The sequence below is a fragment of the Streptomyces sp. NBC_01750 genome (genome assembly GCF_035918095.1).
In the GTDB taxonomy this organism is placed as follows: Bacteria; Actinomycetota; Actinomycetes; order Streptomycetales; family Streptomycetaceae; genus Streptomyces.
In genome coordinates this window covers 1-54,412 of the sequence record NZ_CP109138.1, presented here as the reverse complement: position 1 = coordinate 54,412, position 54,412 = coordinate 1, and the positions used below count along the sequence as shown (strand labels likewise).

At 69.3% G+C, this 54,412-nt stretch carries 51 protein-coding genes and 1 pseudogene; 36 read left to right on the top strand and 16 right to left on the bottom strand.

All coding sequences use genetic code 11. The features are described from left to right. Nucleotides 1-338 precede the first annotated feature (338 nt). On the top strand, nt 339-5,381 hold the full coding sequence (gene mobF / locus OG966_RS40360; protein WP_326655630.1) for a MobF family relaxase: 5,043 nt from the start codon (nt 339-341) through the stop codon (nt 5,379-5,381). 64 nt (nt 5,382-5,445) lie between these two features. Further along, entirely contained in the window at nt 5,446-5,826 is a 381-nt protein-coding gene (locus tag OG966_RS40355; RefSeq protein WP_326655628.1) for a hypothetical protein, read from the top strand. A 70-nt stretch (nt 5,827-5,896) separates the two neighbouring features. Here the strand turns inward: OG966_RS40355 and OG966_RS40350 are convergent, their stop codons facing one another. From OG966_RS40350 to OG966_RS40335, 4 genes are all read right to left on the bottom strand, one after another. Further along, a complete protein-coding gene (locus OG966_RS40350) occupies nt 5,897-6,724 on the bottom strand; it encodes a hypothetical protein (RefSeq protein WP_326655627.1) in 828 nt (275 codons plus the stop codon). Next, on the bottom strand, nt 6,724-8,403 hold the full coding sequence (locus OG966_RS40345; RefSeq protein ID WP_326655626.1) for a type IV secretory system conjugative DNA transfer family protein: 1,680 nt from the start codon (nt 8,401-8,403) through the stop codon (nt 6,724-6,726). Before OG966_RS40345 ends, OG966_RS40350 begins: the two co-directional genes overlap by 1 nt. Nucleotides 8,404-8,659: 256 nt before the next feature. After that, a complete protein-coding gene (locus OG966_RS40340) occupies nt 8,660-10,858 on the bottom strand; it encodes a hypothetical protein (RefSeq protein ID WP_326655625.1) in 2,199 nt (732 codons plus the stop codon). Nucleotides 10,859-10,925: 67 nt separating this feature from the next. Continuing rightward, the gene (locus OG966_RS40335; protein WP_326655624.1) at nt 10,926-11,261 is read right to left on the bottom strand and encodes a chromosome segregation ATPase; all 336 of its coding nucleotides are present in this window, start codon (nt 11,259-11,261) and stop codon (nt 10,926-10,928) included. Between the two features lie 292 nt (nt 11,262-11,553). Between OG966_RS40335 and OG966_RS40330 the strand changes: the two genes are divergently transcribed. The 8 genes from OG966_RS40330 to OG966_RS40295 all read left to right on the top strand — a co-directional run bounded on the left by OG966_RS40330 (nt 11,554) and on the right by OG966_RS40295 (nt 14,210). Further along, nucleotides 11,554-11,850, top strand: a complete 297-nt coding sequence (locus OG966_RS40330) for a hypothetical protein (protein WP_326655623.1) — start codon at nt 11,554-11,556, stop codon at nt 11,848-11,850. Nucleotides 11,851-11,956: 106 nt separating this feature from the next. Then, nucleotides 11,957-12,163 (top strand): hypothetical protein, encoded by a 207-nt coding sequence (locus tag OG966_RS40325; protein WP_326655622.1) that lies wholly within the window; start codon nt 11,957-11,959, stop codon nt 12,161-12,163. Next, on the top strand, nt 12,160-12,516 hold the full coding sequence (locus tag OG966_RS40320; protein WP_326655621.1) for a DUF5999 family protein: 357 nt from the start codon (nt 12,160-12,162) through the stop codon (nt 12,514-12,516). Before OG966_RS40325 ends, OG966_RS40320 begins: the two co-directional genes overlap by 4 nt. Continuing rightward, complete coding sequence (locus OG966_RS40315; protein ID WP_326655620.1) at nt 12,513-12,812, top strand: hypothetical protein; 300 nt, start codon at nt 12,513-12,515, stop codon at nt 12,810-12,812. Before OG966_RS40320 ends, OG966_RS40315 begins: the two co-directional genes overlap by 4 nt. Further along, entirely contained in the window at nt 12,809-13,156 is a 348-nt protein-coding gene (locus OG966_RS40310) for a hypothetical protein (protein WP_326655618.1), read from the top strand. The genes OG966_RS40315 and OG966_RS40310 overlap by 4 nt, the downstream gene beginning before the upstream one ends. Continuing rightward, nucleotides 13,153-13,314, top strand: coding sequence for a hypothetical protein (locus tag OG966_RS40305; RefSeq protein ID WP_326655617.1), 162 nt, complete (start codon nt 13,153-13,155; stop codon nt 13,312-13,314). Before OG966_RS40310 ends, OG966_RS40305 begins: the two co-directional genes overlap by 4 nt. Before the next feature lie 3 nt (nt 13,315-13,317). Then, complete coding sequence (locus tag OG966_RS40300; RefSeq protein ID WP_326655615.1) at nt 13,318-13,983, top strand: hypothetical protein; 666 nt, start codon at nt 13,318-13,320, stop codon at nt 13,981-13,983. Between the two features lie 38 nt (nt 13,984-14,021). Continuing rightward, nucleotides 14,022-14,210 carry a hypothetical protein gene (locus OG966_RS40295; RefSeq protein ID WP_326655614.1) on the top strand — a complete coding sequence of 63 codons (189 nt, stop codon included), beginning with the start codon at nt 14,022-14,024 and terminating at the stop codon, nt 14,208-14,210. 55 nt (nt 14,211-14,265) lie between these two features. On the opposite strand, the gene OG966_RS40290 is transcribed toward OG966_RS40295, so the two are convergent. Both OG966_RS40290 and OG966_RS40285 read right to left on the bottom strand, forming a co-directional pair. Continuing rightward, a complete protein-coding gene (locus OG966_RS40290) occupies nt 14,266-15,231 on the bottom strand; it encodes a hypothetical protein (RefSeq protein WP_326655612.1) in 966 nt (321 codons plus the stop codon). Further along, nucleotides 15,228-15,869 (bottom strand): plasmid partition protein, encoded by a 642-nt coding sequence (locus OG966_RS40285; protein WP_326655611.1) that lies wholly within the window; start codon nt 15,867-15,869, stop codon nt 15,228-15,230. Before OG966_RS40285 ends, OG966_RS40290 begins: the two co-directional genes overlap by 4 nt. A gap of 357 nt (nt 15,870-16,226) precedes the next feature. On the opposite strand from OG966_RS40285, the gene OG966_RS40280 reads away from it, so the two are divergent. The 3 genes from OG966_RS40280 (at nt 16,227) to OG966_RS40270 (ending at nt 19,788) form a co-directional block, all read left to right on the top strand. Beyond that, entirely contained in the window at nt 16,227-17,429 is a 1,203-nt protein-coding gene (locus OG966_RS40280) for a hypothetical protein (protein WP_326655610.1), read from the top strand. Between the two features lie 210 nt (nt 17,430-17,639). Continuing rightward, nucleotides 17,640-17,813: a hypothetical protein gene (locus tag OG966_RS40275; protein ID WP_326655609.1), complete on the top strand. Its 174-nt coding sequence runs from the start codon at nt 17,640-17,642 to the stop codon at nt 17,811-17,813. A 481-nt stretch (nt 17,814-18,294) separates the two neighbouring features. After that, complete coding sequence (locus OG966_RS40270) at nt 18,295-19,788, top strand: hypothetical protein (RefSeq protein WP_326655608.1); 1,494 nt, start codon at nt 18,295-18,297, stop codon at nt 19,786-19,788. 180 nt (nt 19,789-19,968) lie between these two features. On the opposite strand, the gene OG966_RS40265 is transcribed toward OG966_RS40270, so the two are convergent. Then, nucleotides 19,969-20,664 carry a hypothetical protein gene (locus OG966_RS40265; protein ID WP_326655607.1) on the bottom strand — a complete coding sequence of 232 codons (696 nt, stop codon included), beginning with the start codon at nt 20,662-20,664 and terminating at the stop codon, nt 19,969-19,971. Nucleotides 20,665-20,797: 133 nt separating this feature from the next. Between OG966_RS40265 and OG966_RS40260 the strand changes: the two genes are divergently transcribed. Together OG966_RS40260 and OG966_RS40255 are read left to right on the top strand one after the other, a co-directional pair. After that, the gene (locus OG966_RS40260; protein WP_326655606.1) at nt 20,798-22,042 is read left to right on the top strand and encodes a hypothetical protein; all 1,245 of its coding nucleotides are present in this window, start codon (nt 20,798-20,800) and stop codon (nt 22,040-22,042) included. A 524-nt stretch (nt 22,043-22,566) separates the two neighbouring features. Beyond that, nucleotides 22,567-22,818, top strand: coding sequence for a hypothetical protein (locus tag OG966_RS40255; protein WP_326655605.1), 252 nt, complete (start codon nt 22,567-22,569; stop codon nt 22,816-22,818). A 52-nt stretch (nt 22,819-22,870) separates the two neighbouring features. Here OG966_RS40255 and dapF read toward each other — a convergent pair whose 3' ends face one another. Beyond that, nucleotides 22,871-23,770 (bottom strand): diaminopimelate epimerase, encoded by a 900-nt coding sequence (gene dapF / locus OG966_RS40250; RefSeq protein ID WP_326655603.1) that lies wholly within the window; start codon nt 23,768-23,770, stop codon nt 22,871-22,873. Between the two features lie 19 nt (nt 23,771-23,789). After that, entirely contained in the window at nt 23,790-24,023 is a 234-nt protein-coding gene (locus tag OG966_RS40245) for a hypothetical protein (protein ID WP_326655602.1), read from the bottom strand. A 121-nt stretch (nt 24,024-24,144) separates the two neighbouring features. Between OG966_RS40245 and OG966_RS40240 the strand changes: the two genes are divergently transcribed. The 3 genes from OG966_RS40240 to OG966_RS40230 all read left to right on the top strand — a co-directional run bounded on the left by OG966_RS40240 (nt 24,145) and on the right by OG966_RS40230 (nt 27,096). Beyond that, nucleotides 24,145-24,912: a GntR family transcriptional regulator gene (locus tag OG966_RS40240; RefSeq protein WP_326655601.1), complete on the top strand. Its 768-nt coding sequence runs from the start codon at nt 24,145-24,147 to the stop codon at nt 24,910-24,912. Nucleotides 24,913-25,003: 91 nt separating this feature from the next. Beyond that, entirely contained in the window at nt 25,004-25,906 is a 903-nt protein-coding gene (locus tag OG966_RS40235; RefSeq protein ID WP_326655600.1) for a hypothetical protein, read from the top strand. Nucleotides 25,907-26,067: 161 nt separating this feature from the next. Further along, nucleotides 26,068-27,096: a dihydrouridine synthase gene (locus tag OG966_RS40230; protein ID WP_326655599.1), complete on the top strand. Its 1,029-nt coding sequence runs from the start codon at nt 26,068-26,070 to the stop codon at nt 27,094-27,096. A gap of 517 nt (nt 27,097-27,613) precedes the next feature. Here OG966_RS40230 and OG966_RS40225 read toward each other — a convergent pair. The 4 genes from OG966_RS40225 to OG966_RS40210 all read right to left on the bottom strand — a co-directional run bounded on the left by OG966_RS40225 (nt 27,614) and on the right by OG966_RS40210 (nt 36,532). Next, nucleotides 27,614-29,479: a pentapeptide repeat-containing protein gene (locus OG966_RS40225; protein ID WP_326655658.1), complete on the bottom strand. Its 1,866-nt coding sequence runs from the start codon at nt 29,477-29,479 to the stop codon at nt 27,614-27,616. 166 nt (nt 29,480-29,645) lie between these two features. Next, the gene (locus OG966_RS40220) at nt 29,646-30,656 is read right to left on the bottom strand and encodes a recombinase family protein (RefSeq protein ID WP_326655657.1); all 1,011 of its coding nucleotides are present in this window, start codon (nt 30,654-30,656) and stop codon (nt 29,646-29,648) included. Nucleotides 30,657-31,094: 438 nt separating this feature from the next. Further along, nucleotides 31,095-33,032 carry a serine/threonine-protein kinase gene (locus tag OG966_RS40215; RefSeq protein WP_326655656.1) on the bottom strand — a complete coding sequence of 646 codons (1,938 nt, stop codon included), beginning with the start codon at nt 33,030-33,032 and terminating at the stop codon, nt 31,095-31,097. A gap of 368 nt (nt 33,033-33,400) precedes the next feature. Beyond that, on the bottom strand, nt 33,401-36,532 hold the full coding sequence (locus OG966_RS40210) for a Tn3 family transposase (RefSeq protein ID WP_326655655.1): 3,132 nt from the start codon (nt 36,530-36,532) through the stop codon (nt 33,401-33,403). 400 nt (nt 36,533-36,932) lie between these two features. Here OG966_RS40210 and OG966_RS40205 point away from each other — a divergent pair. The 3 genes and pseudogenes from OG966_RS40205 to OG966_RS40195 all read left to right on the top strand — a co-directional run. Continuing rightward, a pseudogene (locus OG966_RS40205) lies at nt 36,933-37,226 on the top strand (DnaA ATPase domain-containing protein); the annotation flags it as partial. A 79-nt stretch (nt 37,227-37,305) separates the two neighbouring features. Further along, nucleotides 37,306-37,458 (top strand): hypothetical protein, encoded by a 153-nt coding sequence (locus OG966_RS40200; RefSeq protein ID WP_326655654.1) that lies wholly within the window; start codon nt 37,306-37,308, stop codon nt 37,456-37,458. 553 nt (nt 37,459-38,011) lie between these two features. Then, nucleotides 38,012-38,239: a hypothetical protein gene (locus tag OG966_RS40195; protein WP_326655653.1), complete on the top strand. Its 228-nt coding sequence runs from the start codon at nt 38,012-38,014 to the stop codon at nt 38,237-38,239. Between the two features lie 32 nt (nt 38,240-38,271). Here the strand turns inward: OG966_RS40195 and OG966_RS40190 are convergent, their stop codons facing one another. Both OG966_RS40190 and OG966_RS40185 read right to left on the bottom strand, forming a co-directional pair. Beyond that, nucleotides 38,272-38,955 carry a recombinase family protein gene (locus tag OG966_RS40190; RefSeq protein ID WP_326655652.1) on the bottom strand — a complete coding sequence of 228 codons (684 nt, stop codon included), beginning with the start codon at nt 38,953-38,955 and terminating at the stop codon, nt 38,272-38,274. A 563-nt stretch (nt 38,956-39,518) separates the two neighbouring features. Beyond that, a complete protein-coding gene (locus OG966_RS40185) occupies nt 39,519-40,151 on the bottom strand; it encodes a hypothetical protein (RefSeq protein WP_326655651.1) in 633 nt (210 codons plus the stop codon). A gap of 448 nt (nt 40,152-40,599) precedes the next feature. Here OG966_RS40185 and OG966_RS40180 point away from each other — a divergent pair, with 448 nt between their 5' ends. The 6 genes from OG966_RS40180 to OG966_RS40155 all read left to right on the top strand — a co-directional run bounded on the left by OG966_RS40180 (nt 40,600) and on the right by OG966_RS40155 (nt 46,990). Continuing rightward, complete coding sequence (locus OG966_RS40180) at nt 40,600-41,781, top strand: hypothetical protein (protein WP_326655650.1); 1,182 nt, start codon at nt 40,600-40,602, stop codon at nt 41,779-41,781. Between the two features lie 358 nt (nt 41,782-42,139). Continuing rightward, on the top strand, nt 42,140-42,712 hold the full coding sequence (locus OG966_RS40175; protein ID WP_326655649.1) for an adenylate kinase: 573 nt from the start codon (nt 42,140-42,142) through the stop codon (nt 42,710-42,712). Nucleotides 42,713-42,806: 94 nt separating this feature from the next. Continuing rightward, nucleotides 42,807-43,403: a DNA-binding protein gene (locus tag OG966_RS40170; RefSeq protein ID WP_326655648.1), complete on the top strand. Its 597-nt coding sequence runs from the start codon at nt 42,807-42,809 to the stop codon at nt 43,401-43,403. Nucleotides 43,404-45,453: 2,050 nt separating this feature from the next. Further along, nucleotides 45,454-45,681, top strand: a complete 228-nt coding sequence (locus tag OG966_RS40165) for a hypothetical protein (RefSeq protein WP_326655646.1) — start codon at nt 45,454-45,456, stop codon at nt 45,679-45,681. Between the two features lie 40 nt (nt 45,682-45,721). Continuing rightward, a complete protein-coding gene (locus OG966_RS40160; protein ID WP_326655645.1) occupies nt 45,722-46,285 on the top strand; it encodes a hypothetical protein in 564 nt (187 codons plus the stop codon). A 471-nt stretch (nt 46,286-46,756) separates the two neighbouring features. Next, nucleotides 46,757-46,990: a hypothetical protein gene (locus tag OG966_RS40155; protein ID WP_326655643.1), complete on the top strand. Its 234-nt coding sequence runs from the start codon at nt 46,757-46,759 to the stop codon at nt 46,988-46,990. An 88-nt stretch (nt 46,991-47,078) separates the two neighbouring features. Here the strand turns inward: OG966_RS40155 and ku are convergent, their stop codons facing one another. Beyond that, nucleotides 47,079-47,849: a non-homologous end joining protein Ku gene (ku, locus tag OG966_RS40150; RefSeq protein WP_326655642.1), complete on the bottom strand. Its 771-nt coding sequence runs from the start codon at nt 47,847-47,849 to the stop codon at nt 47,079-47,081. An 86-nt stretch (nt 47,850-47,935) separates the two neighbouring features. Here ku and OG966_RS40145 point away from each other — a divergent pair, with 86 nt between their 5' ends. From OG966_RS40145 to OG966_RS40105, 9 genes are all read left to right on the top strand, one after another. After that, entirely contained in the window at nt 47,936-48,175 is a 240-nt protein-coding gene (locus OG966_RS40145) for a hypothetical protein (RefSeq protein ID WP_326655641.1), read from the top strand. Then, nucleotides 48,172-48,363, top strand: coding sequence for a LexA family protein (locus OG966_RS40140; protein WP_326655640.1), 192 nt, complete (start codon nt 48,172-48,174; stop codon nt 48,361-48,363). The genes OG966_RS40145 and OG966_RS40140 overlap by 4 nt, the downstream gene beginning before the upstream one ends. Before the next feature lie 122 nt (nt 48,364-48,485). After that, a complete protein-coding gene (locus tag OG966_RS40135; protein WP_326655638.1) occupies nt 48,486-48,956 on the top strand; it encodes a DUF6247 family protein in 471 nt (156 codons plus the stop codon). Then, complete coding sequence (locus OG966_RS40130; protein WP_326655637.1) at nt 48,953-49,309, top strand: hypothetical protein; 357 nt, start codon at nt 48,953-48,955, stop codon at nt 49,307-49,309. Before OG966_RS40135 ends, OG966_RS40130 begins: the two co-directional genes overlap by 4 nt. A 580-nt stretch (nt 49,310-49,889) precedes the next feature. Continuing rightward, nucleotides 49,890-51,068, top strand: a complete 1,179-nt coding sequence (locus tag OG966_RS40125) for a hypothetical protein (RefSeq protein WP_326655636.1) — start codon at nt 49,890-49,892, stop codon at nt 51,066-51,068. A gap of 80 nt (nt 51,069-51,148) precedes the next feature. Beyond that, a complete protein-coding gene (locus OG966_RS40120) occupies nt 51,149-52,339 on the top strand; it encodes a hypothetical protein (RefSeq protein ID WP_326655635.1) in 1,191 nt (396 codons plus the stop codon). Next, nucleotides 52,332-52,733, top strand: a complete 402-nt coding sequence (locus tag OG966_RS40115; protein ID WP_326655634.1) for a hypothetical protein — start codon at nt 52,332-52,334, stop codon at nt 52,731-52,733. The genes OG966_RS40120 and OG966_RS40115 overlap by 8 nt, the downstream gene beginning before the upstream one ends. 59 nt (nt 52,734-52,792) lie before the next feature. Further along, complete coding sequence (locus OG966_RS40110) at nt 52,793-53,308, top strand: hypothetical protein (RefSeq protein WP_326655633.1); 516 nt, start codon at nt 52,793-52,795, stop codon at nt 53,306-53,308. 76 nt (nt 53,309-53,384) lie between these two features. Then, nucleotides 53,385-54,275: a hypothetical protein gene (locus OG966_RS40105; RefSeq protein WP_326655631.1), complete on the top strand. Its 891-nt coding sequence runs from the start codon at nt 53,385-53,387 to the stop codon at nt 54,273-54,275. Nucleotides 54,276-54,412: the final 137 nt, after the last annotated feature.

The following is a 54,412-nucleotide window of genomic DNA, read 5'->3' as shown; positions in this document are numbered from 1 at the left end:
GTGGTAACAGTCGAGCCCCCGACCTGATCTCTGTGGTCGGGGGCTCCGCGCGTCTGTGGCGAGCGTAGCTGGGCAAGCGCGGGCCCGTCGCCCCGACCGTCACAGAAGTCCCGCAGCAGACCGTACAGGCACCTTCACGCCCGTTCCCTCCAGCACCTCAGAACCAAGACAACCCCCCCCCCTCCTTCCTAGCGCCATTTCACCAGCTCACGCCAATACCAACCCCTCTTCATCTGACTCCCCCTTACCTACTGCTACAACCTCTACTACATAACACACCTAGGCATTCTTAATTTGTCGGTGTCGCTCGCGCTCTTGATCGCGTATCCTCAGTGATCGTGCTACGCATCACGGCGATCTCCGGAGGAGAGGCAGGGCTCAACTACCTGCTCTCCGGATCGGGTTGCGCCGGCGGGCACCAGGCCGACGCTGAGGTGACCCTCAACGGGCCTGAGGGCTACTTTGCCAAGGGAACGGAACACGGAACTCCGCTTGCCGTGTGGATTGGTGAAGGTCTCTCAGAGTGGGGTCTCGCCGAGGGTGCGTCCGCAACGGAGCGTGACATTCGCGCCGTGTTCGGAAAGCACGCCCACCCCGAGGAGTACCGGGCCGCGGTGTCCGACGCGAAGGCGTACATCGACGAGAACGGGATCACCGGCACGGCCGCCGAGAAGATCATGGCCGACGCCGAGGCGAGCGCCCGCCGGGGCCGGAAGCCGTACGAGTTCCGCACGATCGAGGAGCGGATCGACGACCGCCTGGCGAAGGAGCCGGACGCCGACCCGGAGCGTGTCGCGGAGATCCGGAGGGAGGAGCGCGACAAGGGTCAGCGCTCCCCCGCCATGTACTTTGACCAGACTTACTCCGCGCAGAAGTCGGTCTCCACCTACCTCACCGCATTGGAGGCCGCCGGCCGTCACGAGGACGCCGCAACGGTCCGCGCCGCCCACAACGAGGCCATCCAGGCCGCGATGAAGGTCTTCGAGAAGGAGGCCGGGTTCGGCCGGATCGGCTACCACGGCCAGGCCAAGAACGGCCGCCCGTCGACCGGCCGGTACGTCGATTCGGAGGGCTTCACCGCCGCGATCTTCACCCACGAGGTCTCGCGCGAGGGCGACCCGCAGCTGCACGCGCATGTGGCAGTTCTCAACAAAATCAAGGTGCACGACGAGGACGGCAACGAGCGCTGGGTGACCCTCGATTCGCGGGCGATGCACAAGGCCCGCGAGGCCGCGGCCGCCGTCTACGAGCGGACGCTGGAGCAGGTCGTCGAGCGCGATCTGCCCGTTGTGTTCGGGCAGCGCCCGGACGGTCTGGCACGCGAGATCAAGGGGTTCGAGCCGGAGCTCCTCGAAGCCCTGTCGACCCGTTCGTTCCAGGTCGATCAGCGCTTCGAGGAGCTGCTGGAGCAGTACCGCCAGGACCACGGCCGTGAGCCCTCCGCGCTGGTCAAGACGCGGCTCAAGGAGATCGCGACGCTGGACACCCGCGACCCGAAGCGGAATGAGCACCAGTCCGCCGAGGCCCGGATCGAGCGCGCTACGCGGATCGCCAACGACACCGTTGAGGGAGGTCTCCTCGGCGCGCTGGAGCGGGTCGAACAGGTCGGGCTGGAGACCCGCTTCGCTGAGGCCGAGGAGGCCGGTTTCGACCGCGAGCAGGTCATCACAGAGTCGCTGGAAGCCCTGCAGACCAAGCGCTCGACGTGGGACCGCAGCGAGCTCATCCAGCAGCTGAACACCACGCTCGGTGACTCCCTCCCCCGCGACATCCCCCTCGCGCCGCTCGCCAACGAGCTGGCCGACGAGGCCCTCAAGAGCGGGAAGTACGGCGTCGTGCAGACCGCCGGTCTCAGCATCATCGAGGACGCGCCGTCCCGAATCCGGCAGAGCGACGGCCGCTCGGTGTTCTCTCCCAGCGCCCTTGCCTCCGAGAAGTTCGCGCTGGAGGAGCACCTCTCTACCGAGGACCGCGTCGCCTCCCGCGCCCACCAGACCGGCGCCCCGTGCCTGTCCCAGCTGGCCATCGACGAGGTGGTGAAGGAGTCCGGCGTCACCGCCGACCAGGCCGACGTCGTCCGCGGAGTCCTCGGCGACAGCAAGCGGATCTCCGTGGTTGAGGGCCCCGCCGGCGCCGGTAAGAGCTACGCGACCGGCGTCATCGCCGACGCATGGCAGGAGCAGACCGGCGGCCGCGTCATCGGCCTTGGCCCCAGCGCCGTTGCCGCCGAGGTCCTCGGCGAGGAAGGCATCGAGATCCGGACCAACACCACTCGATTCGTCGACTACTACGCCAAGGGCCTCGGCAGCGCCAAGGACGTCGAGACGTTCCGGCTGCGCGCGGGCGACCTGGTGGTCCTCGACGAGGCCGGTATGGCGTCCACCGACCACATCGCCCGCGTCTCCGAGCTCTGTGAGGAGGCCGGGGCCAAGCTCGTGCTCATCGGCGACCAGCAGCAGATGCAGTCCCCCGAGGCCGGCGGCCTGCTGCGCACGATGGTCGAGGAAGGCCCGCACTACTCCCTGTCGAACGTACGCCGCTTCCGCGAGCCGGACGGCACGGTCCGCGAGTGGGAGGCCAAGGCGAGCCTTGCCCTGCGCCGCGGCGACGTCCGCGCGCTGGAGGAGTACGACCGGCGCGGCCTGATCATGGGCGGCACGCTGGAGGAGATGAAGGCCGCCACGATCCAGGCGTACGTGGCAGACACGCTCGCGCAGCGCGAGTCCGTGGTCATGACCGCAACCAACGCCCGCGCCACCGAACTGAGCAGGGAAATCCGTACCCAGCTCGTCCGGTACGGACTCGTCGAGGAGCACGGCACGGCGCTGCGCGACGACAACCGCGCGGGGGTCGGCGACCTCATCCAGACCCGCGAGAACGACGTCAAGCTCAAGGACTCCGAGGGCCGGATGGTGCTCAACCGCCGCGTCTACCGGGTGACCGGCATCGGTGACGACGGACAGCTGACCGCCTGCCGGGTAGCCGGCCGCAACGACGACGGCACCGAACGGCTCGCCGGAACCCTCACCCTTCCCGCTTCCTACGTCCAGGAGAACGTCGCGCTCGCGTACGCGGGCACGGTCCATGCGGTACAGGGCCGTACGGTCGGCTACGGCGGATACCTGCTGGTCGAGGAAGGGATGACGCGTGAGCAGGTGTACCCGGGCCTGACCCGCGCCCAGCGGTACAACCGCGCGTTTGCCGCGTGCCAGGTCCCGGCCGACGAGCACCGGCTGCAGAAGCTCGACCAGGACGCGATGTCCATGCTGCAGACCGCCGTCGAACGCGACGGGGGCGACCTGTCCGCGCTGCAGGAGCTGCGCGAGTCGCAGGACTGGGCCGAGTCGATCCCGGCGCTGGAGCCGCGCTGGCGGGACTACGTCACCCAGCACGTGCGCGACCAGTACGAGCCGCAGCTGCGGCAGCTGCTGTCCGAGGAGCAGTACGCCACCATGCGGCAGCAGGACCCGAGCACCATCTACCGGGCACTGCGCGAGGCTGAACTGGCCGGTCACGACGGGCCGCAGGTGCTGCAGAACGCCATCACGTGCGCGTCGATGACCAGCCCGGAGCCGGACAACGTGACCGCTCTGATCAACTGGCGGATCGAGCAGGAGCTCAAGGACCGCCAGCCGGAGAACGCCCCCGCCGGGCACAGCTGGACGGACCGCACCCCCGACATGCCCGGAATCGAGGGCCAGGTCGCCCGCGAGCTGGCCGAGGCCATGGACGCCCGCCGCGACGTCCTCGGAGAGCGTCTGTGTGAGGAGCCCCCGGAGTGGGCCGTACGCCACTTCGGCCCCGTGCCCGAGGACCTCCTCGACCGTGCGGAGTGGGCCCGCCGTGCGGGCACCGTCGAGGGATACCGCGAGCTCTACAACATCGACGCGCCGAACACTGCGATCGGCCGCCTGCCGGCGAAGGGTGCGGTCGAGCAGCGCGCCGCGTGGGAGGCCGCGCACGCCGCCCTTGGCCGCACCGAGGACGAGCAGGCTCTGGCCAGGACCAACGACGCCGCCCTGCGCGAGATGGTGGCCCGCTACGAGCGCGAGAAGTCGTGGGCCCCGGCGCACGTCGGCGAGGAGCTGTCCGAGGCCCGCCAGACCGTTCTCCGCTACGAGGAGAAGGCGATCCTGGCTCAGGCCGACGCCGACCAGACCACCGACGCCGAGCAGCGCGCGGAGCTTGAGGCGCAGGCCCGCGGCTACGAGGACCTGGTGGCCACGCTGTCCGAGCGCGTCGAGGTGCTGGAGCAGATCGACGGGGCCCGCGCCGCGTGGTACGAGGAGACCGCCCCGGCCCGAGAGGCCGCCGAGGCCGCCCGCGACGAGCTGGGCCGCCGTGGCCTCGACGACCAAGCGCTCGCCGAGCAGCAGAACGCCGAGCAGGCCGAGCAGCAGGACCAGGACCTCGACGAGGAGCTCGTCGCCGAGGCCGAGTACGACCTCGACCAGGCGCCGGAGATCGACTGGACCGTGGAGGGCGAGACCCTCGACGAGGCCCCCGAGGTGCGCGACGAGGCCGAGCTGGCCCCGCTGACGCACGAGGAGCAGGAGGAGCTCGACCAGGCGCTCGGCGCGTACGAGGAGCGGTACCGCGCGGCCGGCACCACGGACGCCCCGGAGTTCGACTGGACCGTGGAGGGCGAGACCTGGCAGGTCGAGGAGTCCCTGGACGCGCCCGAGGTTGAGGCCCCGCAGGTCGAGGAGACCGCCGAGCTCACCGCGGGCACCGACACGTACACGTACGAGCCCAACCCGGAGCTGGACGCAGCGCTCGCCGCGTACGAGCAGCAGCTGCGCGAGCAGGCCGTCGCGGCCCGCGATGCCGAGGGCGAGGTCGAGTACGACGCCGAGCAGCTCCCGGAGCTCAACTGGGAGATCGAGAGCGAGACGTACGAGCAGCGCCCCGAGCAGGCGGCCGATGAGGTCGAGGTCGAGGCCGAGCAGGACGTCGAGGCGGAGCTGCAGCCGGAGGCCCCGGAGCAGGAGATGGCGTCGGCAGTCTCTGCGCCCACCGCTGAGGATCGGTACCGCGAGTTCTACGAGCAGCAGTACGCGCAGCAGCTCAGCGAGGGTACGGACCGCTCCCCCGAGGCCCAGGCGACGCAGGCCGGACCGGAGCAGGAGAACCAGCACGATGCCCAGCACCTTGCCACGTTCACCTCCCAGCAGCCGCTCCCGGCCCAGTTGGCGGACCTGCAGGAGGACCTCGACCGGGCGCGCGGTGCGCTCGCCGAGATTGCTTCCCGGCAGGCCGAGCGCGACCAGGCGGACGATGCCACCCGGGCCGAGCAGGCCGAGGTCGCCCGCGGCCGGGAAGCCGAGGTCGAGGTCGCGCCGCAGGTCGAGCAGGACCAGGGCCCGACCATCAGCTACTAACGGTGGTGCTGGCCCGTGGGGTCGGCCGCGCCCGTACCCTCAACCGACCAGGAGGTGAGCCGAGTTGAGCACCGCACCGGAGTGGACGCCGCCGCAGCTGCGGCCAGAGCACGAGCTCGTGGCGATGATCGACCACGTCACGGCGAACGGCTACAGCAGCAACAGACATGACGGCTACGACAAGGGCCTGCTTGCCGTGCTGAACTGGGCCACCGGCCGCACCGAGCAGCCGCCGGTCAGCCCGACGCCGCTCGGACGTCCCGTCACTGGCAACGACGCCAAGCGAGAGCAATACCGGGCGCACGAGGCGATGCAGGGCGGGATCGCGGAGCCCGAACTGCGCAAGGTCGCCCAGGAGAAGGGCCAGGGCTACCTGACCGGGGCGGAGAACACCCTGGCGTGGGTGATCGGAGGAGACGCCCTCTGGGCGCCGTGGGAGACGTAGCCAGAAGGCCGTGGAAGGCAGCACGAAGCCCCCAGCGCAATTGCGCTGGGGGCTTCCGTCGTTCGGGCCGCTAGCGGTCTGCTACGGGCCCCGGGGCGGGTGCGTCGGCGCGGCTCCCGAGGTCCCAGTTCAGCCAGGTGGAGAGCTGCTCGTCGTCGTCGATGGCCTGCGGGGCCCCGGGCTGCCTTGGGTCGGTGACCCAGGGGTCGTCCACATGCCCTTTGTCATCGCAGCACTTGGAGAGCGCTGCGATCACGCGACGCTTGACGTTCGGGGCGTACCGGTCGTGCCAGTCCCCCGCGCGGGACGGGGTGCCGTAGGACGTGCGGTAAATCTTGATCCACTCCTGGCAGAGCCAGGACAGCTCGATCACGGCCTCCCGGTGCCGGTACCAGCACGGCGGGATGCGCGCGGCCGTCATCGGGCCGTTGGCGCTGACCGAGCCATAACTGCCCGGGTTGCTCCTGGCGAAGACGTCCGCCGGCGGACCGACCCACCCGTACTGGCCCTGCAGGACCGTCCGGACCCAGCCGATCAGGGTCTCCCAGGCTTCCCCGGCCTGCTGCTTGTCCATGCCGCCGTTGAAGGACCAGTCCCAGACCTGGAGCTCCGGTTCGGCCGCGCGGTCCTCCAGGTCCTGCCTGATCTGTTTGACCGTCTTGGCGAGGGCGTTCAAGCCCTCTTTGAGCGGGGCAAGGGCCTGTACCTCCGCCTGCAGGCCGGAGGTCCGCTCCTCCAGGTGGTCGATCGCCAGCTGGGCCGGGCCGAGGTCGAGCGCGGCGAGCGCGGCCTGCACCGTGCCGCCGCGCTCGCCCAGTGTCTCGACGTCCTTCTCGACCTTGGCCAGGTCCTTGGCCAGGGTGAACACCTGCGACGCGAGGCTGCTGTCCCCCGCCATCAGCGGCGGCCCTTGGTCATGGAGATGCCGGAGCCGTCCTTGCGCTGGCCCGGCACCTTCGGTGGGGCCGTCAGCTTCTTCACGTCGCGCCGCTTCCACAGGGGCTTGATATGGGTGATGACGGGGCTGCAGCCAGCGAAGATGACCAGGGACTGCCGCTGGCCGAGCTTGAAGATGCGGTCCGCCGGCATGACCTGCTTCTCCTCGGTGACCGTGCTTATCGAGGACTCGCCGTTGCGGGTGGTGGTGGTCTTGCGGTCCCTCTCGTACGTGCCGCACATGGCGCTGATGTCCTCCCGGACCGACCGGTCGCCGATGCCGCGCAGGAACACGCGCACGTTGGCGTCGTCCCAGATCACGCGGCCGCGCGACTCGCCCCAGACGTCGTACAGCTGGGAGCGGGACTGGATGACGATGACCAGCGTGATTCCCCGGCCGCCGCTGTCGGGCATCCACTTGTCGATCGGCAGCGGGATGATGTTGGCGATCTCGTCGAGCGCCCACAGGCAGGGCGGGTCCATCCGGCCGGAGCCGTTCTTGTTGCCGAGGTCGATGGCGACGGAGCGCAGGTAGTCGGCGAACATGACGAACAGCGGGGCCACGACGGAGCCGGGCTTGTCGGAGCCGATCATGTAGAGGCTTCCCCGGTTGAGCAGGAAGGTCTCCGCATCGAAGTGCTCGCCGGGGCCGGGCAGGACCGTCTGCGCGACCTTGGGGTTCGACATCCAGCTCAAGGCGTTGCTCAGCGTCGTGAAGATGCCGTCACCGGTGCCCTGCACGATCTGCTGCCGCTGGACCAGGAGGTCCGCCCAGTCCCGGGCGCCGGCCATGTTCAGGATGTTCGCCGCCGTCTGGTCGCTGCGGTTCTGGCTCCAGGCGTAGACGTCCATCATGGTCTTCCCGCCGAGGGCGGCCGCGTGCATGAAGCGGGACAGCACCTCGCAGGCCGTGGACCTGAAGAACTCGTCCACGCCCGCCGAGGCGTTGCTGCGCGAGCCGTACAGCAGGTACGCGGCCCGCTGGATGGCCACCTCCCGGTGCTCGCAGCCGCGGATCGGGTCCCAGCGGAAGGTGTTGAGCTGCTCCTCACCGGACAGGCCCAGCGGGTCCCAGACCCACACGGGGCCCAGCAGTTCGCGCAGGGCCTTGGTCGCCATGTGGTCGTTGACCTTGGACGACGTGTGCACGACCGCGCCGTCCCACCGGTAGATCATCGAGTTCAGGATGATGCTCTTGCCCTGCCTCGACGGGGCCAGGATCAGGTAGTTCTGCTCTGGGGTGCCCCAGATTCCGGTGGGCAGTCCGCCGGAGCGCAGGCGGCCCAGCGGCACGGCGTAGGCCGTGGTGGGGACCTTCTTCGTCCTGCCGACCAGGCTCGGACGGGTCTGCTCGACCATGTTCCGGGCGTGACGGGCGCTCATCTCGTCGCGGATCTCACGCTTGTTGGCGAACCCGGGCTTCGGCGCGTACATCTTCCAGGCCGCGCCCAGGCCGCCGATGGCCGCCATCGCGGCGACGCCCAGGACGACTCCCCCGGGGCCGTAGACGAAGTCGTTGAAGGTGTTCACGTACTCGAAGATGGCCGGGTCGCCGGTACCCGGGCCCGTGTCGCTGCCGGGCGGGCCCGGGACCGGCGAGGCCGCCAGCTCCAGGGCCGTAATCTGCGTGTGAGACATCATGGGGTTCTGTTCTCCTCTGTCTCGTGAAGCCCCCGGGGATCAGCGCTGCCATCGCCCCCCGGGGGCTGTCCGTCTGGTCTGGTGACCGTGCTGGGCACGGTATGCGGGAGGTCGGACACCCCTCCGCTCGTTTTCCGCTGGTCGCCGCTCGGCAGCGCGCGGTTCGCGGCCTGCGGGGATCGGCTGATCCCCGTTGATCGCAGTCTGCGAGGCCGGTCCTGTGGACAGAATCCGCGCGCCGCCGCCTGACGAGTGGTCAGACAGGCTGACGCTGGCCGTTGATCGGAAGGGTCTGCGCGGCATCCTCGGCACGCTCGTGCCCGTCCGCGCGGTAGTCGCTCGGCTCCTGCCGCGCGCTGCTCGGTTCCGCACGGCGGGTTTCCGAGCGCGCGGTTTCGCCGTCAGCCTGCCGCGCGCCGCCGCTGGCGATCATCGCGGCCCGCTTCTCCTTGAAGTCGGCCAGCCAGTTGCGTGCGTTGCCCTCGACGACGCCGTACGCCACCGCCAGCTCCGCCGCGGTCGGGAGCTCCCGGCCCTCGATGGATGCCGCCAGGTACTCCTCCCATCCGGCCTGCTTCGCCTCGCTCCTGAAGACCGGCGCCTCGACGAGGGCAGCCGCTTCGGCCGGACCTCCGAGCCGGTCGGCCAGCTGCGGCCGCAGGGACTCCAGAAGGGCCTGCGCCTCAGCCGCCTCGGCCTGCGTACGGGCCGCAGCCTCGGCCGCCTGGCGCTGGTTCTCCTCGGCCCGAGCCCGCAGCTCAGCAGCCTTTTCGGCCGCCGTGGTGTGCTCGCGAACCGCGCTCTGCGCCTCGACGAGAGCCGACCGCAGCCGCTCGACCTCCCCGGCGACCCGACGGGCCTCCTCGGCCTTGGCGCGGGTCGTGTCCTTCGCGGACTCCCGCTCGTTGACCAGACGCTGCAGCTCGTTGCGGATCAAGGTCACCTCGGCCGCCGCCTTGTTGCGCCGCTCGGTCTCGTCGGCGATCCGGTCCTGCACCCGGGCCAGTTCGTGGGCCGCATGGGAGAGCTTCTTTTGCTCCTCCTCGGCCCGCTCTGCGAGGCGAGCGACATTCTGCGCCTCTTCTGTCATTTCGGATTCCGCGCGCTTCCGCGCAGCTTCCGCGCGCTCCCGAGCGTCTGCCGCGCGGGCCGCCTCGGCCTTGGCCACCTTGGTCTCCTCGGCCGCCTTCCGGAGCGCCTCCTCGGCTTCCTTCCGCGCGGTTTCCGCCGCCACCTTCTCCTCGACTGCCGCGCGCTTCTCCTCTTCCGCGCGCTGCCGCGCAGACTCGGCCTCGGCCCGGGCCTCTTCCGCGCGCTCGGCCGCCTCTTCCAGTTCTGCCGCGCGCTCGGCCGCCTCGATCCTCTTCGCCGAGGGCAGGATGGCGACCTCTTCCATCAGCTTCATGACCTCCGGGGTGTTGGAGGTGTCGACCGTGGCGACGTCATCCACGCGCGTCCAGCCGGCCAGCCCGCGCAGTACGGCGAGAGCCTGCCCGGAGTCGAGCGCGAAGTCGGAGCGGTCCATCGCCGACGTGGCCTTGCGCCGCAGCGCGTCCAGCTCGTTGACCGCCTTGGCCAGGTCCCGGCGCTTGGCCTCCCGGCTTTCCAGCAGCTTCGTGTGCTGCTCCAGGGCCTTGCGGAGGCGGAACAGCCGGGTCGCCGCCTTCTTGGCGAGGGTGGCGCGGGCAACCTGTCCGGACGTCGAGTTGGGGTCCAGGCCCAGGCCGGAGAACGCGGCCGCCCAGCCCTTGGTCCACATCAGCACCAGCAGCCGGACCGGTCCGGCCTTGGACGCGTCGTCGAGCTTCTCCGAGCCGCGCATCCGGGCGCGGAACTCCAGCTCGATGACCCAGGCCGCGCCAATGGGCATGGCCGCCATGAACGGGGCCGCCACGGGGTTCGGGGCGTGGATGAAGTTCGCCGTCGCGGACACGGCGACCAGAGCCCAGGCCGTGTTGTGGATCAGGCGGAGCTGCGTGGTCCACCCGAGCTTGGGGTTCGCCCGCTTGTAGAGCTGGGAGAACAGCACCAGCTCCATCGCGTCGAACATGCCAATGAAGCCGACCGCGATGACCTCCGGCAGCTGCGCCGTCTGCAGCGCGAAGCCCCACATGCCGTAGATGCTCACGGCCATGCCGCCGAGGGCGACGTACGCCTGGCGCCCCATGCTGCCCAGCCCGATGACCTCGGACTCCCTGCCCTCGGCCTTGGCCGTCTCCACTTCGGTCTGACGCCGCTTGCGGGCCCGCTCGGACGCCCGCCACAGGCCGCGGCCCGTCAGGTACGCCATGCCGAGCAGCGCCAGGAGCACGGCGCCGGCCGTGACGCTGAGGACCCAGGCCGGGGTGTCGGACACGGCCCGGTCAAGGGTGGACGACCAGTCAAATCCCTGACCGGTTCCCGCCGCGTGCGACCAGGACGGATGCACTCCGGCCGTAGTCTGGGACAGACGCATACAGACCTCCATATCTCTGCGTCGCTTTGGCCTCGGCGGTCCCACAACCGCTGAGGCCTTCTTTCTGTCAGGACCCTTCGGCGGGGTCCACTTCGTTTTGCGCAGGCCGTTCTTCCAGGCGCTCGATGTACGCCATGAAGCTGGCCAGGAGTTCCTCTTCCGTGTCGCCGACCAGGACATCTCTGCGCTTGAGGAGTGCGTCCACCGCGACCCGGATCACCGTGTTCGCTGTGATCCGCTCGACCTTGCGCGTCCGGCCCGCCTGCAGCTCCCGCGCCAGCACGTCCAACTCGATCTGCTGATCGCCTCTGAGCTGCACGTACTTCGGCGAAAGCGTCTTGCTCGCCGCCGCTGCCGCCTCATTGAGGCTCGACGACCGCTTCGCCGGCCGATCCGCTGCCATGTGTCCCCCTCGGGGTCTTGGAGTTCCTGACCCCAAGAGGCTATGGCTCCGGATCTCTGACGCAGCGGGGCGCGTCGGTGCCCTCTCGCAGATCGCGCTCCCCATTGGGCCTCCTTCGATGTTCACGAGGAGATCCTACATCAAGACTCTTGAAGTTCAAGACTTCTGGGGTTAGTGTTCTGGTTGTACGGCGAGAGGGCCGGGGTTCCCGCCCCGACCCTCTCGGACCGGCCGGAGTTCCCGCTCCAACCGGTCACGGACACCCCTGACGTCTCACCGAGAGGGATATCCAGTGCGCAATCTTCCCAGGACCACCCGTGTCCTGACCACGCAGGTGAACACCGACACGCCCCCCGCGCCGAACGGGCGCCGGGTGCTGGTCGTGGGCCGCTTCCGCCGCCCGACCTGTGACAACTGCGACGACTTCAAGTCCGTGAAGGTCGTCATCGGCGACGAGCTCGTCACGATCGACTGCACCGCGTGCACCGCCCTGTCCCCCACCGCCGGCGTCATCGACGACATCGAGTCCGAGGACGAGGCCGAGGGCTTCGAGGCGGAGGACGCGCTGGTTCAGGGGCGTGCGGCATGAGTTCCTGCGGACACCCGCCCCGTCTGGTCACCGTCAACCACATCGGCGCCGACGGCAAGCCGTTCCAGAGCGTGCGGCACGAGCCGTGCAACTGCGGGGGCAATGGATGACCGAGCACCCGCCCCTGCCGATCCGCCCCACCGCGCACGAGCGTGACGGGCGCCAGGACCCCTCCGTCGCGGCGGAGACGGCCCGTACGGCGCACGACCTGCACGCCAGCGGCTACGACGAGGCCACGGTCAGCCACGCGCTCGCCGTCGACGAGCTGACCATCGAGCTCCTGCTGCCGGGACGCGGGGAGGGCTCGCGATGAGGAACCCTCTGCGCCCCCTGCTCAGTTGGTGGGGACACGCCCTCGGCGCCGCTGGCGTCATCGAGGACGCCGTCGCCACCGTCCGCGACCGCCGCCTGACCAAGGCCGACAACGAGCAGCTGGCCGCCTCGGAGCGGGCGGCCGCGCTCGCCAAGGCCCGCCAGGGCTGCACCCACACCCCGCCGTGCCCGCCGACCTCCGCGCCGGACCGGACGAAGGCTGCGGAGGTCTACGCCGACGACGCCTGTGTCTACCTGTGCAACGGGCTCGTGCTGGCCACCAAGGCGATCAAGGCCCCGGACTCCCCGTCCGGCCTCTACACCCCGATGCCGGTGAAGGAGACGACGCTGTGAGCGACGACGACCGCACCCAGGCCACCGCCCTCATCGCCCTGCTCGCGGCCCTCCTCGGCACGCTGTGGGCCCTGCAGCGCGGTCTCGACCCGCAGACCGTCGCCCTGGCCGCCGGGCTCGCCTACGGGATCGCCCTGGCCCTGACGGTCCCGCTGCAGGCGCCGCTCGGCGATGTGCTCGCGACCAGCGCCAAATACACCGGCCTGACCTTGGCGTTCAGTGTGTGGATCGCCCTCTCCGGCGTCTACGCCGGGTGGGAGCTACTGCGCAACCGGCAGCGGGCGGTGACCGCATGATGCCGCTCGCCGCGCTGCTCGGCAGCGAAGCCGAGGCCGCGAAGTGGAAGAACTCCCGCGTGCACCGGCTGGTCATCTGGCACCGCATCGACCCCAACGTCGCGCTGGACATGGTCGAGCAGGCCATCGACGAGCAGGACCCCGCGATTCTCGCCGAGCCCGGCCAGGTCTGGACGCGGCGGCCGGAGGCCGACCCCGAGCTGCCCGACGTGCTGTATCTGACCCACTGGCTCGACCGGGAGCACCAGCACCTGGTGGCCGAGGACGGAGGCCGGACCGGCACGGGCGTGATTCTGCTGCCGCTGCTCTACGCCTACGAACTCGACTACTGGCGGCCCGTGTGACACCCCGCCAGCCCTTCTCCGAGGAAATGAACGGCGGCCAGCAGATGCGGCTGTTCGACGAGGAGACCGAGACCGGGCCCGCCACCGTGGCAGGCCCGGCCCCCGGCCCCACCAACCTCGATACCCACACCGACGCCACGTCCCGGACGGAGCCGTAAGCCGTGAACCCCCACCACCTGCCCGCCTGGTACAGCCAGCACCTGCCCGTCCCCGTGCCGCAGGTCCACCACACCGGGGTCAGCCTGCTCATCGCCTACTCCGGGCGCGTGGTCCCGATCATCACCACCTCCACCGCCCTGGCCCTGGCCCGGATCTGGCACGAGCAGGGAGCCGCCCACAGCATCGGCAACGCCGCGCTGATGGTCGCCCTGTCCGCAGGCGCTTTCGCCGCCGCGTGCGTCTCCGCCGTCCACCGCAACAGCGACCCCGTCACCACGGCCGTGGCGTTCACCGCGTCCGGCGCGTTCGCCATCATCGGCCCCGCGGCCTACACCTCCTCGTGGGCCCTGTCCGCGCTGCTGTGGCTCGTCGCCACGGTGCTGGTGTACGCGACGTCATCGCGTCACTGGCGAACCGCCAGACAGGCCAGGGAAGCCCGCGAGCACGAGCTCGCGCTGGCCCGCCTCAACAGCGCCACCACCGTGGCGACCGCAGTCATCGGCCACGACGTCCAGGCGCAGGCCCTGGCCTACGGGCTGACCCTGGCCCGCGCCGTCGAGGAACGCCGCCAGCTCGACCCCCTCTCGTACGACCCCGCCGCAATGGAGCAGGCCGGACTGCCCGCCCTCCCCCACAGCCCGGCTGACACCAAGCACCGCAACGCATGAGGATGATCAGCGTCGATAGGCACGAAAGGGGGAGGCACATGCTCCCCGTGACGTTCGGTCCTGACTGGACCGTCACACCCCGGGTCGCCGCCGGCCTGCTTGGCATCGAGCACCGCGACGTGCTCCGGCTCATCGAGCACGGCGACCTCACCGTGCAGTTGGAGAACCGCACACGGCTCGTCGAGCTGGACAGCCTGCTCGCCTACCGCCGCCAGCGCCCGCTCTGAGAAGCCCAGCCACCTGCGTGTATGCAGGTGGCTGGGCTTTTGCGTGGGTTGGGCCTTACACGTTCGGGAAGTTATCCGCGGCATGCGCCAAGTGGTCTCGCAGCTGCGAAGCGAGCTTGTCCGCCCTGCTCTTGTCGACCTTCGCTGCCTTCTCATATGCCGCCGCCATGCCGCGGGTCTTTCGGGAGAACTCCCGCGCCGCATCCACATATGCCCGGAACGCTTGGACTGGATCGGTGGTGGCCTCCTTCTCGGCCGCCTCCCTCTTGGCCTGTTGCATGGCCAGGGTGCGGATCCGGTCCTGGAGCTCCTCCTCGCTCAGCTCCTCGTCAGCCTTGCGGGGCAGTTGCTGCACGATTCCAGTGATGGTTTTCTGGCTGACCTTTTCCTTCCCGGTCGCCTCCGCCACCGCCCGGTACGCATCAGCTGCGACGCTTGCGCCGTAGTCCTCCCTCACGTAGGTGAGCGCCTCGGCGGCTCGCTGGCTGATCACGAGAGGCTTGGGGTCCCGCACTGCCTCCGAGTCCCGCATGCGGGACTGATCGTTCGATTCAAGTTCGATTCGCGGTGGTGAAGCCAGCAGTGCTGCTACCTCCGCGCCAGCGATCTGACGGTAGGCATTCGACGTCGACATGTCTGCCACATCCTTGATGAATGCCTCGGCTGTGGCGTAGTCACGCCTCCACAAGCGCCCCCGCAGCGCGATGCTCAAAGCTTTGGCTGCTACCCACCAAGCCTGCTGAAACTGGCGGAAGCTGCGCTGGCATAGCTCCCAGCGCTCCTCTTCGTCCTCGGTGAGCGGACCAGTGGCGTCGGGAGCGTCGATCACCTCGGGCAACTCTTCGAGCCGGATCATCGGCTGCGGCCTGCCCTGCGCGATGACTGGTTCGTCCCGCACGGCTGGTACGCCCGAAGTGTCGCTCTCAAGCTCCCCGGCGCCCCCGCCCTCGTCGGCCTGCTTCGCCGCGCGCCGCTCTTTGCGCTGCCGCCGCAGTTCAGCTGGATCGATCGTCCTGCTCACTTCTTGATCAGCCCCCGTTGCTCCAGCTCCGTCACCAACTCGTCGAAGTGCGATCCCGCCGCCGTGATCGGGACGCCCTCTCCGGTGCTGGAGTATTTCTGGACAGACGGGATCTCCGTGGTGAAGACGTTCCAGCCGTCATCCATCAGCGTCTTGCGGATACCGCGCGGGGCTACGACGCTGCTGGGCTGCACACGGCACAGCAACACCCAGGTCTCAGGCCGCTTCTTATCCGCCCGTTTCGGGATCACCTGGTTGATGAAGAAATCCATCGGCAGCTCGTCCATGCGCTCGACGTCGCTGTTTGTCGCCGCGCACGCCACGATGGCAAGGTCAGCCACCCGCAGTACGCTCCAGCCAATCCCGGAATGGTTCTCCAGGTGACCGCAGTCAACGGCACCGATATGGCCATCGGGCAGCTTCTTCGGAGCCTCCAGATGGAAGCGGGCCGATGCCTCCTTGTGTACCTCGAAGGGATAACTCCCCTCCGGGCGCGCCTCCCACCAGTGATACAGCTGCTCGGACTCGTCGGCGTCGAACCCGGACACGGGGTAGCCGCGCTCATGAAGGGCGTGCAGCAACCACGCCGTGATTGTTGTCTTTCCCGTTGAGCGAGGAGAGATGGTGGCGATGAACATGGGCGCACGATACTGGGCAGACCATGGTCGTTTCGCCGCTCGGGGCCCGCATCACCGCTGGTTACCCCAATTCTGAGGGGAGCGAGCTGAGGGGGTGGCCGCGCTGAGACTGGACGAAGAGGCGCCCGCCGCTCGGTGGATGCCACTGGCGCGGCGCACCGCCAGGAGCACCGCGGACATGGCGAAGCCCCAGCCGGGTCGGGTGGACGGCCAGGTGGACCAGCACCCACTCGAAACTCCTCAAGGAGGTCCAAGCAGCCAGCGACGAACAGAACTCCCCGCCCCTACTTCGAGCCGCCTAGGCGGACCCCGAAGAAGTCGACCAGCTGCGAACGGACCAGCGGATACGGTGCGTATGTGCAGATCGACGGGGCGCAAGAACGACCGGGGACCGCGCTGCTACTGGCGGCCGCGCCCACGGGCAAGGGCAAGCTCACCGAGGCGAGCAGCGTGATTCCCGTGCTCGCCGCCGTACCGCCGGCCGCGCTCGCGGGCACCGCGGCCGCCACGCTCATCGAACTGGCGGACCCTGTCGACCCGCAGGCCGTTCTCACCCGTCTCCGGGGCGCCGCCGCCACCGAAGGCCCGCTCACCGTCGTGCTCGTCGGCCAGCTGCAGCTCGACTGCCGCCAGCAGGGCGTGCACCTGGCGCTCGCCCGCACCACGCCCTCGACGATTCGCTACACCGCCCTCCCGTGGGCCTGGCTCGTCGCCGAGCTGCAGCAGCGCCGCCCGGACACGACCACCCTGTACGTGGACCTGGTCGCCGCCGCCGAGGTCTGGCAGCTGCTCGACGACGAGCCGCTCCCGCTTCCCGGCGGAGCCCGTACGTACGGCGTCATAGCCCCGCCGCCCGGCCGCCGGCGGATCGCCCACCCCCGCTACACGCACGCCCTGGCCCAGATACTGCGCACCGGGCAGCGCTCCGCACCCGACCAGCTGCACCACGAGGCCCTCCGCCGCGCCGCCGTCAAGGACGCGCTCGTCCTCGGCCCCGAGCAGCCCGCGGCCGCCGTGAACGCCACTCTCCCGCCCGGGAGTTCGGCCGCGAGGGTCCAGCTCCCTCCGCCGCCGCCCCGGGCCCAGCGCACCGTCTCACCGGTCTACCAGCCCAGCGCCGCCGTGATCCCCGTCGAGCACGACCCGCACGAGCAGATCGCCGCCCTGGCGAAGGCAGGCCGCCACCAGGAGGCCGTCGCCATGGCGGCCGCCGCCGAACAGCGCGCCGTGCAGACCTTCGGCGCCGACACGTTCGCCGCCCTCCACTGGGTCGAGGTCCGCGCCCATCTCGCCTCAGTCGCCCAGGACCCAGGCCAGTCCTGCCTGTTGTGGCTCCAGGCCGCCCAGACCCGGCTCGACACGCTGCAGCAGGCCCCCGACGCGCCGGACCTCGAGGGTGCCGTCGACCGGGCTCACCACCAGTGGGACCGCGTCCGCGATGCCGCATACGCCCGCCGCCTGGCCCCGCAACTCGTCGCCTTCCGTCGCCGGGTGCCCGGCCGTCAACGCGGTGCGCTGCAGGTCCTCCAAAAGAAGTTGGAACGGCTCCAGTCCGCATGACCTGCTTCCCACCTGACGAGAAGTCACAGATTTCTCGCCCATCCCACGGGAAAACCCGCGCGACACGCCCGCGTCGCTTGCGTACATGAACAGACATGCGGAATGATCACGACCATGGCTAGGCCCTACGGAAGTCGAGACGAGCAAGATCGCGGGTACGTGCCGCCTGTTCGGGACAAGAAGCGCCATGGACTGGTTCGGCTTTCGCCGATGGTCCCGGCCGAAGTCCATGCGCAGGCGTACGAGAACGCGAAGGCTGCAGGCGTCAGCATGGGCCGGTACATCGCGGAACTGATCAGGCGGGACCAAGTCGATGACAACGGCCGTCCCGTATGGGCAGCAGAAGCGTTCGGCGACCACGAGCAGGTTCCCCTGACCGGATAGCCGAAGCCCCCCGGACAGCAGAAAGGCCCCGGCCTCGGCCAGGGCACTGCGCTCGTCCAAGGACTCGACCTCAGATCCCCATCGTCGGTCGAAGTCCCGTATCACATCACAACGCACACACAAATCCGGCTGACTCCCCAGTCAGCCACCGCCCCAAAACCCGGGACTGAGCGAGTTGGCGCTCGATCAGCTCCCAAGAAACAGGAGGTAGACCCCTTCTAAAAGCCCAGGTCAGAGCCGATTTTCCCGGTTCTGACCCCGCAGGCCCTCCGCCGGAGGGTCCCGTTTTGTTTGCTTTTTAGACCCCAGAAGGAGCACTCACATCGTAGCGGACAGCTGCGGTGTCAGCCCAGTGCGCCCAACTGCCGGTGTGTCATCGGAGTTGGCCGCACACGGTGCGTCACCTGCGGACTCATCCCGGCAGGCCCCTTGCGAGACGGTTCTGCGGGTCCCCGCCATCCGGTTGAACGCCTGGTACCGGGTGGCCGAGCTTTCGCATGCCCGGGGACTGCTGCCCGAACGCAAGTTCCGGCTGGCCCAGTTCTTCTCCCGCCAGCAGCTCGACCCGCAGACCGGCCGCGTCGTCGGCCGTTGGGGGACCGGTCAGGTCGATGGCGGCCTGGCGCTCGCCGAGCGGTACGCGTGCGTCCACGAGATCGGCGAAGACCGTTATTGGGACGACCTCAAGGGCCTGTACCGCCTTGGGTTCGCCGAGCAGGTCGTGAAGCCGGCCCCGGGCCGCCGGGCGGTCTACGCCCTGTGTTTGCGGGCCGATGCTATCCCTTCCGACCTCCCCGAGGACCTGATGCGCGAGCTGCGTGTCTGGGATCTCCCCGAGGCCGAGGAACCGTTCGAGGACGCCGCCTACGGCCGTCTGACCACCCGTCCGGCGCCCGACGTCGAGCCCATGATGGTGCGCGGCAAGAACCCCGAGACGCAGCGGATGCTCGACGAGCTGGCCGCTGCTCCGCGCTGGGAGCACCCGGCAGGCTCCAAGGCCGCCCTGGTGGCCGGGACGATCCGCGAGGGCTCCAAGCGCCTTGGAGACGCCGCCCCGGACCTCCGCTGCACGGCCGTGGCCGACCGCGACCGCGCCGCCGAGATGACCGCCCGGGTCCACCGGCTGATGGCGCTTGGGGTTAGTGGCAAACCGTCCCCTCTATACGCGAAGGGTTTTTCACAACTAGTTGGTTTTACTTCTAACGGTAGTAGTGGGCTGAACCCGTCTTACGAGATGGAAAAGACAAAGCGGACGCCTTCGGCGGCGCCTGGAAAGGAGGTTGGCCAAGCGTTCGGGGACGCGCTCAGCGACATTGCCAGCAGCGTCCAGCGCCGCGTGTGGCACTCCTGGCGCACCCAGTTCGGCCGGGGCAGGGTGTTTTTGTCTGCGCCGACCCCGGAGGAGCAGAGCAGGTCACACACGGGCTCGCCGTGGACGGACCTGCATCACACGATTGTGATTGCCCTGCGCCGTGGCGGCACCGAGTCGCAGCTCGTCGAGATGCTGACCAGCAACCTGATCCGCCGCGACGAGTGGGGCCTGGTCACGTTCGAGGCCGACAACCTCGGCAGGCTCGCCGGATACCGGCTGTGGAAATTCATCAACTCGCAGAAGAACGCCCACGGCTACGGCCGCCGCTGCCACGTGCCGCAGGCTGCCCACGTCACTGCGTGGGACGAGGCCACCTCGGCCGAGCGCGACCGGGCTCGGGCGCGTGCTGGGCAGGTACGGGAGATCGAGCGCCGCCGGGAGATGGCTCGTATCGAGGCGGCCGCCGCCCAGCGGGCCGAGCGCCACGAGCGCTGGAACCTGTCCCGCTATGCCACGGAGCCGGAGCACGTCCACCAGCAGCAGTTGGAGGAGCGGCACCGCATCGAGCGCCCCGCCCCGCGCACTGCCGACTCGACTCACGCCGCCGCCCTGGCCAAGGCCCGCGCCGAGAAGCGTGCCCGCAAGGGACTCGGACCCCGGTGAACGGCCAGGCCAGTACGGTGATTGAGGACCGGTGCCACCAGGACCGGCGACGGAGGGGAGCAGGGCCATGGCGTTGGCCGTGCGGATGAGCCCGGAGGTCGAGCAGGCCCTCGGCCGCAGATGGCCGTGCAGGCCCGGGGCAGCTCGCCTAGGAGCGGGGCGAGACCCCCGCCGCCCGCCCTACAGCGGCGGCGCCTGGCCGAACTTACCGGCCGAGGGTTCGGGGCCGTCAGTCTGCGTGAACTCTGTGAGCTTCCAGCCGCCTTCGGCCCACCTGAGCTTGATCGTCATCGTGAACCAGTTGCTCGCGACGGGCGCCTTCGAGCCCTTGCCAGTCACACCGAAGAGTCCCGAGCACCAGACGGCCACGCTTGCCGTGTCGCCCTGGTACGCCTGGACGGTCGTTCCGGTTGGCATGGTCCGGCTGACGAAGACGCTGCCCTGCGGAGGCCTTCCCGCAGGGTCGAGGCCGATCTTCTCGTTGAAAGCGACGCTGTAGTCCGCGTCCAACCCGGCCTGCAGTTTGCCCCGCGTGGCCGGGTCGGTGAGCGCATCGACGATCGCATGCCGCGATTCCGGATTGAACATGCTTTCCCCGCCGAGTGTGGCCGCGTACCGAGCGGCAGCGCCCGCCGCCCCTCGCTCACTGCGGACCGCGCCCGCGTCCGAGGAGCTGTCAGCGGATGCTGCAGGAGCCGGGCCCGCCTTGCCGCCGCTGCCATTGCGGCCGGCCAGAGCGATGGCTGCGACGAGCAGGACGACGACCCCGACGGAGGCTATGAGGAGGCGGCGAGACCTGCGGGGCGCTGGAGAAGGAGTCGTCACCGCATGGCCGTTGACCCGCCCGACCCACTGATAGCTGCTGCTTGTGTTCATCCCCACGCGCCCCTCCGCCACTTCGTCAACGACGACGACGGTAGCCGCACTGTCTGCTTATCGGAGCAGGCAGGTGCCACCCACGGCCACAGCGTGCGACCCTCGTATTTCGTTCTGCAGCCTGGGGGTTGATGTGTCCGCACGTACCGCGGCCCGTGCATGTGTCTCTGCCGTCGCGGCCGCCGCCGTCACGCTGATTGCTGTGGCACCGAGCGCCCACGCCGCACCCACGCCTTCCCCCTCGCCCACAGAAGACTCCAAGTGCGACCTCATCAAAGGGCTGGCGCGCGAGTACTGCGAAGACGGTACGACCGGTGGCAGCGGCGGAGGGCCGGCGCTCGATGACCCCACAGACGCACTGGACCCCCTCAAGGCGTTGGCAGACGGATTCGCCAAGGCGTCCGCATGGATCGTGGATCAGCTCTCGAACGCTGTCAGGGTGACGGGCGATGTGGATTTCGCCAACGGCAGTTTCGTGAAGACGTACGGGATCGTCTTCGCCGCCAGCGCCTTCTTGACGATCTTGCTATGGCTGTGGGCCGTCACCAAGCGCGCCGTACGCGGTGTGCCGCTGACCCGGGCAATGGGCGAAGCGGTCGGTCTGCTGTGGCTGACCGTGCTCGCATCGGCGTTCACTCCCCTGATCCTCTACACCGTGGTGTCGGCCGTCGACGGCATCACTGATGCGCTCGCCGGCGGCACGCAGGGCGCGCAATTCTTCGAGGCCTTCAGCGCCGCGTTGCGCAAGGATGGCGGAGACGGCAGCGGCGGACCGATCGTCCGCATCATTCTTGCCGGGGTGTCGATCCTGGCCGCCGGGGTGGTGTGGCTGGAGCTGGTGGTGCGGAGCGCACTGCTCTACGTCGGCGCCGTGCTCGGCACGATCGTCTACTCGGGACTGGTAGACCGCGACCTCTGGGGCCGGGTCCGCCGATGGGTCGGCATGATGGTGGCGATCATCCTGGTGAAACCCATCATCGTCATCGTGCTGATGCTCGCCTCGGCGCTCTCTGGCGGTCAGCCGAATACCACGCCGGCCAACGCGATCGTCTCGGGCCTGGCGATCATCATCATCGCCGTGTTCGCATCGGCGATGCTTTTCCGCCTGATTCCGGGCATGGGCGACGACATTGTCGCCGCCCGCCGCGACAGCTACGACCCGGCCAGCAAACAGTCGGTAGCCCTGGTCACCAAGCCCGTGGCGACGATGCGGCAGGGCATCAGCACGCACGCCGACCGGGACGCCGTCTCCCGGCCGAGCCAGACCCAGCCGGCCGCCTCGTCAGCCAGCAGCGGCATCAGCGCCCACTCCACTCGGCCCACACGCTCCGAGGTACCCCGCCAGGACGGCCGCGGCGAAACGGCCCGCCGTAAATGACAGCGGGTCAGGAGGGGGGCGGGTTCCCGAGGCCGATCAGCACGCCGATCACGATAAGTGCCAACAACAAGTAGAACTTGCCCTTGAGGCTCATCCGCCTCCCCCTCCGTCCGTGCCCGCCAGGGGCGGGCCCAGGTTGTTCTGGCGCGTCGTCAGCACGGTACCGCCGCGCGGGCAGATCGTTCCACGGGGGCTTGTCGGGTGGGGCGGGATGCGGCGTTCAAGTGACCGCCTATTAGCGGGCCCTGGTGGTGACGGAGTGACGCCGGAAAGTACGACGGAGGGTGGCCCGGCGTGGGTCCGCCGGGGTGCCGGTCTTCCTTTTGCCCTCGGGTGGCGGGCGTCGCTGCCAGGGTCGGCCCGGACGACCTGACGCCAGAGGCAAGCACGGAACCCCGGGGGCCTACAAGGACGCCTTGCGGCGCCGCTGCGCGGTCGCTGCGCGATCCTTTCCAACCCCCGAGAACCCGTGCTCGGGCAGAGCCCGTCAGCTCGACCGCACCGACCCCTTCACGGAGGCGACGATGAGCCAGCCCAGCGTCCAGACCCGGTACACCCACACCCTCCCCGACGGGAACCTGATCACCTGGGACCACCTGAAGCCCGGCGACCTGGTGCAGGTCTACGTCGGCTCCTGGCCCTACGCCACGGAGTTCGCCGACATCGTCGAGGCCCGCACGTCGAGCGCCCTGGTCCGCTTCGAGGAGGGTGACTCCACCCCCCGGTGGGTCCCCGTCAAGCGGATCGCCTCAATCCTTCGCCCGGTCGCGGGGTGACCGGGCCGGGCCCGCACCCGCCGGGTGCGGGCCCCGCAGGCCTTCCCCAGCCTCAGCACACCACCGCACGGCGTGAGGCCGACACGGGGGTGAGTGCCGTAGTGCCGTGAGCGACGATCTCGGCGGGGCCGGTGAGGTCCATGGAGCCGTCGGCGAGGAGCTCTATCCGCAGCCGGCCGCCCGGAACGTCCACGGTGTAGGACGCGGCGGCCGAGCGCGTGCCGTGGCACAGGACGGCGGCCGCGACGGCGGCGCAGGCACCGGTTCCGCAGGCCCGGGTTTCGCCGACGCCGCGTTCGTACACGCGCAGGGCCAGGTGCCCGGGAGCCCGAGGGATGACGAATTCGACCGTGACGCCGTGCGGATAGGCGTCGGCCGGCTCGACGGTCGGTGCAGTGGCCAGGTCTCCGGCGTGGGCCAGGTCGTCGACGAAGACGACGGCATGAGGGTTGCCCATGTCGACGTGCAGGGCCGACCAGCGCCGTTCGGCGACGGTGACGGTGATGCCGTCGGGGCCGGGAAGCCTGGGGCAGCCCATCCGTACGCTCACGTCGCCCTCGAAGTCTGGGCTGCGGTGGGGGACGTGCGCCTGGCGGGTGCCAGCACGGGTCGCGACGGTGAGAGTGCCGGGCGGGCAGAGCCCGGTGTCGACGAGGTAGCGGGCCAGCACGCGCAGGCCGTTGCCGCACATGGCGCCCTTGCTGCCGTCGGCGTTGCGGTAGTCCATGAACCATTCGGCGTCGGCCGCCATGGCGGAGGCTTCCGGTTCGGCGGTGCAGCGCACGGCGCGCAGGATGCCGTCGGCGCCGATGCCCGCGCGGCGGTCGCACAGGCGCGTCACCTCGGCCGGGGGCAGGGCGAGGTGCCCGCGGGGGTCGGGCAGGACGATGAAGTCGTTTTCGGCGCCGTGTCCTTTGGCGAAGTGGCTGACGGTGCGGGAAGGGCGGGTCATGGGGAGGGGTGTCCTCTGCTCACTCGAAGCGAAGCCAGGCGATTTGGCCGGTGTCGGTGTCGGTGAGGCCGAAGGTGTTGCCCAGGTCGAGAACGGCGAGGAGCTGCTGCCAGTGATGCAGGAGGTCCTCGGTCACGTCGGTCTCGATGCGGACTGCTCCGGCCTCATCGAGGACGCGGGGCGGGACTCCGGTCAGGGCGGTGAGCTGCGTGGTGGCGTACGTGATCGCGGTGTTCTGGCGGTCGTAGCCCACGGCACCCACATTCACATTCGATCAACCGGCGTTACGCAAAGCGTTTCTAGTTAACTAGCTTCTGGTTAGTGAACTAGCTTGTCAATGCGTCGTATAGGCAGCAACGCGGGCAAGGAGAGGCATGGCTGACGGCAGCTCAGGAGGCCACGCCCCCTACCTGCAGGTGGCGGCCGAGATCCGATCCCGGATCGCTGTGGGCACTTGGGCTCCCGGTGACCGGCTTCCTTCCCGTGGCGAGCTGGGAGCCGAGTTCGGTGTCGGGGAGAACGTGATCCGGCGGGCGCAGGAGCTCCTGATCAGCCAGGGCCTTCTCGAAGGCCGGGCGGGATCGGGCACCTACGTCCGCGCTCCGCTCCAGCGCCGCCCGCTGCAGCGCACTCCGCCCGCGGACGGCCCCGCCTACTCCGGGCTCGCTCCAGCCGGCTTCACCGGTACCTGGGAGGCCGACAGCACCGCGAAGGTCGAGGCACCGCCGGAGATCGCCGCCCGCCTCGCAGTGGAGGCCGGTGGCCTGTGCGTGCGCACTGTCTACGAGTTCCTGGCCGCACGTCAGCCGGTCATGCTGGCCACCAGCTGGGAGCCGATGGCCATCACCGGTGGCACCGTGGTGGTCCTGCCCGAGGGCGGTCCGCTCGCCGGACGCGGCATCGTCGCGCGGATGGCGCACCTCGGGATCACCGTCGCCCGGGTGGCCGAGAGGCCGCGACCGGTCCATGTCGACCGTGATCAGGGCCACTTGCTGGGAATCGCCACCGGATCGCAGGCCACCCTGATCGAGCGGACCCACTACGACACCGGGGGTCGGCCGCTGGAGACCGCAGACATCCTCATTCCGGCGGACCGGTGGGACCTCACGTACGACATCGCCCTGCCCGCATCCGGCACCTGACCGCTCACCGGGGCTTCTTGTGGGGGATGCGACAGCCCGGGAATCATGAACACCGCGCGGCCCCAAGGCCGTTCGAGGGGGAGGATTCTTCATGCCTGAACAGCGCGATCCGATCGCCAGGATCACGAACGCGCTGGGCTCGCCCGCGCTCGGCGCCGTGGTCGGTATCGCCGGCCTGGCCGTCCCCGTGATCGGGTGGGCGGTCGAGCGGGTCAACCTCAAGGTGCTGCTGCTCGTCCAGAGCGTGCTCATCCTGGTGCTGGTCGCAGGCCACCTGTGGGTGCGCAAGGCCTACATCCACCTGCGCAAGGCCAATAACCTCAAAGCCATGGATGACGCCCGGTACTACGACCTGGTCCGCTCCCAGCTTGAACGGGAACTCATCTCCGACTACGGCGAGATCGCCGACGGCCACCTTCGCGTCTACGCCAGCGAAGTGCCCCGCCTGTCTGTCCTGCTGATAAAGACCCTCACCGAGGCGCACTCCGAGCCTCAGCGGATTCTGGCGGCCGATCTGACGACCAACCCGGCGCTGCTGACCCAGCGCCGCGAGTACATCGCCGCCAACCGCCGCTTCACCGAGGCCGGCGGCCGCATCGACCGGCTGTTCATCGTCTACCGCGCCGACCTGGTGAAGGCGGACTTCGCCGGCCCGCTGCTGGAGCTCATCGGTCACCACCGCGACCTCGGCGTCACCTGCGGGCTCGCGGTGCGCGACCGGCTGCGCGCGGACCAGGCCGTCGATGTCGTGGTCTTTGCCGCGGCCGCCGTCCTGGTGGAGGAGGAACAGGGGGACGCCGAGTACAACCGCGGCCGCAGCAGCGTGTACTTCAAGGGCGTCGAGCGCTGGACCGGCCGCTTCGAATCGGTCTGGGGCCACGGCGCCGACTCCGCGCCCCGCATTCTGCAGGCGTACGAGGCCGCCGTTCGGCCCATGCTGGACGCGGACGCGTGGGACGACGACCGCGCCGCCCGCACCGTCGACACCTTCTGACCCCAGGGGCCCGACCGGCCCGATCAGCGACCAGCCCGCGGCCCCCGTCTCCAGATGGGGGCCGTTTCGCGTCCCTGCAAAACACCTCCAAGCTAGTCCACTAGATGTACGGTGCGTGATGATCGGCGGGACGTGCCCGCCCCCTTGCTCGGGAACCGCACATGCTGCTCGCCTTAGCCGTCATCACCACCGGCGGCGCACTACGCCAGATCGACCGCGCACGCTTCGCCTACAGACGCCCCCGCACCGCCAGCTCCGCCCAGCTCATAGCGCTCCAACGAAACCGCGCCAACAACTGGACCCCGACCCTCCTACTGGCCGGGCAGTGGCTCCAGATCACCGGATGGTGGATGCTCGCCGCCCACGGGCCCCTGCCCGCCGCGACGGCCGCCGTCGCCGTAGCCGTCCACTTCCGTCACCTGCAGGAGATCAGTCACTTCGCCGTTCACGGCGTTCTCGCCCGGTCTGCCCGCGCCAACCTGCTGCTCGCCGAGGCCTTCGCCCACCACCCGCTCGCCTTCGACCCGGTCACCATGCGCCGCCAGCGCCACGTCCGCGACCACCACCCCAACGCCACCGTTGCCGGCACTGACCCCAATCTCGCCGAGCTCCACCAGGCCGGACTCCGCCCCGGCGCCACCCGACTCCGGTTCGCCGTCGCGCTCGTGCACCCGCTCACCGCACGCGGCATCCACACCACCGCCGCCAGCCTCGCCGCAGGCCTGCGCCACCCCGGCGCCTGGCATCGAACGGGCGCCGCAGCAGCCGTACCCCTCGCCGCCTACCTCGCCGGGGGCTGGACCGCCGTGATCTGCGGCGTACTCGTGCCGCGGCTGCTGCTCTACCCCCAACTGGCCTGGCTCAGCCTCCTTGTCGAACACACGTGGTTCGACCCCCAGCCCCGCACCGGCACCCCGACCTGGGTCGAAGCCGGACGCTGCCTACGCCTGTACCCCCGCAGCCACGTGCTCGCCCACATCGCCGCTGCCACCTGGCTCCCCTACGGCGACCTCCACCACTACGCCCACTCCGCCCACCCGGCCGTGCGCTGGAGCTACCTCCCCGCTCTCGAACGCCACCTCGGCCGACCGCACTTCACCCCCGCCGCACTTCTCCTCGGCGACAGGTCGGTTGCCCGCCGGCACCTGCACGCCCTGACCCGGGGCGCGCACAGTAAGGCCGCCTCATAACCGCCCGCACCGCTCCCGCCGGCCACGCGGCACGGCATGGCGTCTGTCCCCTATATACGGGCACGCTGCGCGACCCTCGGATTCGGCGCCCTCCCGTACGGTCATGGCCGCCGCCCCGAACGAGGAGCTGTGCCCGGTGACCCGGACGCTGCCGAGTAGGCGACACTGGACCGAACCTGGCGGCGTGCCAACGTCCGGCCGATGCTGCCGCCGCCGGGCCCCCGCTTTGTACGTGGCCCGGCTGGTCGGCCGAAGCGCGTAGGCAGCCCGGCGGCCGCGTCCGACCGGAGCCCGAGGCCCGCCCTCCCTGATCGAACTTCGGGGGCGCGGGCCTCGGCCATGTCCGGCGGGACTGTTACCGCGCGTGTCGAGGCGCACGGAAGATTTCAGTCGGCCGGGCTGTGACCTGGGCACTGAAATCTTCCGTGCGGCGACTCGTGGCGGTTCGGGCGCACCGGTTGCTTCAGTGTCCGGTGGCTGCGGTGTTCTGCCGGTCCCTGGCCGCGGGAGCGCTGGGTCAGCGTTTGACGCGGTTTCGGACGGCTAGGACCGCCAGGCCCAGGAGGACGGGCTCGGTCACGCGGGAGGCCATCTCGATGTAGGTGCCAGTGGTGGTCAGGTCCTGTCCGCTGGAGCGGAACACCACTGAGTTGAGTGTGACGTTCAGGGCCTTCTCGAAGCGCTCGCTGGTGAACGTTTCCCCCCTGGGGTTTTGGGGATCGGCCTTGTCGATCTCGAAAGTGACCTTGCCTCCGTCGGGCGGTACGGTGCCGGTCGCTTCCTGTTTCGGGGAGTCCTGGGGGAGCCCGAAGCCCATGAGTAGAACGATGGTGATGAGCATGGCGGCAGCGAGCCAGGCAAGGGCTCGGGAGGCGCGCAGGCCGTAGCCGGACAGCAACCAGTAGCTGTGCAGCAGTCCGCGTTCGGCGCGGGTAGTGCCGGTGCGGTCGTGGCGGCGCATCTCCATCTCGCCGTAGTAAAAATCCGCCGCCCCTGGCTCGTTCTTGCCGTCCTCGAACGCCTTGCGCAGCGCCCGGTACATCGGCGCCAGCTGCGCTGGTCCGACGTGTCCGGCGCCGAGCACCGCGACGTTCCAGCCCCGGACTGCTGCCGGCTGGCGCGCGCGCCAATGGTGTTCCTCGGCGAGGGTTCGGCGCTGGGTGAACCGCCCCAGGCGCCAGCGCAGCTGGTGCGTGCGGTGCGGGACCTCGCTGAAGGAGCAGGTGCCCTCCAGCCGTAGCTGGTCCAGATGCACGGTCCCGGTGAACAGGCACCCCGACAGGTCAACGTCGGCGAGGACCAGATGGGCAGCATCGACCCCGCGCAGTGAGGCCAGCCGCACCCTGGCATCGGGCGTACCGGCAAGAGCCTGTTCCTCTACCGGCCGTCCGTCGGCGAGAACGAAGGGGTCGGCCTCCGCCGCGATCGTGAGGGGGTATTCAAAGACCGCGTGGGCGAAGCCCACCGTGGCGTAGCGCAGACGCAACTCGGCCGTCGAGGACCAGCGGGTCCGCCGGCACTCCAGGCGACGTGCGGCGAACGAGAGGGCCACCGGGCCGCCGAACACCACCCCGAACAGCATCACCCGCCCAGCGCACACCAACGGCCCAAGACTGGCCGACCGCTCGAAAACCGCTTCTACGAACCAGGCGTCGCTCTTGAAGGTAGCTGACTCGAACCAGGCGTCGCCCTTGAAGGTGGCCGAATGGAACCTCGCGGTGCCCTCGAAGGTGGCCGACTCGAATCCGGCGGTGCCCTCGAAGGTGGCCGACCTGAACACGGCCCTTTCCCTGAAGGTGGCCGACCCGAACCCGGCGGTGCCCTTGAAGGTGGCCGACCCGAACCCGGTCCTGTCCCTGAAGGTGGCCGACCTGAACACGGCCCTTTCCCTGAAGGTGGCCGACTCGAACTTGGCCCTGTACCTGAAGGTGGCCGACTCGAATCCGGCGGTGCTCTTGAAGGTGGCCGACTCGAATCCGGCGAAGTCCTTGAAGGTGGCCGACCCGAATCCGGCGAAGTCCTCGAAGGTCGCCGACCCGAACTGGGCGACGCCCTCGAAGGTCGCCGACCCGAACAAGGCGACGCCCTCGAAGATGGCCGACACGAACAAGGCGACGCCGAGGCGGGGGTGCCCAGTGCTGGGGTCGCGCAGGGCGTCGAGTAACCGGTTCAGCAGGTCCCGGGTGAAGGGGGTACCGCGGTGGTCGATGTCGGCGCCGGGGACCAGGCCGGCCAGGTAGGCGTCACGCTCGGCGTCCTCCAGGTGGGCCAGACATGCGCTCTGACCCGGGACGTGGATGCCGCGGCAGCCGACCGGATCCTCCGCAGTGGTGCCGTGACCGCATTGCGGCCACGAGGGCGGTTCGGGGCTCGGGTGTGTCATGCCCGAAGGACGATCGAACGCGGCCGGATAGTTGCCCGCTCCGCCTCCTAGACCGCAGCACTGAAATCTTCGGTGCGCCACTGAAGGACGTGCTGAAAGAAATCAGGCGTTACTCGGCCTTGGGGAGCCTCGGTACAGCCGTTGGCGCTGAGAACGATCATGGGGTCTAGCTGCGGATCTCCGCGTTCGGGTGGGGCTGGGACTGGAGACGTTCGCGGAGGTCGATCTCCTCGGGGGTGAGCGGGTCCTCGGGCCGGCGGATATGGACGGGCTTGGGCCGGAGCGGCAGGCCGTCGTCCGCCGCGGCGTCTTCGGCCTCGGCGAGCGCCCGGTAGAGCGAGGCGACCGAGGGGTTCTTGCCCGTGTTCTTCCCGGTCTTGATGACCAGCTTCTTCGCGATCTCCGGAACGGGGACGCCCTTGTTCTTCAGTGCGACGGCGAAGGTGAGCATGTCGTCGTCGATGACCTTCGGCCGTCCGCCGTGGTTGCCCTTGGCCGCTGCGGTGACCTGGCCTTCGAGGGTCTTCTCCCGGATGTAGTTGCGCTCGATCTGCCCGGCCACAGCGAGCACGGCGAAGAACATGGCGCCCATGCCGTTGGGGTCGTAGATGCCGGTAAGTGGGCCGGTGAGGAGTTCGAGCTGGATGCCGCCAGCCTGGAGTTCGGCGGACAGCGTCATCAGCTCGGCGGCGTTGCGCGCGAGGCGCTTGAGCTCGTGGACGGTGAAGATGACCGGCGTCTCCGGGGCGGCCTCCTTGAACTGCCGGGCCAGCGCGAGCGCCTTCTCCAGCTCGGGCCGCACCTTCACGCGGGTGCTGATCTGTTCCTTGAAGACCTTGTGGCACTCCGCGCGGTGGAGGGCTTCGATCTGGCTCGCCAGCTCTTGGCGGGCGGTCGACGTCCTCGCGTACCCGATCCGGACCGGCCGCTCGGTGCGGGGCGCGGGCACGACGATGAGCGCCGAGCCCTGCTTCCACGCGCGGCCCGGATACCGGTCGGAGGGAACGGGGATCTCCAGTTCCTCGCGGAGCGCGGGGACGAGAACGAACCGCGGAGTGTGGTACTTCGCGGCGGTCTTCCCGCCGCGGGTGCGGCAGGCGCTGCCAGCGGGCGCGTCACAGTTCGGGCAGTCGTGACGTTCTACCGCCAATGCGGCCTGACCGGGCGTGAGATCCATGGTGGCAGTCTCTCAGAAGTGCCTCGCACAACATGCGGGTTTCGAGAGGACTTTTGCGAACGGCGACCTGCGGAAACTTGATCGCCCCGGGGGCTGTCGCGGAACTCTCACAGATGTTCATTTGTGAGAATCGTGTGCCTGAGCGCGCTCAGTTGGAGGTCAATCAGAATATATGGCCGGAGGCAACGGACGTTAATTCATCTGATGCCCCTGGTCACCGGTTCTTGCAGCGGGCGGCGAGAGCGCGTTCGGCGACCTGCCGGGCGACCGCGTAGGGCCGCCCGGCTTTGCACCCGGCTGGCAGGGGGTTGGGGACCACATCCCGGGGCGCCCACCTCGCGGGGGGCCTCGTCGGTATCGCGCTCGCGGTCCTGATCATCGGCGAGGGTTCTGCGGGAGTTGGCTCGTGGGCGACAGACTTTTGCCGTGGCGCCTACTTCATGTCTGCACGGCATACAGTGTGTCGGCCCTGCTGGAGATGTAGGCGATGCCGTCGGCAACCACCGGCGATGCTTCTGCGGATCCATTCATTGCGTAGACCCAGTGCTGTAACCCGGTATCCGCCTGCAATGCGTGAAGCATATGACTGTCAATTGAAGCGGCGTAGACGATGCCGTTGGCCACCACAGGGGAGAGGACCCGATCCGTACCGATAACGCAGGACCAACGTTCGTGTCCAGTGGCTGCGTCGACCGCAAACAGCTTGGACAGCTCATCTACATCAAATACTTTCGAGACTCTTTGGCTTCCGAAGTAGACGATGCCGTTGGCCACCGTCGGCGACGAGCGCACCCATGCCTTGGTGTGGAAGGACCAGCGCTCTTGCCCGGTTGTTGTATCTACCGCATACAGCTTGCCGTTGTCACTGCCGACGTAGACGATGCCGTTGGCCACCGTCGGCGACGAGCGCACCTTTCTGCCGGTGGTAAAGGACCAGCGCCGGTCTCCGCTCGTCGCATCCACCGCATACAGCCCGCCGTCGTCACTGCCGACGTAGACGATGCCGTTGGCCACCGACGGCGACGAGCGCACCCCGCGACCGGTGGCAAAGGACCAGCGGGGCTCCCCGGTCTCCGCGTTTACGGCATGAAGTTTGCCGTCGTCACTGCCGACGTAGACGATGCCGTTGGCCACCGACGGCGACGAGCGCACCTTTCCGCCGGTGGTAAAGGACCAGCGCCGGTCTCCGCTCCTCGCATCCACCGCATACAGCCCGCCGTCGTCACTGCCGACGTAGACGACGCCGTTGGCCACCGACGGCGACGACCAGGCCCTGCCGCTGGTGGTAAAAGACCAGCGCTGGTCTCCGCTGGTCGCATCCACCGCATACAGCTTGCCGCTGCTGAAGTAGACCAGGCCGTCGGCCACGGCTGACCCCCGGTACCTTTCGACGGGGGTGGCCCAAACGCCCATGGGGGTGCAGGCGAAAGACCAGTTCTTCGTACCGCGTGTGCGGCGGCCGGATCCACCAGTCGCTGCGGCGTGTGTCTCCGGCAGGGGCGAAGGGGGGTCGTTCTGCTGGACGAGCTGGGCGATCTGGTCGGGCATCCAGTTTGGCTCGGTGAGCAGGAGCGTGGGGCTGATCATCTCCTCACTTCCGTCCTTGCTGCATGAACTGGTCAGCTGGTCGAGCAGCGTGGCGACGGTGGGACGCTGATCGGGCTCTTTGGCCAGGCAGACGGCGACGACATCACGAAGTTCGGCCGGGAGAACATCAAGTTCGGGCTCTTCATGAACGGTACGGAAACAGAGCGCGTTCGGGCTGCCGGTGCCGAACGGGCTGACTCCGGTGGCCGTGTAGGTCAGTACAGCTCCGAGGGCAAAGACGTCGCTGGCCGGGCTCACCGGCTGGCCGATGAGCTGTTCGGGAGACATGTAGCCGGGAGTGCCGATCAGTATGCCTGTCCGGGTCAGCGCACTGGTCTCCATGGCCACCGAGATTCCGAAGTCGATGATCCTCGGTCCGTCCGCGGCGAGAAGCACGTTGGATGGCTTGAGATCGCGGTGGATGACCCCGGCTGCGTGGATAACTTCAAGTGCCTCGACCAGGCCAGCGGCCAGGGCGAGCACCGAATGGAGCGGCCAGGGACCATGAGCGGTGAGTGCCTCACCGAGGGAGGGACCTGGTACGTAGACGGTGGCTAGCCAGGCCGGCGAGCCGTCCGGGTCGGCGTCGACCACACCCGCGGTGAAAGCCCCGTTGACCCGCTGAGCCGCCGTCACCTCGCGCTTGAAACGTCGCCGGAACTCGCTATCGCTGGCCAGCTCCGGACGCACCACTTTCACAGCGACGAAGCGCCCACCGGGCGAGCGCGCGAGGTACACCCGGCCCATGCCTCCGGAGCCCAGCCGCGCCACGATCTTGTAGCGCCCCACCTGCTGCGGGTCCTCCGGACCCAATGTCTCCAACGCTCCCACCCGATACCCCCTTCATGCGGCCCCGTGGGGGCCGCTGTCCTTCGCTGCCGCACCACTTCAAAATTCACGACGCAATCCGTTACCTAATGGATCCCTGCCGTGCGCCATCAAGCGATGGATTGTCGGCCAGAGGCCGCACGGCACCTCCTCCCTCCGGGTTGTCTCCCCAACTCGGTCAGCGCCGCGAGGTGCCGCCGGCTGAGGCAGATCTATGCGGCGCCCCGTACGAAAGCCGTGGCACCGGACCCACCTTCTCCTGTACCCGCGTTCACGTCCTCACCGGAGCAACTCCCTCGAAAGCAGCCCGACGGCTTCCTGCACCCAGCTCAGTCGTGCCCGTCCTCGTCATCATCGAGTTCGACCGCGTCTGGGTCGCGCAGCGGCCGCAGAACGCCGCCGGCCGGGGTGGAGGCGGTGAAGCTGTAGCGGCCCAGCACGTTGAGGTTGCGGTGCTTGAGCGGGGACAGCCGGGCGACGTCCTCGTCCGGGATCTCGTGACCCTCCGCGCGGAGCTGGACGACTACGGCATCGATATAGCGCGTCGTCCAGAGCACCACGGCGTTCAGGACCAGGCCGAGCGAGCCGAGCTGATCCTCCATGCCGTCCCGGTACGCCTGGTGGATGGTGCCGCGCTTGCCGTGGCACACGTCGCGGGCCAGCTTGTGCCTCGACTCCTGCACGGTGAGCTGCCGGTTCATCTGCCGCCGGTAGGTGTCGTCGACCGGGTCGACGACCCGCAGCAGGTGCTCGGTCTTGGCGATCCGCCCGTACTCGGCGAACGCCTGCCCCAGCGGGGTGGGGTGGCCCTCGCGGCCGAACATCCGCAACAGGTCGTAGGCGCGGACCTGGTTAGTGACCAGGGAACCGGCGACCCGCAGCATGTCCGGCCAGTGTGTGATCACCTTGTTCAGGTTGACCCGGTTGCGGGCCAGCGGCTCCAGCGGCCCGTACGTACCGGTCTCGACGCCGGGCAGGGATGCACGCCAGAACCGCTGGTCGTCCAGGTCCTTGAACCGGGGGCTGAAGTTGTAGCCCAGGGTGCGGAAGATCCCGAACACGATGTCGGAGTACGAGGCATTGTCGGTGGCGACCATCTCCGGTTTCACCCCGCCGTCCAGATTTAGAAGGGCGTCCAGGATGTGCAAGGAGTCGCGCGGGGTACCCGGCACGACCATCTGCCCGATGCCCGCGACCTGGTCGTTGACCGCGTTGAGCCAGGTGATGCCGCGCTTGAACCCGAAGTACTTCGGCGACGGGGCAGAGCTGATGGTCCGCACCGGGACGACGAACCGCAGCCCGTCGACCGAGGCCAGCAGACCGTCTCCCCAGTACCGCACGATCGGCACCCGGCCCTGCGCCTCGATCAGCGCGGCGTTCGCCGCGGCGATGGTGTCGGCGCGCAGGTAGAACTGGTCGACGTGCACCAGCCGGGCCCTCGTCAGCGCCTCGTGGGCGGGGTTGATGACCGGGGTCATGCCGATGTTGCACGCCTCCGAGACCAGGAAGGCCACCAGGGAGGTGGGCAGGTCCTTCATGCGGGTCGTCGTGCCGTCGGCCAGGTGCACGAAGGCGTCCAGGAACCCGGTCCAGCCGTGCACCTCGAACAAAAGCTCCGGCAGGTCGATCTTCGGGAGCATCTTCTCCACCCGGCCCCGCAGCCAGGCCAGGGACTTCGGCTCGCCCAGCGCGCCGAGCTTGGACACGTTCAGCTTCGCCCTCCCGCCCGGCGGGACCTCGATGGTGACCTTTATGTCCGGCCCAACGCTCTCCAGCCGCTCCGCCATCTGCTTCCACGCCGCATCCAACGCGCTGACCAGCGCGGCCAGGTGCTCCTCGACTGGCACGTCCAGACTCAGCCCGGCCAGAACGTCCTCGCGGACGGCCTCCCACTCGGTGCCGTCCAGCAGCCGGGCGCGCGGGTCGGACCAGCGGTGCGAGGGCGAGGCGAACACGTCCCGGCGCTGAAGGGCCCGGTGCAGCTGCTCCAGCACGCACACCACGTACGCGTCCCGGTCCACCGCCCCCGCCGGCAGCTCAGCGTTCGCGTACACCGCCTTGCGCCACGGGGCCGGCACCAGCTTGTCGTCGACCTCACGCGGCAGCAGCGGCTTGTCCTTCACCCGCCGCCGCGCCAGCGCGGGCAGCCGCCGCACCCCAGCCAGCACGCGGGCCCCTCCGCTCGCCGCGTCCAGCGCCTTCGACTCGCCCAGCAGCGACAGGAACGGCCGCACCGTGTTGTACCGGGTGGCCAGCGCCGCCCGCATCGCGACCGCCGCCGAGTCCTCACCCTCCGGCACCAGCGAGACCACCATCGCGGCCGCGCTCATCACCACCGCCCGCGGGGCGACCTCCTCCACCGCCCGCCACAGGGCCGCCGCATCCAAATCCGTGCCATGCGCCTCGACCAGCTCCAGCTCCTCGAACAACACCTTCGCCGCCCAAGCCAGCGTCCGCGACGCCTTCTCCAGCTGCGGCAGCGTCGACAGGCGCTCCTTGTCCGTGGCCCGCTTCGCCGTGCTGATCAGCCGCGTCGTCATCAGCACCGAGAACAGATCCAGCGCCTCGTCGATCGCCTTCGCCTCCAGGTGGCGCATCACCGCGGCGAGCATCGCCGTGCGCTTGGGCTCCGCCGCCCGCTCCAGACTCGCGGCCTTGGACCCCAGCCCGTACTGGGCCAAGGAAGCCAGCCGGTTCGGCGGGATCTGCGACAGCTTCAACCGGCCCAACTGGAACGCACCGATCTCATCGACCCGCTCCAGCGACCTCGCGAACGCCGTGCCTGTCGTCCGCGTCGGCGGCCGGCGCAGCCGCTCCAGCTCCGAGTACCGGCCGCCCTCCGGCGTCACCAGCGTGGCCACCAGGTCCGCCGACAGCGCCGGGTCCGCGCGGTGAGCGGCCCTGGCCACGGTGGCGTGCAGCCGCTTCTCTGCGATCGTGCGGACCTCGGACACCTGCCGGGCCAGCACGCTCACCCCCGGCAGCAGCACCCGGTTCCGCCGCAGCCAGCCCACCGCCTGGTTGAACAGCGCGACCGGCCCCTCCGCGTGCGTCCACGCCCGACCGTGCAGGAACGTACGGAACTTCCGCCCCCACTCCGGATCGTCGTACGGGTGGTAGCCGTAGGCGTCTCGGATCTCCCACCCGTGCTCGTACGCCGTCTTCGGCCGCTCGGTGTACCGCTTCACGCACGACGGGTCCTCGACGCCGAGCTGCACGGCCAGGTGCTCGACCACCGACCACGGCACCACCAGGGGGTTCTCCAGGAACAGCCCCACGTACCGGACCGTGCACATCTGGAGGGCAAAGCCCAGCTGATGATGCTTCGTACGCCGCAGCGCGATCAGATCCCGGTCGACGTCATCCAGGAAGAAGAACCGCTCCAGCTCAGGTCTCGTCGGCTCTTCGGCGAACTTCCCGTACGCCTCGGCCTGATCATCAGTTAAGAACTCCACCGGCATGACGCGGACCGTAGCCAGGCCCCGCGCGGGGCCGACGATCTTTCAGCGAACCCCCACTCTAGGGACGATCACTGTGCTAGCCAACCGTGATCAATCTCAGCGCCAACGGCTGTACCGATGTTCCCCAAGGCCGTTACTGAAGTCTTCCGTGCGGTCCGACAGCGCGGGTCCCGGTGCTCTCGCTGGAACCCGGATAAGCTCCCCATATCCGGCAACTGCGCTGGTTTCGAACGCGCCGAGGGGCGCCAGCCTGCAGGCTGGCGCCCCTCGCGGGCATCTGGCGCGCTGCCACCCGTACACCTGGCGTCCGGTCACCGGGCCCGTGACGGCCTCCTCGGCATCCAGCACGTCGAGTACGAGATCGGCGTCATCAAGATGCATTTCCTCGAACCGGGCATACGTGCGCTATGTGAGCTCCGAGGAGTTCACCAACGAGTTCATCCACTCCATCCGGGACGGCAAGGACGACACCTTCCGCAAGCGGTACCGGGAGATGGACATCCTGCTGGTCGACGACATCCAGTTCCTGGCGGACAAGGAGTCGATGCAGGAGGAGTTCTTCCACACCTTCAATACGACCGTCGACCGTCATGCACGCCGACCGCAAGCTCCGCGCTGGTGGCCGAGCGTCGCTCCATCTACAACCAGGTCACCGAGCTCACGAACCGCATCAAGAACGGCGGGCCAAGAATGACGGCATCGCGGGCGGCGGCGCCGGCGGCTCGATCGTCGCGTCCGCCCTCGGCACCACCGACCTCACCCGAAGGCCTAGGTTGAGTCCGTGGATTGCGAACAGCTCACTCCGCAACCACAAGGGGGACCACTCCGCGGACGACGTCGTGTTCCTGAAGCCGATGCCGGACTTCATCGTCGAGAAGGTCGAGGTCGTCATCGAGAAGACCTTCACGAGGTTGGTGTCGACGTAGCCGAGCAGGGTCGTGGACTCCGACTACGTACGTCACCAACGGCGCAAGGAGCTGGTGGAGAACGCCGTCGACATCAAGCGTGGCGTGAACCTCATGGTCAAGGGCGGCGAGTACGTCATGTTCATCGGCAACACGTGCTGGGGAGCGATAGGGGCAGAACGAGGAGCTCGGAATCTGTTGTACGAGGTCAGCAGGTTCAGACGCAGCTCAGTGGCGGTCCCCACACGCAGGACACGCCGACATCGGGATGTCCGTCACGCACAAGCCCGAACTGTACGGCGACCGTTCACGACGCGCTGAGCTGCAGTTTTCGCTCCTCGCCGCCTCGTTGTCAGTTCTGCGCCCATAATTCGCCCCCTGCTGCGCTGAGTTGAGCGCGAATGTCATCCGCACTGACTGTCAGTGTCGTGCCTTAGATTCGAGGCTGCGCCAACCCTTCGCATGACGAAGGGAGATCCTCCGGCGCGGCCCGCCTCCTACAGCTGCCGCGATCCGCTGGATCTCCCTCTCGCCTGTCGTCGGGTCCCACCGCTGTGATCGAGACAGGAGACCCATGAACGAACGTACCTCACGCCTAGGACATCGCCCCGCTGCGCCCTCAGCGGATGTGCCGCCGTTCCTTACGGTGCACACCACAGTGGTGATCCTGACAGCGCTGTTCATCGGCTGCGTGGTCGGAGGTCTTACCTTCCTCAGCGGCAGTCCGCTGGCCGCATCCGTCCTTGCCGGGCTGACCGGCGTGGGCGTCAGCGTCCCCGTGTTGCGCTCCCTGATCCGATAATCGGGAAGGGGCCGGAGGGTTGTGCCACATGGTCACCGGGGTCCAGGTAGGGCCGGACCCCGGTCGCCTGCCACGAGAGCGTCGCGGCCAACCCTCAGTTCGGGCACGTACTTGTACAGCGTCGTACGCGAGACACCGAGCAGCTTCGCGATGGAGGTGACCGTGTTCTCCGGCTGCGCGAGCAGGGCCCGGGCGTGCCGGATCTGTTCCTCCGTCATCGCCGGAGGCCGCCCGATGCGCTCGCCGCGGGCCCGCGCCGCCTCCAGGCCCTCGTGCGTGCCCTGCACGATGAGTTCCCGGATGAACTCCGCGAGGGCCGCGAACACGTGGAACACCAGCCGCCCGCCCGGGGTGGTTGTGTCGAGTGCCTCGTGCAGAGACTGGAACCCAATGTCTCGCTTGCGGAGACCCCCCACGATCGAGATCAGGTCCTGGATCGAGCGGCCGAGGCGGTCGAGGGAGGGCACCACGAGCGTGTCCCCGGGGCGCAGGTAGTCGAGCGTCGCCCGCAGTTCCTCGCGTTCGGCGTCCTTGCCGGACTTCTTGTCAGAGAACACCCGGACGCAGCCGGCCGCCGTCAGTGCGGCGATCTGGCGGTCGAGCAACTGCCCCTTCGTGGACACGCGCGCGTACCCGACCCGGGCGCCGGACGCATTGGTGGGGAAGGCTTCCAGCGGGCTCTCGGTGTCCGCCCACTCTGCGGGAGTTGTCGTCATGCCCGACACCGTACAGAAAAGGGCCACTCCGCGTTTCTGGACACGCATCTTTGTTGAACACCCTTGTTGGACGCCGGTACTCGGTTCCGGCCCGGCGCGTCGACGTCCCGGCACCTGTGTCCAACAATCGATCGGTTAATGGACAGCCCTTCGCGTACCCGACGTACGCGGATTGGGGAGTCACCCGCGCTCCGCACGTGACGCGTCACGGCGGAGGGGGCGTGTTCAGCACACCTGCCGCAAGAGGAGTCAGCATTCACTTGGCGGGCGAAGGCGCAGAGCCTCCTCGCGACTCAAACCGGCGGTGACGCGCAGTGGGAGCTCCGCCACCCGGCAGCCGTCCCTGTGACGGCCGCGTTCCCTGTGCAGCAGCCGGCGGACCAGTGACGGGTAAACCGCGCGGCAGAACGGGCACTCATCGGTGACCGGCGGCGGGGCTGACAGCGGCGGCCGCGGGGCTGACCGCCGCGGCGGCGGGGCTGACAGCGGCGGCGGCGGGGCTGACGGGCGCGGTCTCCGAGGATGTTCGGAGGGCGGCTCGCCGACGTGCGGCGTATCGCTGGTCACTGTGGCGTCCCTTCCCTTGATCTGGCCCGTGCGCGTCGGAGCCACCGCCGTTGCGTAGCAGCACGTGATGCCGCATCGCCCCATTCCAGCAGCACCCATAGCAGTTCTGAAGCCGTGGCGAGCGACACCATCCAGAACGCGGCCCAGCGCCAGCCAGCCTGCGCGGCATGGGCCGGCGGAGCCACGGCTAGGGAGATGCCGGCGCCGAAGGCGACCAGGCCCAGGTTGTAACAAAGGGCGGCTAGCCCCGTTCCGCGCCGCCAGCGGATCAGATCCTCGTGGCTCCGCTGCATCCAGAGTTCGCGCTCGTCGGCCGAGAGAGTGCCGTCGTAGTGCTCCTCGGCCTCGGACACGCTGTACAGGAAGGTACGGGCGCGGAAACCCCATTGCACACAGGCCACGAGTGAGATCGCTGCCAGCGCCAAGAGCAGAAGCGACGGTCCCGGCCACCTGAACTTGTCAGCGTCGGCAGCCAAGACGCCGAGCATCGCCACTGCTCCACCAGCCAGCAGGGGCGCGGCGACTGTACTGACTGACTCGATAGCCCGCCCGTACAACAGATCGCGCACGTCTTGAAGGGTTGCTGCGGCTTCCGGCATCCCACCCCCTTCGACCACGGTAGTGGCCATGGGCCCGCAGTACCTCCTCTTCGCCGAAGGCCGACGGCGGGCGATAGGGCGTAGCGCTCTGGGCCCGGTGGTGGGGGGTGGCGGCAGTGGGTCACAGGTCGGGCGGGGACGCCCCGGAGGGCCTGGCGGCCCTCCGGGGTGGCCTGGCGGGCGCCTTCGGCGCGTTCACCGCCAGACCATCCCGCGCGAGCGCGGGACGCCAGGCCGGGCGCCTTCGGCGCGTTCACCGGCCTGGTGGCTGGCCCTGCGCAGCAAGCTGCGCGCACCGGGCCAGCCATCACCGCCCTTTGCTGTGACCCACTGCCGCCACCCCCCACCGTCCCCGCCAATAAACCGGCTCTGACCTGGGCTTTTCGATGACTTGTGAGCTGAAATGCTGTAAAGTTTGTCTTGTCGGAAGGGGCGGCACACCCCGACCGGCGACCAGCATCGAGGGAAGGAAAACCCAATGACCCGTCAGTTGCTCCCCGCCGCTCTCGAGAATCGACGCAGGGACATCCCTGTCGTGGACTCGCTCCCGGCGAAGGGGTTCCCGGGATACGTGAACGGCCTCAGGCGCATGGGCACCGTCCACGACGTCTACGGCTGGACCAACGTGCACGCCCACATCAACATGTCCGCCGATGAGGCGTACGCCCTCACCGACAAGCGCAGCCCGCACGCCCTGTACGAGCTGATGCTCATGTCTGCCGGAGTCACCCCGCGTCCGGGGCTGCACGACCACTCGGCCGAGTTCGGCAAGGCGCTCGGAGTCATCGCGGCCCGGTTCGCGGAGCACTGCCGTGCCTACGAGCTGAGCCCGGTCGTCTCGTGGAGCTACGACCCGCACACCGTTGACCGCGAGTCCATCCAGGGTGAGAAGCGGTTCCACGCCCATTTGGTGGGACGCACGCAGGCGGAGCGCGCGGCCGTCGAGGCGCGAGCGGTGCGGGCGGGGCAGCTGTCCACCGTCCGGTCACGGCGGATCGTCGAGGAGGCGTCCGTTCTGGGTGCGCTGATCAGCGCGGACATTGTGGACGGCGATGCCCTGCGGGTGCTGGAGCCCGTACCGGCGCTCTCCACCCCCACGGCCACCGCTACGGCGCAGTTCCGCCTTCCGGAGGGATGGGAGAGCCTGGCCAGCCCGGAACTGCCCGCCGATCTGGCCTACGTCCACCGAAAGCTGCGGCGGATGTACGACGAGATCCTTCGTGTCTGCACCACCGGCACGGCCGGGGTGTGGCGGCGGCCCATGGTCCGGGAGTTCGACCCGCAGGAGATTGACGTTCCGCTGCGGGCGGCGACCCGGGCGGCGCTCGCGCACTACCTGCGGGGTCTGCGCCCCGAGCTTCTGTCCGAGCCCGTGGAGCGGTCTCGGAAGGCGTACGTCTACCCGCTGGCGGATCTGGCCTACGCGGTGACGATCGCCGAGCAGGACGGGCAGGTCTTCCTGCATCTGCGCACCAACGTGTTCAGCGACTTGGGAGGGGCGGGGATCAGCATCATGGACGGGGTGATCGTCAAGACGAAGAAGGGAGTGGGCGACATGAGTCCTGCCGAGACCGCCGGGCGGGCGGCGTTCCAGGGCGACTTCCTGCGGATGCTCCACCGCCACCCGCAGGCGGCGCGGGCGCTGTTCCCCCGCTTGTAGGACCCCAGGCCCGCCTCACGCGCCCCCCTCAAGATGATCTTGAGGGGGGCGGATGCGCGGCGAAAGGACAGCCGCAAGCGGCTGGCGTCCGCCCCCTCAAGCGCCCTTCGGGCGCGGGGCGGACCAGGGGAAACGCCGCCCCCTGAGTGGCCTTCGGCCACGGGCGGCTCTTTTCTGCCCTTCGGGCAGGCGCTGCGCGCCGGGCCCCTCCAAGCGCCCTTCGGGCGCGGGCCCGCCCCTGCGGGGCCAAGGAGCCGCCTCCGGCGGCACCCGCCCATGGTCCGCCCGAACCTCGACGCCCTGGTCTGAATCGCTGTAAGGTTTCTTGTGTCAATCCCCTTGTAGAGATGAGACGCGCATGCGACGGGTCGCACTGTTCGGGCCCCCCGCCACGGGAAAGTCGACGCTCGCCCGCTGGCTCTCCACGGAACTCGACGAACCCCACACCGACCTCGACGACATCCTGTTCACCGCTGAGGGGCCGCTGCCGCTGGAGGAATTCCGCCGGCAGGCAGCAGAGATCACCTCCACCGACGGATGGATCGTCGAAGGGAACTTCTCCAAGCTCGCAGACGTCGTCTGGCACCGGGCCGACACCCTGATCTGGCTGGACTTTCCTCTGCCCCTGATCCTGTACCGGATCACCAGCCGCAACCTGCGCCAGCTGGCCGGCCGCGAGGACAGCGCACAGGCCCGGCGTCTCACCTGGTCCACTGCGTTCTTCGCCCGCCGGTCACTCCTGCGCACCGCCATCCGCAAGTACCGCGCCAACCGGCCCCGCTACGCCCGGCAGATGGCCGAGACCGCCGGCCTCGGCGTCGAGGTCGTACGGCTCCGCAGCCCGCGCGAGGTCCAGCGCTGGAGGCAGCGGACAGCGAAAGGGCCGGCGGAGAGCCGCTCACGAGCGGCCCGGCACACCACCGGCCCTTAACCAGCATCTCCGCGACCGACATGACGCCGGCGCAGGGAAGCCTCACCAGCGTACAAGGCGCCCTGGCGGCGACGACCTGAAGGAACACAACCGAGTGATCCCCCGCAACCGCCCCGTGATCAACGAGCGGGACATCGCCCAGCAGGCCGGTGTCCCGCTCGCCACCTGGAGGCGCCGTGACGCACCCGGATTCCGGCAACGCGTGCCCGCGCTCTTCGACAGCCGCGTACACGTCTACGACCAGGCCCAGGCGCACGCCTTCCTCAACGGACAGCCCATCCCCCCGCTGCCCGCCGAGCCACACCCCGACGATCTGCTCAACGACGAGGAGGCCGCAGCCCTGCTCGGAGTGACACCCGGCACCGTCCGCGCCTACGCCAGCCAGAGCTACCTCCCACGAGGCACAACCGTCTACAGCCTCCGCCTCTGGACCCGCCAGGACATCGAGACCCGCCACGACACCCCTCCCCGCCAGGGGCAGGGCGGCGGACGCCCCCTCGGCAAAGGCGGCCCCAACAAGGCCCATGCCTACGAAGGCGACCCCCGCCTGTACATCGCCGCAGAAGCTCTCACCACATCGCCGGGGACCCCCCGCACACACCTCGCTGCCGCCCTGGCCAAGCAGCACGGCAGTTCCACCCGCACATGGGAGCGCCTGCTCACCCAGGCCGCCAGCACCCCCGCCCAGTGACGACCGCCGTCCACCGCTCACATATCAGCGTTGTAGAAAGCCGCATGACGGGCACTCAGGGGATACCATGACAACAGCGGATCTATCGGCCACTGAGAGTGTCACGGGCGCGCAGCACAGCTAGCCGCAGGCGGCGACGGCGAGCTTCACAGCGGGGATACGGCCGCGGGCATCGCCGTCACCGCCGGCCCTCGAACTCGCGCTGCACGTGACAGCCATGGGTCTGCCGACCTTCCTGACCGGTTGATGGGTCTTGCCGCTCCAGGAAGAGCTGACCGCTGTTGTTCCGGGCGTACATGCCCATCTCGTCGGCGACGAAGGTGACCTCGAGCTTCCCAGAGGGGCTCGTTGTGGCCTACATGCTGCCGATGCCGTCGGTGGCGGCGTCCTCATTACTTCTCGCCGTCGCGGACGTATCGCCAGAAGACCGGGCTGTATCTGCGTGGTCGGACTGGGCACGCGGCTTCTCAGCGCCTTTGCGCTTCTTGCGGCCGGTGGTGGTCGAAGTGGCCGCCGAGGGCCTCGTCGACGGAGTCGTCGATGATCTCCCAGAGCCAGAGCCGAGCTGATGTACATGCCGGGTCACTTGCGGATCGCCGAGCCACCCAAGCCTCCGGAGGACTCTCAACCTTGTAGTTCAGGTTCGCGGTGTTCGGTTGCTTCCCTTGCCGAACACCGCGCCCTTGTTCATCTCGACGAGGGTGATCTAGTCGACGTGCACGGAGTGCATGAGCCTGTGGGCATGGCCGGGCCACCGAATGTGGCCCGGCCGACGCTGGTCAGCGGTGCTGCCAGCAGTAGATGACAAGGGCGGCCGCCCCGTAGAAGGTCGCGTTCATCGCTATGCGGGTCAGCTCGTCGCTGGCCGCGGCGACCAGGCGCCGGAAGTGCCTTCGGCCTGGTCCAGTGGTGGCCTGGTCAGGTGCTTCGCCGAGCGGCGGCCCTTCCAGATGCTTGCGTTGACAGTGGTGGCCCGTAGGCTCTTCCTTGGTGGAAATCCCGTCCTCCTTAGTCGTGGATCTTCTCCGTCTTCCGGCGGCCTCCTGTTACGAGCAGGGGGCCGCTGCCATGTCTGGCAGCGAGCCCGTCAGGCCGCCGGGGAACAGTCTGACGTACGGCACCGACAGCCCGTGCGGGTCGCGCGGCCAAGTCGCGAGAACATCAAAGGAGTTGAGGAGCGCGTTGAGTGGCCCGCGTTGGTAGGTGCCCACGTCAGGGCACGACGCCGTGTGCGAGCTACCCCCGGACGTTCTCGATCACGGGCTTCCTCGGCGCGCGGCACCTTCCCACCCAGGGCTCGCCTGAGGTGGTTGTTGATAAACCTGCCGAACTTGCCGCCGGCGTGCAGCTTGGTCACGGTCTCGATGTACATGCCGCCCAGCCTCTTGCGGATCGTTGACGCCAACCTCGGCCGTGAAGCGCTCAAGCCGCTTCACGGCGCGAGGCATATCGGAGATTCCGCCGGAGGGCGGTGGCGTGCAGGGTGCTACTGCTGGCGCAGCAGCACGTGAAGGATCGCGACGATTGCGACACCGACCAGAAGCGCCGTCCCGAACGTCGGGTGCTGCAGAGCCACATACGTTGCTCCGCCCCCAGCGAGGAGCAACACCGCGGTTCGCCCATCAAGAGAACCGTTCACGCCCTAGCACCCCCGGCCAGCCGCCGGGAGGTGCCTCCAGGTCCAGCATGGGGCTGCTGCGCTATGGGCCTGGGATCTGTAGCATTCGACATGTCGTGTTCCTTGCTTGAGGAATTGACGCTTCGAGAAAGCCACCCCCGGACCTCATGGGCTAGCACCTGCAAGGTCGGGGCGGTGGCTTTCCGCGTTCCACGATACCTTGCTTTCGAAGGTGTCGTGGACCATTCCCCCAATGCTTCGTGTACTAGTATTCTCACATACCTTGGATTCCAAGGCTCCAGCTGGGTTGTGGTCGCCGCGCGACAGGCGTACGCCGTGGGCTGCGTGTGATCGCCTGGAGAACGGGGCCGAAAACCTTTGGCCCGGGCGCGCGGGATGATGGGGCGCGAGCACCGAGGCGAGGAGCAGCGCGTGGGGACGACCAGGCACCTCGCCCGGCTGCAGTTCGAGGAGAACGGCCCGATCGTCGAGGGCCAGTGGACCGTCCCGGGTACCGCCCAGGACCGGTACACGGAGTGGGTCGGGCTGTACGGCACCGGCCCGGCCGTGGTGATCCGGCTCATCGAGGAGACCGACGGCCGCGAGCGCGTACGCAAGAAGTGGACGGCGCAGGGCGAGGTCGAGGGACCGACGAGCTGACCGTCCCGGCGGTCCCGTGCGGTGCGGGAGCATGTGCGCCATGCCTAACACCGTGTGGACCCTTCTGGTGGCCGCTGTCACCGCCGTGGTGACCGCTCTCGCGGTCGGTCTGTTCGTCACCCCGCGGATGGAAGCCCGCAGGAAGCGGTTGGGCGAGGTCCACACCGCCCGGGACACCTTCGGCGCGCACATGATGCGGATCATCTCTGCGTCCTCGCTGCTGCAGAGGATCCAGCTCCCGCTGGCCGACGATCCCGGTTGGACGCCGGTCATGCGTGAACGACTGGCGGGTGAGCGGGAACGTTGGCTGCAGCAGCTCGACGACGCGACGAGGTGGCTGATCGACAACGTCGCCACGTACGCCGGCAGCTGGCCCATGTCCCACCTCATCCAGTTCGCCGTCGACTACGCCGGCAACGTCCGCATGGTGGTGCTGTCCGAGCGCGAGGAGGACACGAAGCTGGAGCTGCTGCTCGCGCTGACCGTGCCCGTTCAGCGCCAGTTCTTCGGCTGGCCCTGGTCGCGCGCGCGGCATGCCCTCGCTGACCGCCGGGCCTTTGCCGAGACCCTCGCTCTCATCGGCGGCGAGCCCACGGCGCCGTAGGGCTGCGCATAACCAGAGGGCTGAAGATCGGCGACCGATGGGAGGACAACGCCCTGATCGGGGTGCTGTTGAGGCCGCCTGGGTCAGCGCCCGCGAGAAAGTCGTGTGACTCTCACCATGCGGCGAGGAGATCACCGCAACCCTCGCAGAGTCGCCTCCTCTGATGCGGCGACGCTGTCACCTGCACTTTTTACGCACGAACTAAAGACGGGCAGACCCTGGAACAGAAGGTAACTCAACTCTGCTCAGTCGTTCCCTCCGGTCATTTTTGATCTTGACAATGAGGTCGTGGGCGGCCAACTGACCTGCCTCTCAGTCGAGTTCGGCCCAGTACTTTGATGCTCCAGCGACCTGAACCCGCGCACGACGAAGGGGAAGCCCGGCCGGCCTCGCAAGCAACGGCCGTGCTTCCCCTTCAGATCACCAGGGTTGTGGTCCACCTGATCCAGCGCGGAAGAGAAGGAGCACCCGGTGACGACCGACGACGCTACACCCGAGACCATCCGGCCCAACGGCACAGACCTGGCCCCGCGGCCAGGAGCTCAGGCGCTCGCCTGGGCGCCGTACATCGTCGTTGCCCTCTGCCTCACTACCGCCCTTGTTGTTTACCTGAAGGGCGGCCCCGTAGAGCTGGCCGTCGCGATGGTCCTCGCGGCGGCAGGGCTCGGCGGAGGGGTCCAGATCAGCATCCACATCCGCCGCTAAGTGGTCGGGTCGCCCGGGGGAATCTCGCCCCACGGCCGCAGCACGCACACGATCACGCCCATGGTGGCGGCCGTCATGGGCGCATTTTTCAGTCGCCGCGTTCGGCGCGCGCCGCTCGTACGCTCGCTTCCAGGGCGGCCATCAGGTCCACTGCCGGCACCGTCTGCGCCGGCGCCTCGGCCAGCTCGTCGCCGCTGGCCTTTGCCGCGATCAGCTGCTCAAGGGCGTGTCCGTACTCGTCGTGCAGCTCGCGCTTCTCGACACCCGTCAGTTCCCTGATCAGCACTTCGGCCAGCGCCAGCTCCCGGTCGGTGACCGGCGCCGACGGGGCCAGATCACCGGGTTCACGCAGCTCGTCTTCCCAGAGCAGGGTCTGAACGACCAGCACGCCACGGCGCGGGCGCAGCAGTGCCAGGCGCTCCCGGCTTCTGATGGCGAGCTTGGCCACGCCGACCATTCCGGTGCGGGCGAGGGCCTCCACGAGCAGCGCGTACGGCCTCTCGGCGCCCGGACCTCCCGGGCCTGCGTAGTAGGGCCGGGCGAAACTGATCGGGTCGATGTCCGCGCCCGGCACGAAGCCGAGCACCTCGCAGGTGTGCTTCGTCGGCAGCGGCAGGCGCTCCAGGTCCGCCTCGGTGAGCGGCACCACGCTGCCGTCGGGCATCGCGAAGCCGCGCCCCACTTCCTCGTACGGGATCTCCCTGCCCTCGGCGCGACAGAAGCGCCGGTGCTCGACTCGGCTGCCGTCGGCGGCATGAATCTCGTGGAGTCGCACGGCGTGCTCCTCGGTCGCCCCGTACAGCCGGACGGGCAGCGCGACCATCCCGAACTGGATCACGCCGGACCAGATGGCCCTCATGACTCCAGAGTCAGCCGCTGCCCGTCAGGGCGCATCCCGCGTGTCTCCCCATGCCCCAAAAATCGAACACGTGCTCCAATCGGGCCATGGCGCGAAACAGCTTCCCCGACGACCTGGTGCAGGTGCAGCGCGACTGGATCCGCACATACGAGGAGCTCGCCCACCGCTCCCCCGTGGCCGACACAACGGCGCTCCGGCGCCGCCTCATCCTGCTGTCGTGCAGCTTGGCCGGTCACCCGTTCTGGACCGAGGCGGGCCGACCGCCGGCGGCCCGGGTGGAGCTGCGGCACCACGCGCGTGCGCGCGGCTGGACGGAGACGGCATGAACGAGGTCACCGAGACACAGCGCCGGATCCTGATCTGTGTCCGCGAGTGGATCGCCGAGCACGGCGAGGGCGGTCAGCAGGTCGGTCTGTCCAGCACGAGTTCGACGGCGTACCAGCTCGGGAGGCTGGAACGGCACGGGCTGATCAGCCGCAGTGCCCGGAGCTGGCGCTCCATCCGTCTCGTCTGACGGTGGCTCGCCAGGGGCCCGGCCCTCCTGACAGGATCAGCGCATGCTCATCACGCCCCGGCCGGGAGCCGACCGCAGAAACAACCTCCCATGCGGCAGACTTGTCAACTAAGCTTCAACTCATGACCGTGATGGAGAGGAACCTGTCAGAGCTGTTGAACAAGCCGAAGGCGACGCTGGCCGCACTCCGGGGGGCCCGCCGGATGCTCCTCCGGCGTCGAGACGACGAGGACCTGGTGCTGACGACGGCCGCGCGGGCCGAGCAGGACCAGGAGGTGATGGGCGCGACCAGCCGCATGTTTGTGGAGATGATGCGCACGCCGGCAGGCCGCACCCTGGTGCTGGACGTGCTGCCCGCCACCTTCCCGTGGGTGCGCTACCTCCCCGCGCACGACGTGCGCGAGTTCTCCGTCGAGCTGGTCGACGCCCTGGGCGCTGCGACCGAGCTGGACAACAACTCGGCCGTCGCCCAGCTCATCACCGAGTGGCGGCACACCGCCGAGGTGCACGCCGACCCCGAGCTGTACGCCGCGCTGACCACCGACTCCGGCGAGGACTTCGGCCCCGTGCCGGAGCCCGGCGCGGCCGCATGAGCCCCAAGCGCGGAGACCGCGCAGCACCGCCGCCCGCCGCGGACGAGTGGGACATCCGATTCGCCAACGGCGAGGCCGCCAAGGGCTGGGAGCAGCTGGGCGCGCAGGCCGCGAGCAATACCCGCACCGCCTGGATCACCATGCGGACCGACCCGGCCCCGGCCACCCGCACCGACCGCCACCACCGGCTCAAGGGCGAGCTGGCCCGCGGCACCCACCGCGGCGAGACGATGGACCGCTGGCAGATCGAAGTCACCGCCGGCGGCCGTATCTGGTACCTGCTCGACGTCGACCGGCGCACCGTCTGGATCGACCGCGCTTCGACCGGACACCCCAAGGCCACCGACCGCTAGACGAGACCGGCCACCGGGCCCCAGCTGCAATCTGCAGCCGGGGCTTTGTCGTTGGCGCGGCACAGCCGTACAGCCGAGGTCGGACAGACCGGCAACCGTCACATGGCACGCGTAGCCGCGAGCGCTGCCGTCTGCAGCCGGGACGGGGTGCCAAAAGACGGCAGGCAGCGAGGGGAGGGGTGGCCGCTTGCGCCCGGCCAGGCGTCCGCCGCGCACAGCTGGGCCGACCGCCGTACTCCCGCCGTCACGACCGCGGCCGCGTGAGGAGACCGCACCGTCCGGCCGTGGCTGAGGGGGAGCAGTTGCTGCCGCGCGGTGGCCGAGCCCGGTGGGGTCGCTCCGCGTCGGCCCGGGTCTCGTCGTGGCCGAGGAGCGTGTCGTCGGTGGTCGCTTCCCGCCGCGCGGAACCACCGCCCAGGGCCGTCGTCGCCTTCCTGCCGAGCGCTCGCCACGGTCGGCGAGCGCACCCGCCGAGAGTACCTCGATCGCATCTCATTTCATTACGTCGCCGCGATGAGATGCGATGCAATGCGATGTGATAGAATCGAGTTCCAAGGACGGCACGGACCAAGGAGCGGGCATGCGGCGGATCGAAGGTCTCCCCGAGTCGGTATCGAGCGAGCAGCAGACCGAGCAGAACGGCGCCGTCGAGACCGAGGAGGCGCCGCGGTGCGGGTTCCCCGGATGCGGGAACCCGCCGGAGGCCAAGACGGACCCCAGCGCGCCCGGCCCGGCGCCGAAGTACTGCGACCGGCCCGACCACACGGCGCTGACCGCGTGGCGGGCGAGGAAGTCGAAGAAGGCCGGCGCTGCCGCCGGTGGTCGCCAGGCCGAGGAGCCGGAGACCGACCGGATCGTCACCAGCGCGGCCGCGGACTCCGTGCTCGTACGCGAGAACGTCCTCACGAAGGTGGAGGAGCTGCGCGACGAGCTGGAGCGCTACGTCGGCCTGCTGCAGACCATCACCGACCCGGAGGCCGCCGAGGCGCAGATGCTCGCCGCCGAGTCCCGCGCGGAGACCTCCATCGCCCAGGCCAACGAGCGGGCCAACACCGAGCGCAGCAAGCGCATCAACGCCGAGGAGGCCGCGAAGGCTGCCGCAACGGGACAGGCCGCCGCGGAGGAGGCCACCGAGCTAGCCGTGCGTGAACTCGACGAGGCCACCACCCGGTTCGAGCAGGAGACCGCGCGCATCACCGCCGAGGCGGAGCGGGCCGTCGAGACCGCCCAGCGCGAGGCCGCCGAGTTCGTCGAGCAGACGCAGGCCGAAGTCGAGCGGCGGGTCGCCCAGGTCGAGGAAGCCGCCGCCGAACGGGTCCGCGTAGCCGAGGAAGCGGCCGGCAAGGCCCAGCGCGACGCCCTGGCCCAGGTTGAGGAGATGCGGGAGACCGTCGCCCAGGGGAAGGCCGCCGCCGAGCGCGTCAGGGTCGAAGCCGCCGACGTCGCCGAGAAGGCCCGCGAAAGTGTCCGCGTCGCCCAGGCCGCGCAGCACGACGCCGAGGAAGCCGCCCGCCGCGCCGCCACCGACGCGCAGGCCAAGGTGGATGCCGCCCAGTCCGTTGCCAAGGAGCTGCGCGGTGAGCTGGAGAGGATGCGCAAGGAGGCCGAGAGCAGGGCCGCCCGGATCACCGCACTGGAGACGAAGACCGGCGAGCTGTACGAGGAGATCCGCAAGACGGAGACCCGCGCCAGGGACGCCGAGGAGAAGACCCGCGAGACCGCGCGCGAGCTGCAGGAGCTGCAGGGCCGGAAGAAGTAGGAACCAGCCAGAGAGTCGGAGTTCCGCCAATCTAGTCAACTAGGTTGACGCACAGTCACAGTGCGGCGCAACCTGGTTGCATGACGAAGACTCAGGAAACTGTCGCCATGCCGCCCCAGCTCACTGTCCGCGAGACCACCCCCGACCAGGCGCCGCCGATGCCCGACGCGGAGAAGGCCCGCCGCTACCTCGACAGCGAGGGCCGGTACGCCGAGGGCAGCATCCACGCCAGCGCCGGGCACTACCAGAAGCTCGTGCTGCACGTCCGCACCGGGGAGTTCTACTTCCACTGCAGCGACTGGAGCGTCCGCCGCAACCCGAACAAGGACGACCACTTCCCGCCCTCCGAGGGCGTGTGGTCCCCGTTCCACTGGCTCCGCGTCGCCGACATCCTGCACTGGACAATCGACTCGCATCACAACGTCGCCGAGCGCCCGTTCCTCACCCTCGAGGAGGGCAACGAGTTCGCCCGCCAGGTCGCCCCGCTCGCCGATGCCCTGCTGCGGAACCTGCAGCCCGTGCCCGGCACCAACGCGTACGACTGGAGCGCCGAGGCCGCCAGCGCGGGCATGGACATCCAGGCCGCTTGCACCCGCCACCAACACCCGCCGAAGGGCCGCCGCCCCGAGCTCGTGAACATGGCCGAGGCCGTCTCGGTCTTCCCCGAACTCGTCCGCGACAGCTGGGCCACCCTCGACGATATGCAGCTCGACGAGGAGGCCGAGCACCTCAACCGGTGCGGACTGCACCACAACCCCGCCATTGCCGAGGGCCTCGGCATCGACCCCGACGCCCACCGCGCTTCGCTCGTCGGCACCCGCGCGTGGCTGTACGAACACCGCCGCAAGGCCGCCGCCGGCCGCCCGACGCTGAGCGCCGCCGTCTGGCTCGCCACCCACCCCGCGCTCATCACCGCCGACACCACCGACGCCGAGCTGGAAGCCGTCCCGGAGAAGGCCAGCGCGGCCGCGGACGCCCAGGGCATCGTGCTGCTCGACAACACCAAGTACGTGGCGCACGACCGCCGGACGCAGCTCCGCAAGGAGGTCCTCGACGAACTGGCGACGTACGGCGAGGCCCGCGCAGCAGCCGAAGCCGAGGTGAAGAGTCACCGCGCAGCCGTCTACGCCCGCCTGTACCGGGCGTTCGCGTGGGAGGCCCGCCCCGAGATCACCGACACCGACCTCGGCAAGCTGGCCCACATGAGCCGCCAGGCCGTCAGCAAGCTGCGCGAGCCTCTCGACAAGGACGAGGAGACCGTCGATGCCTGACCCGATCACCGGCGAGGGGTTCAACGCACCGTCGCCCGAGGTCGCGTACATGGGAGCCCCGGACATGGTCGAGGAACTCCTCGCACTCACGCGGATCGCCACCCGGCTGCAGGCCGAGGCCGCAGACGCGTCCGCACACGGCGAGCCGTACGAGCCCGACGAGCACGCCGGACGCCTCTACCTGCTCCGGCGCGCGGCCCTGGCGGACCGGCTGTCACTCGCACACCCGGAGGTCGAGGAGTTCCTCACCGACGCCGTACAGCTCTCCCAGAACCTGGCCCGGTTCGACCGCGAGCACGACACCCACGTCGGCCCGCACGGCCCCAGTTCGATCGAGTGGGACCCCTCGGCCAGGCCGCACGTGCGTCAGGAGTACGACCACTGGGAATGGTGACCCCGCCCGCCCAGGGCTGAAACGACGACGAGCACCAGGACGACGACAAGGAGGAACTGATGGCAGAGCCCGAGCCCGTGCCATGGGCACTCCTGGCGGCCGACGCCGCGACGGTCGAGCGCTACCGGGCCAAGCTCTACGACCGCGGCCCGGACCAGTGCGCCTACTTCCTCGGAGCGATCAGCAGCTCCGGCCACGGCAAGCTCCGCGCCGGGTCGAGGAAGACCGGCACCTCTCGCGTGGTCACCGCGCACGTCCTCGGGTTCGTCATCGCCAACGGCGCCCAGGCCCTGGCAGCCGGCGCCGTCGTCCGCCACGCATGCGACGAGTCCAGCTGCCAGCTCCCCGCCCACTGGGTATCCGGCGCACGGCTCGACAACATCCGCGACTACTACGCCCGCAGCCACCGGGCCGGGCACGCCCTCGGCGACGTGCGCGGCCCGGACGGACGCGCCGTCGCCATCCGCGACGCGATCCTCACCGCCCAGGCGACCGGCGCCGACATTGAGGCTGCTATCGCTGCCGCGATAGCAGCGGGTAACCCCTCGGGCGCCTCCCAGGACACCCTCTTCTGACCCTCCCCCGGTAACAGTTGGCACCGCCGCCCGCCCGTTGATCAAACCCCATGCACATGGGGAAAGGAGTGACCGCATGACCGACCCGAAGACCGACCCGGGCCGCGAGGGCACCCGGCTGATTGCCGCGCTGGAGAAGTGCTGGGCCGCGATCCAGAAGAACCACCCCGACGTGCCACCGGTCCTGTTCATCAGCGGAACCGGAATCCCGCGCAGGCAGACAGAGAAGCCCCGGCAGAGCACCGACGCACCCCGCCGTCGGCACTACCCGACCCGGGGCCACCACTGGGCCGACCGGTGGGCCGTGGCCGAGGCGGAACAGCGGCTGGCCGAGCTGTTCGTGGCTGGGGAGACGATCCGCGACGGGGGCGAGGAGATCCTCAAGACGGAGCTGCATGAGGCGGCTCACGCCATCGCCCATGTTCGACGTATCCAGGACACCTCCAAGGGTGACCCCCGGTGGCACCGCAAGGAGTTCGCGCAGCTGGCCCGCGAGGTGGGACTGGAGCCGCCCCGCAAGAGTGAGAAGCCGTTGGGTTTCTCCAATTGCACCCTCACCGACGCGACCCGCAAGAAGTACGCGGGGATCATCCGCCAGCTCGACGGAGCCGCCCTCCCCGGGCTCGGCGCCGACCAGGAGGCCGCCGTCGAGGAGCCGCCGGCCCCGCCGGAGCCTCCCGGCTCGACCAACGGCAAGCGGGTCAAGGTCGAGTGCGGGTGCAAGCCCGATCCGCGGGCGTTCCCCGTCACGCCGAAGGTCCTGGCGGAGGGACCGATCATCTGCGGACTGTGCGCGCAGCCGTTCGTCCTCCCCGGCGAGGAGGACCAGGAGGACGTCGTCGAGGTCGAGCCCGGCGACGATGCGGTACCCGAGCCGCCCGCCGACGAACCCGCCGTCACCCTCCCCGAGCCCCGCGCGGCCGAGCCCGCCGAGAGTGGGGTTTCCCCCATGCGCATGGGGCATTGACCTCGCCCGGACCGGCCGCGCGAGCGCGGCCCCCGGGGTGGCGTGGGCGGTCGGGTTTCCCCATGTGCATGGGGCTCAGCCCGGCGCCGGCGCGCGAAGCGCGCGGCGGAATCGGCCGCCGCCGCCGAAAATCACTC

Excerpts from the sequence above, each read along its gene's own strand:
- OG966_RS40230 (WP_326655599.1), top strand. The coding sequence starts at position 26,068 with ATGCTGCTCGCCTTAGCCGTCATCACCACCGGCGGCGCACTACGCCAG.
- OG966_RS40105 (WP_326655631.1), top strand. The coding sequence starts at position 53,385 with ATGACCGACCCGAAGACCGACCCGGGCCGCGAGGGCACCCGGCTGATT.
- OG966_RS40325 (WP_326655622.1), top strand. The coding sequence starts at position 11,957 with ATGACCGAGCACCCGCCCCTGCCGATCCGCCCCACCGCGCACGAGCGT.
- OG966_RS40285 (WP_326655611.1), bottom strand. The coding sequence starts at position 15,869 with ATGTTCATCGCCACCATCTCTCCTCGCTCAACGGGAAAGACAACAATC.
- OG966_RS40120 (WP_326655635.1), top strand. The coding sequence starts at position 51,149 with ATGACGAAGACTCAGGAAACTGTCGCCATGCCGCCCCAGCTCACTGTC.
- OG966_RS40225 (WP_326655658.1), bottom strand. The coding sequence starts at position 29,479 with ATGACACACCCGAGCCCCGAACCGCCCTCGTGGCCGCAATGCGGTCAC.
- ku (WP_326655642.1), bottom strand. The coding sequence starts at position 47,849 with ATGAGGGCCATCTGGTCCGGCGTGATCCAGTTCGGGATGGTCGCGCTG.
- OG966_RS40320 (WP_326655621.1), top strand. The coding sequence starts at position 12,160 with ATGAGGAACCCTCTGCGCCCCCTGCTCAGTTGGTGGGGACACGCCCTC.
- OG966_RS40335 (WP_326655624.1), bottom strand. The coding sequence starts at position 11,261 with ATGGCAGCGGATCGGCCGGCGAAGCGGTCGTCGAGCCTCAATGAGGCG.
- OG966_RS40210 (WP_326655655.1), bottom strand. The coding sequence starts at position 36,532 with ATGCCGGTGGAGTTCTTAACTGATGATCAGGCCGAGGCGTACGGGAAG.
- OG966_RS40220 (WP_326655657.1), bottom strand. The coding sequence starts at position 30,656 with ATGGATCTCACGCCCGGTCAGGCCGCATTGGCGGTAGAACGTCACGAC.
- OG966_RS40190 (WP_326655652.1), bottom strand. The coding sequence starts at position 38,955 with ATGACGACAACTCCCGCAGAGTGGGCGGACACCGAGAGCCCGCTGGAA.
- OG966_RS40350 (WP_326655627.1), bottom strand. The coding sequence starts at position 6,724 with ATGGCGGGGGACAGCAGCCTCGCGTCGCAGGTGTTCACCCTGGCCAAG.
- OG966_RS40255 (WP_326655605.1), top strand. The coding sequence starts at position 22,567 with ATGAGCCAGCCCAGCGTCCAGACCCGGTACACCCACACCCTCCCCGAC.
- OG966_RS40110 (WP_326655633.1), top strand. The coding sequence starts at position 52,793 with ATGGCAGAGCCCGAGCCCGTGCCATGGGCACTCCTGGCGGCCGACGCC.
- OG966_RS40265 (WP_326655607.1), bottom strand. The coding sequence starts at position 20,664 with ATGAACACAAGCAGCAGCTATCAGTGGGTCGGGCGGGTCAACGGCCAT.
- OG966_RS40295 (WP_326655614.1), top strand. The coding sequence starts at position 14,022 with ATGCTCCCCGTGACGTTCGGTCCTGACTGGACCGTCACACCCCGGGTC.
- OG966_RS40310 (WP_326655618.1), top strand. The coding sequence starts at position 12,809 with ATGATGCCGCTCGCCGCGCTGCTCGGCAGCGAAGCCGAGGCCGCGAAG.
- OG966_RS40145 (WP_326655641.1), top strand. The coding sequence starts at position 47,936 with ATGGCGCGAAACAGCTTCCCCGACGACCTGGTGCAGGTGCAGCGCGAC.
- OG966_RS40125 (WP_326655636.1), top strand. The coding sequence starts at position 49,890 with ATGCGGCGGATCGAAGGTCTCCCCGAGTCGGTATCGAGCGAGCAGCAG.
- OG966_RS40345 (WP_326655626.1), bottom strand. The coding sequence starts at position 8,403 with ATGATGTCTCACACGCAGATTACGGCCCTGGAGCTGGCGGCCTCGCCG.
- OG966_RS40235 (WP_326655600.1), top strand. The coding sequence starts at position 25,004 with ATGCCTGAACAGCGCGATCCGATCGCCAGGATCACGAACGCGCTGGGC.
- OG966_RS40185 (WP_326655651.1), bottom strand. The coding sequence starts at position 40,151 with ATGGCCACTACCGTGGTCGAAGGGGGTGGGATGCCGGAAGCCGCAGCA.
- OG966_RS40180 (WP_326655650.1), top strand. The coding sequence starts at position 40,600 with ATGACCCGTCAGTTGCTCCCCGCCGCTCTCGAGAATCGACGCAGGGAC.
- OG966_RS40195 (WP_326655653.1), top strand. The coding sequence starts at position 38,012 with ATGAACGAACGTACCTCACGCCTAGGACATCGCCCCGCTGCGCCCTCA.
- OG966_RS40135 (WP_326655638.1), top strand. The coding sequence starts at position 48,486 with ATGACCGTGATGGAGAGGAACCTGTCAGAGCTGTTGAACAAGCCGAAG.
- OG966_RS40240 (WP_326655601.1), top strand. The coding sequence starts at position 24,145 with ATGGCTGACGGCAGCTCAGGAGGCCACGCCCCCTACCTGCAGGTGGCG.
- OG966_RS40130 (WP_326655637.1), top strand. The coding sequence starts at position 48,953 with ATGAGCCCCAAGCGCGGAGACCGCGCAGCACCGCCGCCCGCCGCGGAC.
- OG966_RS40275 (WP_326655609.1), top strand. The coding sequence starts at position 17,640 with ATGGTCCCGGCCGAAGTCCATGCGCAGGCGTACGAGAACGCGAAGGCT.
- OG966_RS40160 (WP_326655645.1), top strand. The coding sequence starts at position 45,722 with ATGCCTAACACCGTGTGGACCCTTCTGGTGGCCGCTGTCACCGCCGTG.
- dapF (WP_326655603.1), bottom strand. The coding sequence starts at position 23,770 with ATGACCCGCCCTTCCCGCACCGTCAGCCACTTCGCCAAAGGACACGGC.
- OG966_RS40175 (WP_326655649.1), top strand. The coding sequence starts at position 42,140 with ATGCGACGGGTCGCACTGTTCGGGCCCCCCGCCACGGGAAAGTCGACG.
- OG966_RS40140 (WP_326655640.1), top strand. The coding sequence starts at position 48,172 with ATGAACGAGGTCACCGAGACACAGCGCCGGATCCTGATCTGTGTCCGC.
- OG966_RS40340 (WP_326655625.1), bottom strand. The coding sequence starts at position 10,858 with ATGCGTCTGTCCCAGACTACGGCCGGAGTGCATCCGTCCTGGTCGCAC.
- OG966_RS40115 (WP_326655634.1), top strand. The coding sequence starts at position 52,332 with ATGCCTGACCCGATCACCGGCGAGGGGTTCAACGCACCGTCGCCCGAG.